Origin of the sequence: Streptomyces virginiae, assembly GCF_000720455.1 — a bacterium.
GTDB lineage: Bacteria > Actinomycetota > Actinomycetes > Streptomycetales > Streptomycetaceae > Streptomyces > Streptomyces virginiae.
The window spans coordinates 115344-171870 of record NZ_JOAK01000008.1 but is presented as its reverse complement, the minus strand read 5'-3'; the positions used below and the strand labels follow the sequence as shown (position 1 = coordinate 171870).

Annotated in this window: 50 protein-coding genes and 1 tRNA gene (1 of these 51 running past the window's edge); 26 read left to right on the top strand and 25 right to left on the bottom strand. The window is 72.9% G+C overall.

Features of this window, described 5'->3' with window-relative positions; translation table 11 throughout:
* Nucleotides 1-356: the end of a CTP synthase C-terminal region-related (seleno)protein gene (locus IG86_RS0115695; protein ID WP_051785205.1), read on the top strand. The gene continues 466 nt to the left of window position 1, outside the view; only the last 356 of its 822 coding nucleotides appear in the window; its start codon lies beyond the left edge, outside the window; it ends in the stop codon at nucleotides 354-356.
* Nucleotides 357-430: 74 nt separating this feature from the next.
* Nucleotides 431-503 (top strand) — tRNA-His (locus tag IG86_RS0115690).
* A gap of 51 nt (nucleotides 504-554) precedes the next feature.
* On the opposite strand, the gene IG86_RS0115685 is transcribed toward IG86_RS0115690, so the two are convergent.
* Entirely contained in the window at nucleotides 555-1310 is a 756-nt protein-coding gene (locus IG86_RS0115685; RefSeq protein WP_030824417.1) for an alpha/beta fold hydrolase, read from the bottom strand.
* A 73-nt stretch (nucleotides 1311-1383) separates the two neighbouring features.
* Between IG86_RS0115685 and IG86_RS0115680 the strand changes: the two genes are divergently transcribed.
* A complete protein-coding gene (locus IG86_RS0115680; RefSeq protein ID WP_157854832.1) occupies nucleotides 1384-2097 on the top strand; it encodes a hypothetical protein in 714 nt (237 codons plus the stop codon).
* On the opposite strand, the gene IG86_RS0115675 is transcribed toward IG86_RS0115680, so the two are convergent.
* Nucleotides 2084-4144 (bottom strand): phosphocholine-specific phospholipase C, encoded by a 2061-nt coding sequence (locus IG86_RS0115675; protein WP_030897298.1) that lies wholly within the window; start codon nucleotides 4142-4144, stop codon nucleotides 2084-2086. The genes IG86_RS0115680 and IG86_RS0115675 overlap by 14 nt on opposite strands.
* Before the next feature lie 326 nt (nucleotides 4145-4470).
* Between IG86_RS0115675 and IG86_RS0115670 the strand changes: the two genes are divergently transcribed.
* The 5 genes from IG86_RS0115670 to IG86_RS0115650 all read left to right on the top strand — a co-directional run bounded on the left by IG86_RS0115670 (nucleotide 4471) and on the right by IG86_RS0115650 (nucleotide 10064).
* On the top strand, nucleotides 4471-5493 hold the full coding sequence (locus IG86_RS0115670; protein ID WP_030824408.1) for a 3-oxoacyl-ACP synthase III family protein: 1023 nt from the start codon (nucleotides 4471-4473) through the stop codon (nucleotides 5491-5493).
* Nucleotides 5490-6233 (top strand): glycosyltransferase family A protein, encoded by a 744-nt coding sequence (locus tag IG86_RS0115665; protein WP_234315997.1) that lies wholly within the window; start codon nucleotides 5490-5492, stop codon nucleotides 6231-6233. The genes IG86_RS0115670 and IG86_RS0115665 overlap by 4 nt, the downstream gene beginning before the upstream one ends.
* On the top strand, nucleotides 6233-7711 hold the full coding sequence (locus tag IG86_RS0115660; RefSeq protein ID WP_030897294.1) for a class I adenylate-forming enzyme family protein: 1479 nt from the start codon (nucleotides 6233-6235) through the stop codon (nucleotides 7709-7711). The genes IG86_RS0115665 and IG86_RS0115660 overlap by 1 nt, the downstream gene beginning before the upstream one ends.
* Nucleotides 7712-7884: 173 nt before the next feature.
* Nucleotides 7885-9153: a cytochrome P450 family protein gene (locus IG86_RS0115655; protein WP_030897291.1), complete on the top strand. Its 1269-nt coding sequence runs from the start codon at nucleotides 7885-7887 to the stop codon at nucleotides 9151-9153.
* On the top strand, nucleotides 9150-10064 hold the full coding sequence (locus IG86_RS0115650) for an NAD-dependent epimerase/dehydratase family protein (protein WP_234315996.1): 915 nt from the start codon (nucleotides 9150-9152) through the stop codon (nucleotides 10062-10064). The genes IG86_RS0115655 and IG86_RS0115650 overlap by 4 nt, the downstream gene beginning before the upstream one ends.
* Here the strand turns inward: IG86_RS0115650 and IG86_RS0115645 are convergent.
* Genes IG86_RS0115645 through IG86_RS0115630 form a run of 4 tightly spaced genes read right to left on the bottom strand, consistent with a single transcriptional unit; the run spans nucleotide 10054 to nucleotide 13748 of the window.
* Nucleotides 10054-10665: a GTP-binding protein gene (locus tag IG86_RS0115645; RefSeq protein WP_030824375.1), complete on the bottom strand. Its 612-nt coding sequence runs from the start codon at nucleotides 10663-10665 to the stop codon at nucleotides 10054-10056. The two genes, IG86_RS0115650 and IG86_RS0115645, sit on opposite strands and share 11 nt — an antisense overlap.
* On the bottom strand, nucleotides 10652-11023 hold the full coding sequence (locus tag IG86_RS0115640) for a DUF742 domain-containing protein (protein WP_030824354.1): 372 nt from the start codon (nucleotides 11021-11023) through the stop codon (nucleotides 10652-10654). Before IG86_RS0115640 ends, IG86_RS0115645 begins: the two co-directional genes overlap by 14 nt.
* Nucleotides 11023-11442: a roadblock/LC7 domain-containing protein gene (locus IG86_RS0115635; RefSeq protein ID WP_030824337.1), complete on the bottom strand. Its 420-nt coding sequence runs from the start codon at nucleotides 11440-11442 to the stop codon at nucleotides 11023-11025. The genes IG86_RS0115640 and IG86_RS0115635 overlap by 1 nt, the downstream gene beginning before the upstream one ends.
* Nucleotides 11439-13748 carry a sensor histidine kinase gene (locus IG86_RS0115630; RefSeq protein ID WP_234315995.1) on the bottom strand — a complete coding sequence of 770 codons (2310 nt, stop codon included), beginning with the start codon at nucleotides 13746-13748 and terminating at the stop codon, nucleotides 11439-11441. Before IG86_RS0115630 ends, IG86_RS0115635 begins: the two co-directional genes overlap by 4 nt.
* 426 nt (nucleotides 13749-14174) lie before the next feature.
* Here IG86_RS0115630 and IG86_RS0115625 point away from each other — a divergent pair, with 426 nt between their 5' ends.
* A complete protein-coding gene (locus IG86_RS0115625) occupies nucleotides 14175-14498 on the top strand; it encodes a hypothetical protein (protein WP_030824318.1) in 324 nt (107 codons plus the stop codon).
* A gap of 47 nt (nucleotides 14499-14545) precedes the next feature.
* Here the strand turns inward: IG86_RS0115625 and msrB are convergent, their stop codons facing one another.
* The 4 genes from msrB to IG86_RS0115605 all read right to left on the bottom strand — a co-directional run bounded on the left by msrB (nucleotide 14546) and on the right by IG86_RS0115605 (nucleotide 17824).
* Entirely contained in the window at nucleotides 14546-14959 is a 414-nt protein-coding gene (gene msrB / locus IG86_RS0115620) for a peptide-methionine (R)-S-oxide reductase MsrB (protein WP_030651645.1), read from the bottom strand.
* A gap of 23 nt (nucleotides 14960-14982) precedes the next feature.
* Nucleotides 14983-16380 carry a UDP-N-acetylmuramate--L-alanine ligase gene (gene murC / locus IG86_RS0115615; protein WP_030824315.1) on the bottom strand — a complete coding sequence of 466 codons (1398 nt, stop codon included), beginning with the start codon at nucleotides 16378-16380 and terminating at the stop codon, nucleotides 14983-14985.
* Nucleotides 16381-16438: 58 nt separating this feature from the next.
* Nucleotides 16439-16906 (bottom strand): hypothetical protein, encoded by a 468-nt coding sequence (locus IG86_RS0115610; protein ID WP_030651639.1) that lies wholly within the window; start codon nucleotides 16904-16906, stop codon nucleotides 16439-16441.
* A 135-nt stretch (nucleotides 16907-17041) separates the two neighbouring features.
* A complete protein-coding gene (locus IG86_RS0115605; protein WP_030824312.1) occupies nucleotides 17042-17824 on the bottom strand; it encodes a pyrimidine reductase family protein in 783 nt (260 codons plus the stop codon).
* Between the two features lie 84 nt (nucleotides 17825-17908).
* On the opposite strand from IG86_RS0115605, the gene zapE reads away from it, so the two are divergent.
* Nucleotides 17909-18964 carry a cell division protein ZapE gene (gene zapE / locus IG86_RS0115600; protein ID WP_385871910.1) on the top strand — a complete coding sequence of 352 codons (1056 nt, stop codon included), beginning with the start codon at nucleotides 17909-17911 and terminating at the stop codon, nucleotides 18962-18964.
* Nucleotides 18965-19030: 66 nt separating this feature from the next.
* Entirely contained in the window at nucleotides 19031-19456 is a 426-nt protein-coding gene (locus IG86_RS0115595; RefSeq protein WP_030651629.1) for an OsmC family protein, read from the top strand.
* A 53-nt stretch (nucleotides 19457-19509) separates the two neighbouring features.
* Here the strand turns inward: IG86_RS0115595 and IG86_RS0115590 are convergent, their stop codons facing one another.
* Complete coding sequence (locus IG86_RS0115590) at nucleotides 19510-20589, bottom strand: amidohydrolase family protein (protein WP_234349188.1); 1080 nt, start codon at nucleotides 20587-20589, stop codon at nucleotides 19510-19512.
* Nucleotides 20590-20628: 39 nt separating this feature from the next.
* The gene (locus IG86_RS0115585; protein WP_045936415.1) at nucleotides 20629-21942 is read right to left on the bottom strand and encodes a cytochrome P450 family protein; all 1314 of its coding nucleotides are present in this window, start codon (nucleotides 21940-21942) and stop codon (nucleotides 20629-20631) included.
* A 311-nt stretch (nucleotides 21943-22253) separates the two neighbouring features.
* Between IG86_RS0115585 and IG86_RS0115580 the strand changes: the two genes are divergently transcribed.
* The 3 genes from IG86_RS0115580 to IG86_RS0115570 all read left to right on the top strand — a co-directional run bounded on the left by IG86_RS0115580 (nucleotide 22254) and on the right by IG86_RS0115570 (nucleotide 25194).
* On the top strand, nucleotides 22254-22811 hold the full coding sequence (locus IG86_RS0115580; RefSeq protein WP_030824299.1) for a hypothetical protein: 558 nt from the start codon (nucleotides 22254-22256) through the stop codon (nucleotides 22809-22811).
* Between the two features lie 21 nt (nucleotides 22812-22832).
* Nucleotides 22833-24194: an alkaline phosphatase PhoX gene (locus IG86_RS0115575; RefSeq protein ID WP_030824296.1), complete on the top strand. Its 1362-nt coding sequence runs from the start codon at nucleotides 22833-22835 to the stop codon at nucleotides 24192-24194.
* A 70-nt stretch (nucleotides 24195-24264) separates the two neighbouring features.
* Nucleotides 24265-25194 carry a polysaccharide deacetylase family protein gene (locus tag IG86_RS0115570; protein ID WP_030897280.1) on the top strand — a complete coding sequence of 310 codons (930 nt, stop codon included), beginning with the start codon at nucleotides 24265-24267 and terminating at the stop codon, nucleotides 25192-25194.
* A 9-nt stretch (nucleotides 25195-25203) separates the two neighbouring features.
* On the opposite strand, the gene IG86_RS0115565 is transcribed toward IG86_RS0115570, so the two are convergent.
* Genes IG86_RS0115565 through IG86_RS0115555 form a run of 3 tightly spaced genes read right to left on the bottom strand, consistent with a single transcriptional unit; the run spans nucleotide 25204 to nucleotide 27376 of the window.
* Entirely contained in the window at nucleotides 25204-25854 is a 651-nt protein-coding gene (locus tag IG86_RS0115565; RefSeq protein ID WP_030897277.1) for a hypothetical protein, read from the bottom strand.
* Nucleotides 25851-26684, bottom strand: a complete 834-nt coding sequence (locus IG86_RS0115560) for an ABC transporter ATP-binding protein (RefSeq protein ID WP_078905906.1) — start codon at nucleotides 26682-26684, stop codon at nucleotides 25851-25853. The genes IG86_RS0115565 and IG86_RS0115560 overlap by 4 nt, the downstream gene beginning before the upstream one ends.
* 17 nt (nucleotides 26685-26701) lie before the next feature.
* Nucleotides 26702-27376 (bottom strand): AIM24 family protein, encoded by a 675-nt coding sequence (locus IG86_RS0115555; protein WP_030824284.1) that lies wholly within the window; start codon nucleotides 27374-27376, stop codon nucleotides 26702-26704.
* A gap of 71 nt (nucleotides 27377-27447) precedes the next feature.
* Between IG86_RS0115555 and IG86_RS0115550 the strand changes: the two genes are divergently transcribed.
* From IG86_RS0115550 to IG86_RS0115535, 4 genes are all read left to right on the top strand, one after another.
* The gene (locus IG86_RS0115550) at nucleotides 27448-28200 is read left to right on the top strand and encodes an aminoacyl-tRNA hydrolase (protein WP_030824281.1); all 753 of its coding nucleotides are present in this window, start codon (nucleotides 27448-27450) and stop codon (nucleotides 28198-28200) included.
* 132 nt (nucleotides 28201-28332) lie between these two features.
* A complete protein-coding gene (locus IG86_RS0115545; protein WP_030897271.1) occupies nucleotides 28333-29697 on the top strand; it encodes an MbnB/TglH/ChrH family RiPP precursor modification enzyme in 1365 nt (454 codons plus the stop codon).
* Nucleotides 29694-30746: a TIGR04222 domain-containing membrane protein gene (locus tag IG86_RS0115540; RefSeq protein WP_030897269.1), complete on the top strand. Its 1053-nt coding sequence runs from the start codon at nucleotides 29694-29696 to the stop codon at nucleotides 30744-30746. Before IG86_RS0115545 ends, IG86_RS0115540 begins: the two co-directional genes overlap by 4 nt.
* Nucleotides 30747-30847: 101 nt before the next feature.
* A complete protein-coding gene (locus tag IG86_RS0115535) occupies nucleotides 30848-32569 on the top strand; it encodes an alpha/beta hydrolase (protein ID WP_051785200.1) in 1722 nt (573 codons plus the stop codon).
* A gap of 113 nt (nucleotides 32570-32682) precedes the next feature.
* On the opposite strand, the gene hemQ is transcribed toward IG86_RS0115535, so the two are convergent.
* Nucleotides 32683-33396, bottom strand: a complete 714-nt coding sequence (hemQ, locus tag IG86_RS0115530) for a hydrogen peroxide-dependent heme synthase (protein ID WP_030651599.1) — start codon at nucleotides 33394-33396, stop codon at nucleotides 32683-32685.
* Nucleotides 33397-33400: 4 nt separating this feature from the next.
* Nucleotides 33401-34885: a protoporphyrinogen oxidase gene (gene hemG, locus IG86_RS0115525; protein ID WP_030824270.1), complete on the bottom strand. Its 1485-nt coding sequence runs from the start codon at nucleotides 34883-34885 to the stop codon at nucleotides 33401-33403.
* A 154-nt stretch (nucleotides 34886-35039) separates the two neighbouring features.
* Here hemG and IG86_RS0115520 point away from each other — a divergent pair, with 154 nt between their 5' ends.
* Nucleotides 35040-36074 carry a DUF4349 domain-containing protein gene (locus IG86_RS0115520; protein ID WP_030897265.1) on the top strand — a complete coding sequence of 345 codons (1035 nt, stop codon included), beginning with the start codon at nucleotides 35040-35042 and terminating at the stop codon, nucleotides 36072-36074.
* A gap of 59 nt (nucleotides 36075-36133) precedes the next feature.
* Entirely contained in the window at nucleotides 36134-37516 is a 1383-nt protein-coding gene (locus tag IG86_RS0115515) for an FAD-dependent oxidoreductase (RefSeq protein WP_030897263.1), read from the top strand.
* A 79-nt stretch (nucleotides 37517-37595) separates the two neighbouring features.
* Here the strand turns inward: IG86_RS0115515 and hemE are convergent, their stop codons facing one another.
* Nucleotides 37596-38660, bottom strand: coding sequence for a uroporphyrinogen decarboxylase (gene hemE, locus IG86_RS0115510; RefSeq protein ID WP_030897261.1), 1065 nt, complete (start codon nucleotides 38658-38660; stop codon nucleotides 37596-37598).
* Between the two features lie 91 nt (nucleotides 38661-38751).
* Between hemE and IG86_RS0115505 the strand changes: the two genes are divergently transcribed.
* The 3 genes from IG86_RS0115505 to IG86_RS0115495 all read left to right on the top strand — a co-directional run bounded on the left by IG86_RS0115505 (nucleotide 38752) and on the right by IG86_RS0115495 (nucleotide 41780).
* The gene (locus IG86_RS0115505) at nucleotides 38752-39408 is read left to right on the top strand and encodes a DUF3000 domain-containing protein (protein ID WP_030651584.1); all 657 of its coding nucleotides are present in this window, start codon (nucleotides 38752-38754) and stop codon (nucleotides 39406-39408) included.
* Between the two features lie 264 nt (nucleotides 39409-39672).
* On the top strand, nucleotides 39673-40335 hold the full coding sequence (locus tag IG86_RS0115500; protein ID WP_007267191.1) for a helix-turn-helix transcriptional regulator: 663 nt from the start codon (nucleotides 39673-39675) through the stop codon (nucleotides 40333-40335).
* Nucleotides 40336-40496: 161 nt separating this feature from the next.
* Nucleotides 40497-41780, top strand: a complete 1284-nt coding sequence (locus IG86_RS0115495; RefSeq protein ID WP_030897259.1) for an HRDC domain-containing protein — start codon at nucleotides 40497-40499, stop codon at nucleotides 41778-41780.
* Nucleotides 41781-41819: 39 nt separating this feature from the next.
* Here the strand turns inward: IG86_RS0115495 and IG86_RS0115490 are convergent, their stop codons facing one another.
* Nucleotides 41820-43013, bottom strand: a complete 1194-nt coding sequence (locus tag IG86_RS0115490) for an alpha/beta hydrolase (protein ID WP_030897258.1) — start codon at nucleotides 43011-43013, stop codon at nucleotides 41820-41822.
* Between the two features lie 330 nt (nucleotides 43014-43343).
* Here IG86_RS0115490 and IG86_RS0115485 point away from each other — a divergent pair, with 330 nt between their 5' ends.
* From IG86_RS0115485 to IG86_RS0115475, 3 genes are all read left to right on the top strand, one after another.
* The gene (locus tag IG86_RS0115485) at nucleotides 43344-44570 is read left to right on the top strand and encodes a thiolase family protein (protein ID WP_030824255.1); all 1227 of its coding nucleotides are present in this window, start codon (nucleotides 43344-43346) and stop codon (nucleotides 44568-44570) included.
* On the top strand, nucleotides 44567-46705 hold the full coding sequence (locus IG86_RS0115480; protein ID WP_030824253.1) for a 3-hydroxyacyl-CoA dehydrogenase NAD-binding domain-containing protein: 2139 nt from the start codon (nucleotides 44567-44569) through the stop codon (nucleotides 46703-46705). The genes IG86_RS0115485 and IG86_RS0115480 overlap by 4 nt, the downstream gene beginning before the upstream one ends.
* Before the next feature lie 91 nt (nucleotides 46706-46796).
* Nucleotides 46797-47837 carry an LCP family protein gene (locus tag IG86_RS0115475; RefSeq protein ID WP_030824251.1) on the top strand — a complete coding sequence of 347 codons (1041 nt, stop codon included), beginning with the start codon at nucleotides 46797-46799 and terminating at the stop codon, nucleotides 47835-47837.
* A gap of 76 nt (nucleotides 47838-47913) precedes the next feature.
* Here IG86_RS0115475 and IG86_RS0115470 read toward each other — a convergent pair whose 3' ends face one another.
* The 6 genes from IG86_RS0115470 to IG86_RS0115445 form a co-directional block, all read right to left on the bottom strand.
* On the bottom strand, nucleotides 47914-49401 hold the full coding sequence (locus tag IG86_RS0115470; protein WP_030897255.1) for an amino acid permease: 1488 nt from the start codon (nucleotides 49399-49401) through the stop codon (nucleotides 47914-47916).
* Between the two features lie 130 nt (nucleotides 49402-49531).
* Nucleotides 49532-51448: a 1-deoxy-D-xylulose-5-phosphate synthase gene (gene dxs / locus IG86_RS0115465; RefSeq protein ID WP_030824247.1), complete on the bottom strand. Its 1917-nt coding sequence runs from the start codon at nucleotides 51446-51448 to the stop codon at nucleotides 49532-49534.
* Nucleotides 51449-51710: 262 nt separating this feature from the next.
* A complete protein-coding gene (locus IG86_RS0115460; RefSeq protein ID WP_078848134.1) occupies nucleotides 51711-53012 on the bottom strand; it encodes a sugar ABC transporter permease in 1302 nt (433 codons plus the stop codon).
* The gene (locus tag IG86_RS0115455) at nucleotides 53009-53797 is read right to left on the bottom strand and encodes an ATP-binding cassette domain-containing protein (protein WP_030824241.1); all 789 of its coding nucleotides are present in this window, start codon (nucleotides 53795-53797) and stop codon (nucleotides 53009-53011) included. Before IG86_RS0115455 ends, IG86_RS0115460 begins: the two co-directional genes overlap by 4 nt.
* A gap of 159 nt (nucleotides 53798-53956) precedes the next feature.
* A complete protein-coding gene (locus IG86_RS0115450; RefSeq protein ID WP_030651559.1) occupies nucleotides 53957-55069 on the bottom strand; it encodes a sugar ABC transporter substrate-binding protein in 1113 nt (370 codons plus the stop codon).
* Nucleotides 55070-55186: 117 nt separating this feature from the next.
* Nucleotides 55187-56401: an ROK family transcriptional regulator gene (locus IG86_RS0115445; RefSeq protein WP_030651557.1), complete on the bottom strand. Its 1215-nt coding sequence runs from the start codon at nucleotides 56399-56401 to the stop codon at nucleotides 55187-55189.
* Between the last annotated feature and the right edge of the window lie 126 nt (nucleotides 56402-56527).

Genomic DNA, 56527 nt, shown 5'->3' with positions numbered 1-56527 from the left:
CGCTCGCCGAGGCCGCGCTGGGCGCGGAGCGGTCCATGGAGCGCTACCACTGCAACTACGGACCCGCCCCGCGGCACCTGCCGGCCCTCACCGCGCACGGGCTGCGGCTGTCGGGGCACGACGAGGACGGGCAGGTGCGCATCGCGGAGCTGCCCGGGCACCCCTTCTTCCTGGCCACGCTCTTCCAGCCGGAGCTCCAGGGGGACGGGACGAGGCCCCACCCGATCATCAGGGCCCTCGCCGTCGCGGCCGTCGAGCACGCCGCCGGACGGTCCGGCGGGATCGCGGCCGGGCGGTCCGGCGGGGTCGCGGCCGGGCTCGCCGCCACCCTGGCCGCGAGCCGGTCGGCCGGATAACGCGTCGCAGGACCACCCCGCAGATCGGCTATGCTGTGCATGCACATCGAACGGGTGGTCCGCCGCCCTTCGTGGTGGGTGTAGCTCAGTTGGTAGAGCACCTGGTTGTGGTCCAGGTGGCCGCGGGTTCAAGTCCCGTCACTCACCCTGATCCCCTGGGGTACGAGGTCTCCTCGTACCCCAGGGGTTTTTCGTTGCCTAGTCGCGGAGGAAGGCCTCCACCTCGGTGACGAAGGCCACGGGGGTCTCGTGCGGCGGGTAGTGCCCGGCGCCGGAGATCGTCTGGACGCGGCAGTTCGGGTACCAGACCTGCCAGGTGGCGCGCATCACGTCGGCGGTGAGCGCGAGGTCGTACTCCCCGACCAGGACGAGCACCGGGACCGTGTTGCCCTTGACGGCGGCGGACAGGTCCAGGGACTGCCAGCTCGCGAGGTAGTCGGCGAAGGCCTCCGGCCGGGAGACCTCCAGGGAGTGGGCGACCATGGCGGCGATCCAGCGGCGGCTCGCCCGGTTGCCGGTGACGAGGTCGAGGATGGCGCGCCGGTTCTCGGGGCTCTCGGCGGCACCGAAGAAGAGCGCGTGGGTGGCGTCGTCCATCGCGTACGGCGCGGCCGGGACCGGGTTGATCCCGACCAGCTTCTCGATCCGCTGCGGGGCGCGGACGAGGACCTGCTGGGCGGCCTTGCCGCCCATGGAATGGCCGAGCAGGGAGAAGGTGTCCCAGCCGAGCTGGTCGGCGAGTTCGAGGACGTCGTCGGCGATCTCGGGGAGGGTGTGGCGGCCGGTGACGTCCCGGCGTTCGCCGTAGCCCCGGTAGTCGAGGAAGGCGTACGAGAACCCCTCGGGGTCGAAGTGGTCCAGCACGGAGCCCCAGTTGGCGGACGTACCGAACCAGTCGTGCAGCACGATGACGCGGACGGGTCCGGTGCCGATCCGGCGGTGGGCGATGGCCATGCGTTCTCCCTCGGTGACTCAGGTGGTGACAACCGACGCCGTACGTCATGCCCATCGCGCCTACCATCACACCGTGAGCCCGACATCACGCACGGACCGGCTGGTCATGGGGGACTTCTCCCGGGCCGACGGCGCCCGGCACCCCCATCACCCGCGCAGCTACGAGATCACCGATGCCGCCGAGGCCGCCGAGGTACGGGCCGTGCGGGAGCTGGGCCGGGCGCGCGCGGCCGGGGCGGGCGACGACCTGTTCGGCTGCTCCTGCGGGGACGACGACGGGACCCGGCACGCCACTCCCGAGTCGAACCGGCTGCTGGACCCGCTGTCCCCCGACGGGATCCCGGCCCGTCACAGGACCCGCTGGGTGGCGGCGGCGCCGGCCGCGCTGCGGGAGTACGCCGGGGCCCTCGCCGCGGGCGCCGAGGATCCCGCGGCGCCGCGCGGGGTGCCGCTGAGCGTGGCCTTCGGCTGGCTGGGCGCCGTACGGCGGGAGCCGCGCGACGCGGCGTGGCTGCTCGCCGAACGGGCCCCGCTGCGCCTGCTGGCCGGGGCCGCCACCGCGGAACTCGCCTGGGCGGTGCGGGAGTCGGACCGCGCCGGGCTGGAGGGCGCCGTGCGGTTCTTCGCGGGCGAGGAGTTCACCACCCGCCATCCGAAGCGGCGCCGGGTCCCGGACACCGCCCGGGACATGCTGCTCCGGCACGCCCGCAGCCACCGCCCCGCGGACCTGGCGGTCCTGGAACGGCGGCTGCTGCGCGCACCGGAGGACCGGATCAGGCGGTCCTGAGCGCCGGGTCGGAGACGCCCGGGGCGCCGGTCTCCACGTGCCCCGCGAAACGCCGCAGGAAGGTGGTGTCGAGGTCGGAGACGACCTTGACGTCGTACCAGCGGCCCGTCGCACCCAGGTTCACGGTGTGGGTGACCGTGGCGCCGGCCAGGACCCGGAAGGTCTGGGCCGAGCCGCCGTAGGCGTTGGTCACCGTGAGGTTGACCGCGGCCGTGCCGGAGTTGGTCATCGTCAGCGCCAGGTTGCCGGTGGCGCTCACGTGGCGGGCCGTGACCTCGGGGCCGGCCTTCTTCGCCGGGCCCGTCCAGGTGCGCAGGAAGCCGTTGGGGCCCCACACCGTCAGGTTGATCTGGTTGCCGGTGGAGCTGCTGGTGGACCAGGTGTCCGACAGGGTCTTGCCCGCCTCGACCGTGTAGGGCCAGGGGCCGTCCGTGCGGTTGCCCGACGTGCTGTGGAAGTGGGCGCCCAGGGTCGGGCCGGAGGCGAAGGTGAGGGTGAACTTGCCGGTGGAGACGGTGCGGGAGCCGTCCACGTAGGGGGCGTAGCCGAGCGCGCGGGTGGGCTTGGACCCGGCCTCCTGCGGGGGCAGGGCGCCCGTCGCCGGCGGCGTCGGGTGGTAGGACGGGTGGCGGTCCTTGTCCGGCGGGACGTACGCGGCCGTGGACGGCAGCGCGGCGGGCGCGGCGTCGGCCCGGGTGAAGTCGAAGGCCGAGGTGAGGTCGCCGCAGACGGCACGGCGCCACGGGGAGATGTTCGGCTCGTGCACCCCGAAGCGCTTCTCCATGAAGCGGATCACCGAGGTGTGGTCGAAGGTTTCGGAGCAGACGTAGCCGCCCTTGCTCCACGGGGAGACCACGATCATCGGGACGCGCGGGCCCAGCCCGTACGGTCCGGCCGCGTAACCGCCGCCGCCCGCGTAGAGGTCCTTCGAGACGTCCGCGGTGGACAGGCCCCAGGCGGAGGAGGCCGGCGGGTACGGCGGGACCACGTGGTCGAAGAAGCCGTCGTTCTCGTCGTAGGTGATGAACAGGGCGGTCTTCGCCCACACCGCCGGGTTCGCCGTCAGCGCGTCCAGGACCTGCGAGATGTACCAGGCGCCGAAGTTCGTCGGCCAGTTCGAGTGCTCACTGAACGCCTCCGGGGCGGCGATCCAGGAGACCTGGGGCAGGGTGCCGTTCACCACGTCGGCGCGCAGCCGGTCGAAGTAGCCGTCGCCCGCCTTGACGTTCGTGCCGGTGCGCGCCTTCTCGTACAGGGCGCTGCCGGGCTGGGCGTTGCGGTAGGTGTTGAAGTACAGCAGGGAGTTGTCGCCGTAGTTGCCGCGGAAGGCGTCGTTGATCCAGCCCCAGGATCCGGCGGCGTTCAGGCCGTCGCCGATGTCCTGGTAGACCTTCCAGGAGATCCCGGCGGACTCCAGGCGCTCGGGGTAGGTCTTCCACCCGTAGCCGGCCTCCTGGTTGCCGAGGACCGGGCCGCCACCGGCGCCGTCGTTCCCGGTGTGGCCCGTCCACATGTAGTAGCGGTTCGGGTCCGTGGCGCCGATGAAGGAGCAGTGGTAGGCGTCGCACACGGTGAAGGCGTCGGCGAGGGCGTAGTGGAACGGGATGTCGTTCCGGGTCATGTACGACATGGTCGTGGCCGTCTTGGCCGGGATCCACTTGTCGTACTTGCCGTTGTTGTAGGCCTGGTGGCCGCCGGCCCAGTCGTGGTTGAGGCCCTCCAGGAACTGCATGCCGAGGTCCGCGATCTGCGGGTGGAAGGGCAGGATGTCCTTCGTCCCGTTCGACTGGTGGAAGACCGTCTTGCCGTTGTCCTGGAGCACCGGCCGCGGGTCGCCGAAGCCCCGGACTCCCTTCATCGCGCCGAAGTAGTGGTCGAAGGACCGGTTCTCCTGCATCAGGACGACGATGTGCTCGATGTCCTGGATGGTTCCGGTGGTGCCCTGCGCCGAGATGGCGGCGGCCCGCGCGATGCTGTCGTTCAGCATCGTGACGGCGGCCGTGCCGCCGGCTATCTGCAGGAACCTGCGACGGTTGAGTTCTGCCATGGGGTGACGACCTCTGGGGGTGAGGGGGGAGTCGAGGGGCGCCCCAAGGACAGCGGTCCCGGGGTACCGGGCGGAGATGTCTTCGTGACACCGCGCCGTACACCTGGAGAACGGACGGCGTTCCGGTACGGCCCCGCGCGCCCTGCGGCCCGCCGCTGCCGCGCCGCTGGGAGGGTACGGCGAACCGCCCGCTCACAACAGACCGCGCGAACGGGCCACATGGCCGGAACGACGCGTTCCTACTCATCCGGACCGCGCACCGGACCGCCGCCACTTGAGCATCCGTACTCAGGCCCGGGCGCACCCGCCCTTGCCATCGTGTGGACATGTTCATCGAGCCGTGTGACCCGCCCCGGAGCGCCGGGCCGACCGCCGTCGGCAGCTTCCTGCCCGACGAGGTGCTGTCCTCGGAGGCCCTCCAGGCGGAGGTGGCGCGCCGCAGTGGCCTGGCGCTGCCGCCGAGGCTGCTGACGCAGGCCACCGGGATCGTCTCCCGCCGGGTCGCGGGCGAGGGAGTGTACGCCTCCACGCTGGCCGTGGGCGCCGCCCGCCGGGCGCTGGACTCCGCCTCGCTCTCCCCCCTCGACATCGACCTGCTGCTCTTCGCCTCCGCCTCCCGCGACGTGGTCGAACCGGCGACCGCGCACATCGTGCAGGCGGAGCTGGGCTCGCGGGCCCACGCCCTGGACGTCACCAACGCCTGCAACAGCTTCGTGGGCGGCATCGACCTCGCCCGGTCGATGGTCCTCGCCGGGCGGGCCCGGCGGGCCCTGGTGGTCACCGGCGAGACCCCGAGCCGGGCGGTGCGCAAGGACCCGTCCGGACTCGCGGAGCTGCGCGACGGGTTCGCCGGCTACACCTTCGGCGACGCCGGCGCGGCCGTGGTGGTGGAGGCCGTGGAGCGCGGCGGCATCCTCGACGTGGACACCGAGACCCACTCGGAGCACTGGCAGGTCGGGGGCATACCCGGCGGCGGCTCGCGGCACCCGCGCGGGGACGCGTACACCTACTTCCGCGGCGACGGGCACGAACTGCGCGGCGTCTTCGAGAAGGTGGGCACCGCCGTCATCGACCGGACGCTGCACCGCACGGGGATGTCCTGGGACGGCTTCGCGAAGGTGCTCGTGCACCAGGTGACCGTCCCCTACCTGGAGCGGTTCGCCGAACTGACCGGGGTGCCCGCCGACAAGCTGGTGGTGACCGTGCCGGAGCTCGGCAACATCGCGAGCGCGAGCATCGGGGTGCAGCTGGACCGCGTGTTCCCGCAGCTGGCGCCGGGCGAACGGGTGCTCTTCGTCGGCCTGGGCGGCGGCATCAGCATCATGACGATGGTCTGGGAGAAGTCGTGAACCGCCTGTGGGTCGTGGTGCCCGCCCACGAGGAGGAGGCGCGGCTCGCGGACACCCTGCGGGCGCTCGCCGCGCAGCGGGACCGCGAATTCACCCTGCTCGTCGTCGACAACGCCTCGGCGGACGGCACGGGCGACCTCGCCCGGGAGTTCGCGGCCCGCGCCCCCTTCCCGGTGGAGGTGATCGAGGAGCCCGAGAAGGGTGTCGGCTCCGCCGTGGACACCGGTTTCCGGTACGCGATCGGCCGGGGCGCGGCGCTCCTCGCCCGCACCGACGCAGACTGCCTGCCCCGGCCCGGCTGGACGGCGGCCGCACGGGGCGCGCTCACCCGCCGCCCCGGGCTCGTGTGCGGGCGGATCGTGGCCCGGCGCGACGAGCACGGCCCGCTGGGCCGGGCCGGTTTCGGTGTGCTGGTGGCGCTCGCCGCGCTCTTCGGCCGGCTGCGGCCGCGGCACGCCCGCCGCCACGGCTACCGGGCTCCGTACCGCATGCACGCCGGGAACAACATGGCGATCACCGCCGAGCTGTACCTGGCCGTCGGCGGCATGCCGCGGCGCCCCTCGCCGACCGACCGGCTGTTCCTCAACGCCGTGCGCCGCCACACCGACCGGATCGTCCACTGCCGGGAGATGGTCGTGGAGAACTCGACGCGGCGCCTGCGGGCCTACGGGATCGCCGGCACCGCCCGCTGGTACCTGGACCAGGGCAGCGGCACCCACGGAACGGACGACCCCCGCTGATGCTGGACCGACTCGACCACGCGCTGCGCAGCCGCCCCGAGCGGCCCGCCGTGCTCACCGCCACCCGTACCGGCGCGCCCCGGGTGCGGGCCACGCGCGGCGAACTCGCCGAGCTGGCGGACGCGTTCGCCGCGGCCCTGCACGCGCGCGGGCTGCGCGCCGGGGACACCGTCGGGGTCGCCGTGCGCCCCGGGCCGCGGGCCCTCGCCGTCCTGCTCGCGCTGTGGCGCCTCGGCCTGCGCGGGGCCGTCCTGGACCCGGGCGCCGGGCCCGACGTACTGCGGGCCCGTCTGGCGCTGGCCCGGCCCGCGCTGGTGCTGGCCGACGCGGCCGCGCAGGCGGTGGCGGGCTGGGCCCGGCCGCTGGCCCGCCGGGCCGGGCTCGCGCTGCCGGACCTGGCGGGCCTCGGGCCGGTGGCCACGGTCGGGCCCCGGCTGCCGGGGTGCGCGCCCTCGCTGGACCTGGGCGCGCCCCGGCGTGGCCTGCCCGCGCGCGCCGCCGTGGACGGCGACGCCGACGCGGTGATCGTGTTCACCTCCGGGACCACCTCCCGGCCGCGGGCCGTGGTGCACACCCGGGCGAGCCTTTCGGCCGGCATGGCCACGGTCGCGTCCCTCTTCGGCGCCCGCGGGGACGAGCCGGTGCTCGGCGGGACCTTCTTCGTCCTCGTCCCCTCCCTGACGCGCGGCGCCGCCGTGGCCCTGCCGGCCGGCAACGCCCGGGTGCTGGCCCGGCAGTTGCACCGGCTGCGGCCCTCGGACACCTATCTGACCCCGCCCCGGCTGCGGGACGCGCTGGGCGCAGGGGACCGGTTCCACGGCCGGGTGTGGACGGGCTCCGCGCCGGCCGGCGCCGGCCTGCTGGAACGCGTACGGGACGCGGGCGCGGCCGAGGCCTGGGGCGTGTACGCGCTCACCGAGCTGTTCCCCGCCGCCGCGGTCGAGTCGCGGGAGAAGTCCGCCTTCGACGGGGCCGGGGACCTGGTCGGGGCCCCGCTGCCCGGCGTACGGGCCGGCCGGGACGAGGCCGGAGAGCTGCTGCTGGCCGGGCCGGCGGCCCGCCACCGCTACCTCGGCGAGGAACCCGATCCGTGGGTGCGTACGGGCGACCGGGCGCGGCTGGACGCCGCGGGCCGGATCGTCCTGGAGGGCCGGTGCAAGGACATGGTGCTGCGCGGGGCCGAGAACATCTACCCGGGGCTGTACGAGCCCGCCCTGCACGTGCCGGGGGTGGAGCTGGCCGTGCTCGTCGGGATCCCGGCGGGCGACGGCGACGAACGCCTCGTCGCCGTCGTACAGCCGCAGCGCGGCGCGGACGAACCGGCCCTGCGCGCGGCCCTGTCGGGGCCGGTCGCCCGGATGGGCACGGCCCGCCCGGACGAGGTGCTCCTCGCGCGGATCCCGCTGTCGGGACGCTCCCGCAAGCCGGACCGGGCGGCGACGGCCGCCCTGGCGGCCCGCCACCTGGGCCCGGCATGACGCCCGGACCCGGCGTGTCGCCCGGACCCGGTGCGCCTCCGGAGCCGCCACGACGGCAGCGGCCCCGGCCCGCCGGGCCCGGAACCACGCCGCCGGGCCGCGGCGCGGAACCGCGCCCGCAGCCCCGGCCTCTGTTCCCCCCGGCCCGCCGATCCCACGGAGGTAGAGCCTTGATGAACCCCACGTCCCACGCCCGGGCGCGGCGCCGCGACCGGCGGGTCTACCTGGGCGGGCACCCCTTGCTGTTCGGGCTGCTCGCCGCGACGCGCGGACGGCCCGTCCGCCGGATCGGCGGCACCCTGCTGGTGCACGGGACGGAAGCCTACCGCGAGGCCCTGACCCGGCTGCCGCTCGACCGGACCGCCGAGGGCACCACGGGTTCCGCCGCGCGCACCGCGCTGGGTGGCGACGGGGGCGTGCTCTTCGACCAGGAGGGCGGCGGGCACCGGGCGGACCGGCGGGACCTCGCGGGCGGCCTCGGCGCGGCCGGCGTGGAGGAGCTGCGGGCGCGGTGGCAGCCCCTGCTCGCACGCCGCCTCGCGCCGCTCGCCGAGGGCGCGGAGGTGGACCTCGTCGAGCTGGCCCGGGAACTGTCCGGGACGGTGGTGTGCGCCCTGCTGGGCTCCGGCGCCGACCCGTCCGAGGTCGCGCGGGCCGCCGCCGAGGCCGCGGCCGCCTCCGTACGCAGCCACCTGCCCGGGCCGCGCCGCCCCCGCGCCGAGGCCGCCGCGGCCCGGGCCGCCGGGCGGCTGCGGGAACTCCTGGGAAGGGGCCGCGAACCGGCGCCGACCGCCCGCGGGGCGTGCTCGGCGGGGTCCGGTACGTGCGAGGGCGAGGGGGACCGGGAAGGCCGTGCGGAGCACCGGCGACCCGTGACGACGCGGCAGGCGTTCCTGCCGGGCCCCGCCGAGCAGGCGGTACGGATCGGGCACGCCGCCGGTGGGGCCGACGGTGCGCTGGCCGCGATGGTGGCGGTGGCCGCGGTGAACACCACCGTGGCCGCGCTGCCGCGGGCGGTGGCCTGGTGCGCCGATGCCGGGCTGTGGGACCAGGCCGCCGACGAGACGCTGCGCGCGGCCCTGGCGGCCGAGCTGCTGCGGGTCACGGCGGCCTCGCCGCTGCTGCCGCGCGCGGCCGCGGCGGACGGCACGGTCGGCGGCTGCCCGGTGCGGGCCGGCGACCGGCTGTTGCTGGTCGCCCGGCACGCGGCACACGCGCACCGGCGCGACCCGGACGCCCGCCGGCCGGCCGAACCGGCCCTGTCCCGGCTGGTGTTCGGCGCCGGGACGCACGCGTGCCCCGGGGCTCGGCTGGCGTCCGTCCAGCTGGCGGACGTACTGGCGGCGCTGGCCCCGTTCCGGCCCGTGGTGACGCGGGCCCGGGTGGACCGGGGTGCGGCCCTGCCGGGCTGGCGGACGCTGTGCGTACGGGCGGCACCGTGATCGCGGTCACGGGCGCGAGCGGCTTCTGCGGCGGACACGTGGCGCGCGCCGCCGCGGCGGCCGGCGCGCGGGTGGTGGGCCTGGGGCGCAGGCCGGGCCCGGTGGGCGAGCACCGCTTCTGGGACGCGACCGCGGGCGACCCGGACCTCACCGGGGTGGAGCTGGTGGTGCACTGCGCGGCGGCGGTCGGCGACCCCTCCCCCGGCTCGGCGGCGGAGGCGCTGATGCACGAGGTCAACGTCGCCGGCACCGAGCGGCTCATGCGGGCCGCGGCGGGCCGGCCGGTGGTGTGGGTGAGCAGCGCCAGCGTCTACGACCCGCGGCCGGACCGCTCCCTGGTCGGCGAGGACCACCCGCGCACCGGGCAGTTGAACGCCTACGGCCGTACGAAGGCGGCGGGCGAGTCGCTGGCCCTGGCCGCCGGGGCGGTGGTGCTGCGCCCCCGGGCCGTGTACGGGCCGGGCGACACCACGCTGCTGCCGCGGCTGCTGTCCCGGGTCCGGGCGGGCACCCTGCTGCTGCCGGGCCCGGACGTGCGGCTCAGCCTGACGGCGGTGGAGAACCTGGCGGAGGCCTGCCTCGCGGCCGCGGCCTGGCCGCCGGGGGCGTACAACGTGGCCGACGGGCAGCCGTACGGACGCGACGCAGCGGTCCGCGCGGTGCTGGACGCGCACGGCGTCCGGGCCCGCATCCGGCACCTGCCGCTGCGGGTGGCCCGTACGGCGGCCCGGATCGCGGAGGCTCTGGCGACCGCCGAGCCGGTCCTCAGCCGGTACGCGGTGGACCAGCTGGCCCACCCGGTGGTCCTGGACCTGACCCGGGCCCGCTCCCGGGGCTGGACCCCGCGCCGCACCCTGGCGGACCATCTGGGAGACGTGGTGGCGGCCGGGGCCGGGGTGGTCAGCCGGTGACCGGTGCCGGGGTCCGGCGCGCCTTGTCGATGAGTACGTCGAGGAGGCGGAGCAGGGACGCGCGGACGTCCGTGCGCGAGCGGGCGTCGAGCATGAGGACGGGCGTGTTCGGATCCCGCAGGTGCAGGGCCGCGCCGATCTCCTCGGCGGTGTAGGGCTGTTCGCCGTGGAAGCAGTTCGCGCCGACCACGAAGGGCAGGCCGCGGCTCTCGAAGAAGTCGACGGCCGGGAAACTGCGGTCGAGGCGTCGGGTGTCGACCAGCACGATCGCCCCGAGAGCGCCGCCCAGGAGGTCGTCCCACATGAACCAGAAGCGTTCCTGGCCCGGTGTGCCGAAAAGGTAGAGGACGACTCCGGCGTCGGTGAGGGTGATCCGGCCGAAGTCCATCGCGACGGTGGTGAGGGTCTTGGACTCGATGCCGTCGAGGTCGTCGACGCCGATGCCCGCGGCCGTCAGCCGCTCCTCCGTCCGCAGCGGCTCGATCTCGGAGATCGTCTCCACCAGGGTGGTCTTGCCGACTCCGAAGCCACCGGCGATGAGGATCTTGACCGGGGCCGGTTCCCGGGAGGAGGACGGGGCGGGCGTGTCATATCCGGGCAAGGTTGTCCCTGATTCTCATGAGCAGGTTGACGTCGGTGGTGTCGGAGGCCGCCAGGGGCGGCCGATGGGTGATCAGCCCGCGGTCGGCGAGTTCCCCGAGGAGCAGCGTCATCGGGGTGAGTCGGATGTTCATCCGCGCCGCTATCTCCGCGACCGCGCGCCCGCCCGGCGGCGCGCACATGACGAGGATCTCCTGCCACTCGGTGGGCAGTCCCCCGTGCGCGTCGCCGGCGACCGCCGCCGTGATGGTGGTGTCCATGGTCAGGACGGTGTGCTCAGCGGCGGTACGGCCGTCGGTGAGGGCGTACAGCCGCGTACGGCGGCGGCTCGCGGGCTGTGGCGGCTCGTCCTGCGGCATTACGAGTTCGGCGCCTGGCCGCGCTCGGGGGTGCCCAGCCATTCGCCGAGCGCCTGCGCGGTGCGTACGGCCTCGCCGCCCAGCTCGCCGAGGCGCGCCTTGCGGGAGGTCACCACGATGAGCGTGCTGCCTTCACCGCACCCGACGATGCACAGGTACCTGTCGTCCATCTCGACGAGCTGGCGGATGACGCGGCCGCCGTCGATCTCCCGGGATATCGCCTTCATCGTGGAGGCGATGCCTGACGCGGCGGCCGCCATGCGCTCGGCCTGGGGCTGGTCCAGCAGGTAGTCGCTGAGCCGGATGCCGTCGTTGGACAGGAGCACGGCTCCCTGGATGCCGGCGATCCTGCTCAGGTTGTTGTCGAGGACGCTGTAGATCGCGTCGTTGGATGCCGCGGTGTTCGATGAGGTGGTCATGGCTGATCCCGTCGGAGCTCTTCTTCCACTGTCTGGGTCCCCTGTTCGTAGTCCGCCCAGGCGTCGGCGACCTCTTCGGGTGTCGCGGTGTCCTGGGGGACCTGTGTTTCCGGCGCGTGGGGCGCGCGCAGTTCGTCGGCTATGTGGGTCTGCGGGACGCGCTCGGGGAGGGCCGGCCGCGTGGGGGCGGACGCCGGGGCAGGCCGGACCGCGAGTGCGGTGGCGGGCGCGTGCCGGGGCGTCGTGGTACGGCGGCTGGGGAGTCCGGCGCTCGTGTGCGCCACCGGCTCGGGCTCCTGCTCCTGCTCCTGCACGGGCTCGGGCTCGGGCTCCTCTGCGGGGGCGGGAGGGATGGCGGCCGGGGCAGGAGCGGGTGCCGCGGCGGATGCCGCGGCCACGAGTGCGGGTTCTCGACGGGCGGGCTCGCGCGGGGTCTCCTCCTCGCTCGGCAGCAGCAGTTCCGCGGGCAGGACCACCACGGCGCAGGTGCCCCCGTACACCGAGCGGCGCAGGGTGACCGTGGCCCCGAGCTGGTCGGCGAGGTGGCCCACGACGAACAGGCCGAGGCGGTGGGCGTTCTGCGCGAGGACGGAGTACGGCGGGGCCTGGTGCAGGCGGCCGTTCATCTCCTCGTACCGCTCGGGGGTGACCCGCGGGCCGCGGTCCTCGATCTCCACCGACAGGCCGTCCGCGACCAGTTCGGCGCGGATGACCACCTTGGACTTCGGCGGGGAGAACCGGGTGGCGTTGTCCAGCAGCTCGGCCAGCAGGTGGCTGATCTGGCTGATGGCGCTCGGCTCCACGCTGGTCTCGTCCAGGGCTTGCCGCTCGATGCGCCGGAAGTCCTCGACCTCCGCGGCGGCTTCGCGCAGCAGGTCGGCGACGCGCATGGGCTCGGTGTGCGGGTCGGGTACCTCGCCGCCCGCCAGGATCAGGAGGTTCTCGATCTGCCGCCGCATGCCGACCGTCAGCTGGTCGGACCGCATGAGCTGGGCGAGCAGGGCCTCGTCGTGGCCGAAGGTGTCCTGGAGGTCCTCGGTGAGGCTCAGCTGGCGGCTGACGAGGTTTCCGGTGCGCGAGGCGATGCCCGAGGCGAACAGGCCGAACCCGTGGCGCTCGGCGGCCAGCCGGCGGTGGCCGTCCACCGACACGGCGACGGCCCGGGCGAACGCGTCGCTGATGCGCCCGACCTCGTCCCGGTCCCCGCTCACGGCCGGCAGGGCCTGCGGGTCCACGGTCTGTCCGTGCTGGAGCCGGGCGACGACGTCGGGGAGGGTCTGCTCGGCCACGGTCACCGTGCGCTCGTGCAGTTCGCGCAGGCGGCGGAGGACCGACCGGGTGGTGAACACGACCACGACGACGACGGCCAGCAGTCCGCCGCCGCTCCCGGCTATCAGCCAGGCGACCTCGGCCTGCAGCTCCCCGGCCTTGGCCTCGCCGCGGGCGAGCACCGAGCGCGCCAGGTCGATGTTGAGCGTGGTCATCTGCACGGAGAAGTTGGCGTGCGCGGACGACCAGCCGCTCACCTCGCCGGGGAGTCTGATGCCCGAGACGGTGTCCTTGTGCCCGGAGAGGACCGCGTTCTCGATGCGCGTCTTCTCCTGCCAGTCCTCGGAGCCGACGACCCTCTCGTAGAACCGCTCGTCCCGCGCCGTCAGGTGCGGCACGATCAGGGCTTCGTGCAGGTAGCGCTGGGCTCCCAGGGAGCTGACGAACTGGTCGTAGCCGACGAAGCCGAGTTCTCCGGACGGCCCGGCGAGGGCCAGGACGGTGTCCTCGCGCGCCACCATCTCGGTGGCCTGGAGCATCGAGACCACGGGGCGGCTCGCCTGGGCGAGTTCGGCGTCCTCCGCGTGGCTGAACTCCTGCTGGTAGACCTGGATGACCTTGCCGATGACCTCGGAGTAGTAGGCGAGGGTGCTGTCGGCGGCGCCGCTGCGGGTGTCCGCGCGCTGGCGGTGGGCGGCCAGCTTCTCGAGCTGCCGGGTCACTTCCGTGAAGGACCGTGAGGGATCGTCGGCGAGTGCGCGGAACTCGGCCGCGGCGGAGTCCGTGGCGGCGCGCCGTATGCGCAGTTCACCCTCGGACCCGGCGGTGCCCGCCCACAGGGAGGCGGTTGCCGTCCGCTCCGCCTGCATGTCGACCATCAGCGTGTAGAGCGGGGCTCCGACCCGCTCGGCGGCCTCCACGTCGGCCCGCAGTTGGGCCGACTGCTCCAGCAACCGTTGTGCGGTCACCGTGACTTGGGTGCCCATCGCCACGGTGGGGACCACTGCCAGCCAGATGAGGAGGGTGCGCAGGCGCACGTTGCGCCACCGACGCGGCGTCGACTGCCCTCTTACGCCTTCGGGTTCTATGGGAGACATCGGTCCTCGGGAGCGGGGGCGTGGGGACGTCAGGGATGGCCGAACGGCCGGACCGGGCACGGCACTGCAGAGGGGACGGCCACAACCGGTGTGGTCGTGACGGGATGTGAGGGGCCGATCATAACCAGACAGACGGAAGAAACGGATAGGTGTCTTCACACGCCGACCGTGCTATCTCCGTCGGATCACCCCAGGCCAGAGACCGGATCGGAATCGAACCGCGACGTCCTCGACACCATCCGCGTCCGGTTCAGGCCAACCGGCCCTCCGGTCGCACCGGGCAGGGGGCGGGGTGACGATGGAAAGGCGGCCCCGCCCGCGGCGTGCGGCGCGCGGCCTCCCGATTCCTCCCGGTAAGGAAGTCCCATGAACCGGCGCACACGGCTCCTCGTCCTCGGTCCCCTCGTGGCCGCCTCGTTCGTCGCGGCCCCCGCCGCCCTCGCGGCGGCCCCGCACACCCCGCCGGCCGCCGTCCCGGCCGCGACGTGTTCGACCTCCGGGGTCCTGGAGAACGGGAAGGTGCACCTGTCGGGCGGTGGCTTCACCCCGGGCCCGGCCTACGTGTACGGGTCGGCCGGCTTCGGCGGGACGGTCGAGATCGCCCAGAACGGCGGCTTCCAGGTCATGAACGTGCCGCCGGGCACCTACAGCGTCCGCCAGGGCGGTGAAATGACCCAGTGCAGCGGCTGAGCCCGCGCGCCGTCCGGGCCCGGACGTCCTCCTGCGGCGTCCCGGGGTCAGCCCGCGTCGGGGGCCGGGGTCAGGCGCAGCGAGATGCTGTTGATGCAGTACCGCTGGTCGGTGGGCGTCGGATAGCCCTCGCCCTCGAAGACGTGACCGAGATGGGAGCCGCACTTCGCGCAGCGGACCTCGGTGCGGACCATGCCGTGCGAGGTGTCGGCGAGCAGTTCGACGGCGTCGGTGTCCTTCGGGTCGAAGAAGGACGGCCAGCCGCAGTGCGACTCGAACTTCTCCGAGGAGCGGAACAGCTCGGCCCCGCACCCGCGACAGGAATAGACGCCCTCCGTCTTGGTGTCGGTGTACTCACCGCGGAAGGCCGGCTCGGTGCCGGCGAGGCGCAGCACCTGGTACTCGGACGGGGTCAGCTCCGCCTGCCACTGCTCGTCCGTCTTCTCGACCTCGTACGACATGACTCTCCCGCTCCCTCGTTCCGTCAGCTCGACAGGCGCGCGAGGATGGCCGGACCGAGGTCCGTGACGTCGCCCGCGCCCATGGTGAGAACGAGATCACCGGGCTTGGCCATTCCCGCGATGACGTCGGCGACGGCCGTCTTGTCGTGCTCGGCGGTGACGTCGGCGCCCGCCGCCCGGGCCGCGGCGATGATGATCTCGCTGGTGACGCCGGGGAGCGGGTCCTCGCGGGCGGGGTAGATGTCCAGGACCACGGCGGCGTCGGCGAGGGCCAGGGCCTGGCCCATCTCCTTGCCGAGTTCCTGGGTGCGGGAGAACAGGTGCGGCTGGAAGACCACCAGGATCCGGGAGTCGCCGGCGGCCCCGCGGATGGCCTCCAGGTCGGCGTTCATCTCGGTGGGGTGGTGCGCGTAGGAGTCGATGACCTGGACGCCGGCGGCCTCGCCCTTGAGCTGGAGGCGGCGCTTGACGCCGGTGTACTTGCCGAGGGCGGAGGCCAGGTTGTGGGCCGGGATGCCGAGGGCGACGCCCGCGGCGAGCGCCGCGACGGCGTTGTGGGCGTAGTGGCGGCCGGGGACGGAGACGGTGAAGGTGAGCATCCGGCCGTCCAGGACCACGGTGACCTCGCTGGTCAGGCCGCGCGGGGTGATCTTGGTGATGCGGACGTCGGCGTCCTCCTCCTCGCCGTACGTGACGACGGTGAGGCCCTCGCGGCCCGCGACGCGGCGGGCGATCTCGGCGGCGCCCTCCTGGCCGTGGGCGACGACCAGGGTGCCGCCGGGCACGACCTTGCCGACGAAGGTCTCGAAGGACTCGTAGATCTCCTCGATCGACGCGTAGTTCGCGTGGTGGTCGAGTTCGGCGTTGAGGATGATCGCGACCTGCGGGGAGTACTTGTGGAAGGAGCGGTCGCTCTCGTCGGCCTCGGCCACGAAGATGTCGCCCTCGCCGTGGTGGGCGTTGGAGCCCGGGGCGTCCAGGTCGCCGCCGATGGCGTACGAGGGGTCCAGGCCCAGGGCCGAGAGGGAGACCGCCAGCATCGAGGTGGTGGTGGTCTTGCCGTGGGTGCCGGCGACGGCGATCGGGCGCAGGCCGTCCATCAGGGCGGCGAGGGCGTCGGAGCGGTGCACGACGGGGATGCCGAGCTCGGCGGCGCGGGCCAGCTCGGGGTTGTCGGCGCGGATGGCGCTGGAGACGACCACGGAGGTGGAGTCGGCGGCGAGGTTCTGCGCGGCGTGTCCGCCGTGGACCGTGACGCCGTGGGCGCGCAGCGCGTCGGCGGTCTCGGAGTCGCCCCGGGCGTCGCTGCCGGCGACCCGGCCGCCGCGCTGGGCCAGGATCTTCGCGATGCCGGACATGCCGGCGCCGCCGATGCCGATGAAGTGGGGCCGTTCCATGGCGGTCGGCAGGCCGGGCTTCATTCAGGTCGCTCCAGGATCGAGTGCGGTGCTTGTGTGCGTCGGGCTCTGGGGCCCAAGCCTATTCGTTGTGGGCGAAGAGCTTGAGCACGGGAACGCCGACCTTGTGGCGTGCCCGGGAGGCCCAGTCCCGGTGGAAGAACTCCTCCACGAAGTGCGGGGCGGTCAGGACGATCACCTCGTCGGCGCCGGTCTCGTCCACGACGGACTGCAGTTTGTCGAGCGGGTGGTTCTCGACGATCTGCCCGACGGCCTTGGCGCCCTTCTGGCGCAGGGCGTTCAGGGAGTGCGCGAGGGCGTGCGCGGCGGGGCCGAGCGCGTCCTCCCCCTCCGGTTCGTCACCCTCACGGATGGCTTCGGGGAGTTCACCGAGCGCTACGTCGTCGATGGCGCGCAGCAGTCGGTCCTGGTCGCCCCGGGGCTGCATGAGGACGACGAAGGAGACCGTGTCGTCTCCGTGGAGGCTGGTGACGAAGTCCACGTCCACCGTGGTCAGCGGCTGCTCGATCATCAATACGCTCGTGAACACGGACGCCCTCTCCTTCATGGGCCGAGGCCGGCCGGCCGGCCCCTGCGGAAACCATCCTGCCCCGCTGTCGCACGGGGCCTGCGCAGGTATATGTGCCCAGCGGAAGCAAAGCGGAACGGGAAATTCCGCCCCTTGTCAGATCCGACGGTAGCTCGTGAACAGGAACCCGGCCTCTTCCAGTACGCAGGCCGGCGCGAGCCGGTGCGGAACCGTGACGGAAGGCCCTCCGGCGATGCGCTGGGCACCGCCCGCCGTGAGGGTCGGGGAGATCGTCAGGCACAGCTCGTCCAGCACGTCGGCGGCCACGAACTGGCCCAGGAGCCGGGGCCCGCCCTCGGTGAGCTGGCGGCGCAGCCCCCGGTCGGCGAGTTCCCGTACGGCCCGGGCCGCGTCCACGGCGGCGCCCTCGCCGGCCACCACCACCTCGGCCCCGGCGCGCACCGCCTCGGCCACCCGGTCGGAGGGTGCCGCGGCGCCGGTGACCACCAGGGTCGGCACCAGCGCGGAGGTGAACAGCGGCAGCGAGAAGTCCAGGTCGAGACTGGCGGTGATCACCGCGATGACGGGGGCGGGGCCCTGCCCGGCGGCCTCGCGGCGGGCCGCGAAGGCGTCCCGGGCGCGGGCCGGGCGGTAGCCCTCCTGGCGAACCGTTTCCGCGCCGACGACCACCACATCGGCCAGCGCCCGCAGGGTGCCGAAGATCCGCATGTCGGTCTCGCCGGAGATGGGCTGTGAGCGGCCGTCGTGCTGGGCGGCGCCGTCCAGGGTGGAGACCATGTTGGCCCGGAGCCAGTGGCCGTCCGCCGCCAGCTCGGGGTACGCGTAGGCGTCCGCGAGCTCGTCGAGCGACCACTCCCGGTCGGCCCCGTCCCGGGTCCGGGCTGGTGTCTGATCGGTCACAGGGAACAGGCGTCGCATCGGTGCAGTGTGCCACGCCCCGTAGAGTTAAGGGCTGTGTCGACATCACTCTCCACCTCCGGTTACACCTCAGGCCGGCCCCCGATAGCCGACGCCGGGCCGCAGGCCCTGTGCGCGCGCGAGCCGCGGGTGCCCGCCGAACGGCTGGTGGCCGAGATGGTGCCGCCACCGCGGTTCGACTCCGTCCGCTTCGACACCTACAACCCGGACCCGGCCCAGCCGAGCCAGTCCGAGGCCGTGACCGTGCTGAGCGGCTTCGCCGCCGGCCTGGGCGGCGCGCACGCGAGCGGCGCCGGCAAGAAGCGCTGGTTCTCCAAGAAGCCGGCCGCCCCGACCGGCCCGCGCGGGGTCTACCTCGACGGCGGCTACGGCGTCGGCAAGACCCACCTGCTCGCCTCCCTGTGGCACGCCACCCCGGCCGAGCCCGCGCTCAAGGCCTTCGGCACCTTCGTGGAGCTCACGAACCTGGTCGGCGCGCTCGGCTTCCAGCAGACCGTGCAGACCCTGGGCGGGCACAGGCTGCTGTGCATCGACGAGTTCGAGCTGGACGACCCGGGCGACACCGTGCTGGTGTCCTCGCTGCTCAGCCGTCTCGTCGAGCAGGGCGTGGCGCTGGCCGCCACCTCCAACACGCTGCCCGGCAAGCTCGGTGAGGGCCGCTTCGCCGCCGCGGACTTCCTGCGGGAGATCCAGGGGCTGTCGGCGCACTTCCGGCCGCTGCGGATCGACGGCCAGGACTACCGCCACCGCGGCCTGCCGCAGGCCCCGGCGCCGTTCTCCGACGAGCAGGTCACCAAGGCCGCGTACGCGACCGAGGGCGCGAGCCTGGACGATTTCCCCGGCCTGCTGGAGCACCTTGCCCGGGTGCACCCGAGCCGGTACGGCGCGCTGACCGACGGGATCACGGCCGTGTGCCTGACCGGCGTGGGCCCGGTGCCGGACCAGTCGACGGCGCTGCGGCTGGTGGTCCTGGCCGACCGGCTGTACGACCGCGAGGTCCCGGTGCTGGCGTCCGGCGTCCCGTTCGACGGGCTGTTCAGTGAGGAGATGCTGAACGGCGGCTATCGGAAGAAGTACTTCCGCGCCATATCGCGGCTCACCGCGCTGGCGCGCGACGCGAAACCCCTGGTGTCCCAGTAGGTTTGGGAAGGCCGGGCCGCCCTTTCGGGAGCCCGGCCGTTTCCCAACATCTGCGAAGGGATCACCATGGCCACCACGCGTCACGCGCACACCGTCTGGGAAGGCGACCTGCTCAAGGGCAAGGGCGTCGTCACCCTCGACTCCTCGGGCATCGGTTCGTACGACGTCTCCTGGCCCGCCCGTTCCGAGGCCGCGAACGGCAAGACCAGCCCGGAAGAGCTGATCGCCGCCGCCCACTCCAGCTGCTTCTCGATGGCGCTCTCCCACGGCCTCGCGGGTGCGGGCACCCCGCCCACCCGTCTGGAGACCAAGGCCGACGTCACCTTCCAGCCGGGTGAGGGCATCACCGGCATCCACCTCACCGTGGAGGGCGAGGTCCCGGGCCTGGACAACGACGGCTTCGTCGCCGCCGCCGAGGACGCCAAGAAGAACTGCCCGGTGAGCCAGGCCCTGACCGGTACCACGATCACCCTGAGCGCCAAGCTCGCCTGATCACGGACGGAGGGGTGCGGGCCGCACGGCGCGGCCCGCACCCCCGGCGTCCGTCAGGCCGTCGCCAGCTGCGGGATCAGGCGCATCGCGTTGCCCTGGTAGATCCCCCGCAGCTGCTCCGGCGTGAAGGCCGGGTCCGCCTCCAGGGCGGGCAGCGCCAGGTCGATGACTGTGTCCGCGGGGGCGGCGGGCCAGTCCGTGCCGAAGAGGACGTGGTCGGCCGGCACGTGCTCCAGCAGGGTCGCCGCGGGCGCCATGGGACCCGCGGTGTCGTAGTAGAAGCGGCTCAGGTGGTCGCGGACGGTCTCGGGCTCCACGCTCGGTTCGCAGAACCGGCCCAGGGCCTGAAGGCGCGTGGCGATGTACGGGAGGAAGCCGCCGGCGTGCGGCAGGACCACGGAAATGTCCGGGAAGCGGTCCAGCGTCCTCCTGCTGATCATGTTCACGGCCGCCCTGGTGGTGTCCAGCAGGAAGTCGCACATGAAGTTCGGGATGCCCGGAACCGTCGGCGCGCCGGGCGGGCCGCCCGGAAGGTTGTGCGGGTGGGTGTCCACCACGGCCGAGCATTCGTTCAGTTCGTGGAAGAGCCGGTCGTAGGCGGGGTCACCGAGGTAGACGCCCCCGTAGTTCGCGGTCACGTTGACGCCCGCGGCGCCGAGCTGCCCGAGCCCGCGGCGCACGGCCCAGGACGACGCCTCCTGGTCGTCCAGGAAGAGCGGCACGTAGTACGAGAACCTCCCCGGGTGCGAGGTCGCCACCTCGATCATCGACCGCAGCGTGATGTTGATCGCCTCGCGCAGCTGGGCCGACGACCGGTAGCGCGCCGGCAGCATCGGCTTGAGGACCGCTGTGGTGATGCCCGCGTCGTCCATGAACCGGATCGACGCCTCGGTGTCGAGCCGGGCCCACGGGGGCAGCTGCTCCGGCGCGATCAGTCCGTGGTGCACCGCCCACTCGCGCCACTCCGGAGCGCAGTAGTGGTGGTGCATGTCGATCTTCGAATGGACCGTGCCCGCGGTGTCCCCGGCCGGAGCGGAGGGACCCCGGGCGATCCGGATGACCTCGCTGGTGCCCACCGCCGCGATGCGCAGTTCGTCCGCCGGCGTTCCCAGGAGCCGCACGGGGGTACTCACGGAATCCGTCATGCCAATCCACCGCCCATCGGGTCTGGGTTACTTTCCGGAGGCCACGGAGGCCAGGGTCGGCTCGCCGGGGTCGCCGTCCGGGCGCGAGGGGTCCAGGACGATCCGCAGGTGCTCCAGCCCCCGGAAGGCCGCGACCGGGCCCTTGAGCCACGCGCCCCGGGTCTCCTCCAGGTCCACCGGCCGCATGTCGGGGAAGTCCCGCAGCAGGCAGGTCAGCGCGATCTCGAGTTCGAGCCGCGCCAGCGGCGCCCCCAGGCAGTAGTGGGTGCCGTGGCCGAAGCCCAGGTGCGTGCCCTGCAGCCCCTCGCGCGTCACGTCCAGCTCGTCGGGCGCGTCGAACCGCTCCGGGTCCCGGTTGGCCGAGGAGAGCGCGATCTGCACCAGCGAGCCCTTGGGGATCACCGTGTCCCTGATCCGGGCCTCCTGGGCCGCGTACCGGAAGGTGGAGGTCTCCACCGACCCCTCGAAGCGCAGCATCTCCTCGACCGCACCCGGGATGAGCCGCGGGTCCCGGCGGAGTCGGGCCGCCTGGTCGGGGTGGAGCAGCAGGTTGAGGACGGAATTGCCGATCTGGTAGGCGGTGGTCTTGTGGCCCGCGAAGAACAGGACCCACAGCGACGCCACCAGTTCGGGGTCCTCCAGGCGTTCCTCCGCCTGGAGGAGGTCGCTGAGGAAGGTGTCCGACGGGTGGTCGCGGGTGTCGGAGATCAGCCGTTCCAGCCGGTGCTGGAGCCGCTCCTCGGCCGCCTTCAGCTCCGCCCTGCGGCTGGGGTCGAACCGGGAGCGGGTGACCACCGCGAACTGCTCCAGGATCTCCGGGCGGTCCTCCTGCGGGATGCCCATCAGTTCGCACAGGACCGCAACGGGCAGCGGGAACGCGAACGAGGTCATCAGATCGACCGTGCCGGCCCTGCGGCACTCGGCCAGGATCGTCTCCGCGATCTCGGTGATCCGCGGACGCATCTGCTCCACCCGCCGGGGGGTGAAGGCGCTCCGCAGGATGCGGCGCAGCCGGGTGTGCCGCGGCGGGTCCGAGAAGAGCACGTTGTCGTCGAGCGCGTCGAAGAAGCTGCCGTACACCGCGTGGTAGGTGTCGATCGCGCCGCGCATGTCCTTGCTGAACCGGGGGTCCGACAGGGCGTCGCGGGCGTCGTCGTGGCGGGTGATCAGATAGGTGTCGATCCCGTGGGGAGGGGTCAGCCGGCACACCGGGTCCTGCTCGCGCAGGGCCGCGTACACGGGGTGGGGGCACTGCCGGTACTCCGGCGCGCCCCTGGAGACGGCCGACACGATGTCCCGCAGTTCTCCGTCGCCGTTCGGTGCCGCATCCCGCTGCGCCATGTTCCGCACCCTCCGTCGCACTCGCCGCCGTGGCCGTGGCCGTCGCAACGGCCGTCTGCGGACTCACCGGTTCCCCGTGCCGGTGCACCGCGAAACGGCCCGGCTCCCGATCGGGTGAGCCGCCCGCTGCGGGGGCGGGACGGTCCTCGTGCGGTCGCCCGGCCACCGGTCGGCCGGGCGGCGGCGGCTCGGCCGTCGGCCGATCGGCGGTCGCCCGTCCGTGCCGTGTACGGGGCGGGCGCGGGGCGGGCGCGACGGGCGGCGGGAAGGGCTGCTGTGCCACCAGCCAGCCCGTCACGAGGAGCCCGCGCATGGTCCGACGTCTCGCCCCCGCCCTCACCGCAGCCGCCTCGCTCGCCCTGGCGGCCGTCGCCGCGCCGCCGGCCTCCGCAGGCCACGGCCCGGACGCCGGACGGGCCCTGGCCGACCGGGCGGCCGCCTACAGCGCCACCGCCAGGTACCAGGTGCACGCCAACGCGGTGGCGGCCGGCTACGTCCCCGACAAGTACTGCGTCTTCGACAAGGCGGGGCGGACCGGCGCGCTCGGCTACCCGCACTTCAACCACGCGTACGACAACTCCGTCGACCCGGCGAAGCCCGCCGCGCTGTACTACGAGGACGACGGGCACGGCGGCAAGCGTCTCGTCGGGGTCCAGTGGCTGGTCTACGACCGCGACCAGAAGCTGACGACGGACGACGACCGCCCGACCATGTTCGGCACCGCGTTCAAGGGCCCCAAGCCCGGCAACTTCCCCGGCCAGCCGGTCCACTACGCCCTGCACCTGTGGCTGTGGAAGAAGAACCCCCGCGGCCTGCACGAGACCTTCAACCCGGCGGTCACCTGCCTGCCCGGCACCACCCGCCCCTGACGTCCGCTCCAGGAGCCGCCGATGTCCGTCACCCGACGCAGCCTGCTCGCCGCCGGCACGATCGCCTTCAGCGGAGCGCTGGGCGCGCTGTTCGCCGGCGGCTCCCCCGCCTCCGCCCGGGCCGCCGCCCGGGCCGGCGGCGGGTACGGTCCGCTGCTCCCCGACCCGCGCGGGCTCCTCGACCTGCCCGCCGGGTTCTCCTACCGGGTGCTCTCGCGTGCGGGCGGGCCGCTGCGCTCCGGTGAGGGCGCCGTTCCCGCCAACTGCGACGGCATGGCCGCCTTCGACGCCGGAGGCGGCCGGGTGCGGCTGGTGCGCAACCACGAGAACCGCGCCACCGCCGCCCTGCGGGTCCCCGCCGTACCGGGGCTGACCTACGACCCCGGGGCGCTCGGCGGCTGCACGGTCCTGGAGCTCGCCGCGGACGGGCGGGTCACCGTCGAGCGGGTCGCCCTCGCCGGCACCGCCGTCAACTGCGCGGGCGGCCGCACCCCCTGGAACACCTGGCTGAGCTGCGAGGAGACCGAGGACCGCGCCGGCAGCGCCGGCTACACCCGCGACCACGGCTACGTCTTCGAGGTGGACCCCGCCCGGCCGCACCGCTCGGGCGCGGTCCCGCTCACCGCGATGGGCCGTTTCGCGCACGAGGCCGTCGCCGTCGACCCGTACCGCGGAGTGGTGTACGAGACCGAGGACGCCTTCGTCCGGCCGTTCGGGCTGTTCTACCGGTTCCTGCCGGAGCGGCCGCTCGGCGGCGCCGGTTCGCTGCGGGCCGGCGGAGCCCTGGAGGCCCTGCGGGTTCCGGGGCTGGCGGACCTGGCGGTGGTGGACGAGCCCGGCGCGGAGTTCCCGGTGGAATGGGTGCCCGTGCCGGACCCCTCGGCCGCCGGCACCCCGATCCGGCACCAGGACTTCGGCCGGGGAGGCATCACCCACGCGCAGAAGCTGGAGGGCTGCTACTGGGGAGGCCACGGCGTCCACTTCGTGTCCAGCTACGCCCGCCGGGGCGAGGGCGCGCCCGCCGACCACCACGGACAGGTGTGGTTCTACGATCCGCGCCGCGCCCGGCTCCGGCTCGACGTGCTCTTCGGGCCGGCCGCCGACGTACAGCTGCCCGGGGACTCCCCCGACAACATCTGCCTGGCCCCGGACGGCGGGCTGATGGTGTGCGAGGACGGCGGCGGAGCGCAGTACGTGTTCGGGGTCACGGCGGGCGGCGAGGTCTATCCGGTGGCCCGCAACGCCGACGACATCGGCGGGCCGGGGGCCCCGGAGTGGGGGGAGTTCGCCGGGGTCACCTTCTCCCCCGACGGGCGGACGATGTACGTCAACGCCTACGCCCCGGGCACCACCTTCGCGGTGACGGGCCCCTGGCGGCGCTGACCGGGGTCCTGCGGCACGACAGGGAGTGCCGCTGACGTCCACTTGTCACATAGTCATATATTTTGCGTACGTGACCATTTCTGTGCGCAAGGTGGCGGCCGCGGCCGCACTCGGTGCCGCCCTCACCGCTTCCCTCGCGGGCTGCGGGGGCGGCTCCGGCTCCCCGGACGCCGGCCGCGAAGCCCGTTTGGGCACGCCCCCGGCGTCCGCCCCCGCGTCCCCGGCGGCCTCCGCTCCCGGCGCCGCGGCCGCCTCCCAGAGCCCCCTGCCGGGCGCCCCGCCCGCCGGCGCCCCCGGCAGGGCCCCGACCCTGGCCCCCGGCCCGAACGGCCTGACCCCCGTCTTCGAGCGGGCGAAGCAGCACGCGGACAAGACCGTGGCCCTGACCTTCGACGCCGACATGACCTCCGACCAGGGGCCGCGCGCCGCGGGCGGGGAGCGCTTCGACAACCCCGAGCTGATCTCGGCGCTGCGCACCCTCAAGGTGCCCTCGACGATCTTCATGACGGGCCGCTGGGCCGAGGAGTACCCGGACCAGGCCAAGTCCATCGGGACCGACCCGAACTTCGAGATCGCCAACCACTCGTACAGCCACCACGCCTTCAAGTCCCCGTGCTACGGGCTGCCCGCGCTCGACGGCGCGGCCGCCCGGGCCGACGTGGACCGGGCCTTCGCCGCCTTCCGGCAGGCCGGCGCCGTCAACACCGTCCCGTACTTCCGCTTCCCCGGCGGCTGCTACGACGACCCGGCGCTGCGGGCCCTGTCCACGGCCAAGGTCACGGCGGTCCAGTGGGACGTGGTCAGCGGGGACGCCTTCGCGAAGGACCCGGACGCGGTGGCCGAACAGGTCCTCGCCGGAGTCAAGCCCGGCTCGGTGGTGGTGATGCACTGCACGCGCAGCGCCGCCCCGGTCACCGAGGAGGCCATCCGGAAGATCGTCCCGGAACTGCGCAAGCGCGGCTACCGGTTCGTGAAGGTCTCCGAGCTCATCGGCACGTGACACGGGGGTTCAGCCCCGCCGGGCGGCGGCCAGGCAGGCCGCCGTGCCCGTGGCGGCGGCCAGCGCGAGCGCGACCGCCAGGGCCGTGAGCGGCACCTCTGCCGTGCCCGAACGCGCCCCCGAGACCAGGGCCGACACCGCGCCACGGGCCGGGGAGGGCGCGAGGACCAGGGCGAGCAGGGAGCCGAGGGCCGCGGCCAGGATCCCGTAGCCCCGGCGCCGTACGAGCGGTCGGCCGCTCAGCGCGCCGACGGCCGACCCGGTCAGGGCGCACACCACGGTCACCAGGGCGCCCGCGACGGCGGCCGCGCCGGGGCCCGTCGCGGCCCTGTCGCAGACCAGGAGCGCCGCGGCGGCCGCCAGGGCTCCGGTGAGCAGCGCCCCGGCGAGGCCGGTGAGCAGGGCGGCCGCGTGCACCCGTACCGGACCGGCCGCGGCGGCCGCGCAGTCGCGGGCCGCGCCGGGCTCGTTGGTGACGCAGATCCGGACCAGCCAGGCGGCGAGCGGGACCAGGCCGGCGGCCGCGTAGCCGAGGGAGTCCAGCACCGGGTCGCCCGGCCGGATCCCGACGGCCACGAAGGCGGCGTAGGCGACGAAGGGGGCGAGCCACCGCTGGGAGCGCAGCAGCAGCGCCCCCTGGTAGCGCAGCAGGGCGGTCACGGCAGTTCCTCCACGGTGCGCACGTGCCAGGGCGGGCGGGCGCCGAGGAGCGTGCGCAGCACCTCGTCGGAGCGGGCGGCGTCCACGGTCAGCACGACGGCGCCGTCGGGACCGGGCCGGCCCGACAGGCCGGGGGGCAGGACGCTGCCCGGCGCCGCGGCGGCCCGGATCCGCACGCGGGACCCCGGGGCCACGGCCGGGACCACCGGCGCCACCGGCGCCACCGGCGCCAGCCCGGTCCCTTCGACCCGGTAGTGCGCGTCGGACACGCCCGCGAGCCGCGCCGGGTCGTGGTCGACGAACACCACCGCCGCTCCGGCGGCGGTGCGCTCGGCCACTGCCAGGTCCAGCTCGCTCCGGGCGCGGGCGTCCAGTCCGGTCCAGGCCTCGTCGAGGACCAGCAGATCCGGCCCGGCGAGGAGCGCCTGGACGACGGCCACCTTCTGGCTGGTCCCCTTGGACAGTTCGGCCATGGGGGTGCGGGCGTGGCCCGCGGCCCCGAACCGGTCCAGCCAGTGCGCCGCCCGCCGGGCCGCCTCGGCCCGCCCGAGCCCGTGCACCCGGCCCAGGTGCGTCAGGTAGGACAGGGCCGTGAGCGGCAGCGCCACCGGGAACCGCTCGGGGACGTAGGCGGTGCGCGGCGGGCGTCCGCCGACGCGCCCCTCGGTCGGGGCGTCGATCCCGGCGACGAGCCGCAGCAGGGTGGACTTCCCGCCGCCGTTGCCGCCTTCGATCCGGACGAGGGCGCCGGGCGGCACCTCCAGGCAGATCCCGCGCAGCACCCAGGGCCGGCGCGGCCCGTAACGGCGGCCGACGCCGGTCAGGGTCAGTGCGCCGCGGTCGGTGGTCAGTGCCCCGTCACCGTCTCGGTGACCTCGCTCGGGCGCACGATGACGAAGCCCTCGCCGCTCAGCTTCAGCTGGACGGCCTCGCCGGAGCCGCCGCGGATCATCGAGCCGACCGACTGGGAGCGGTGCAGGCCGGTCTCCAGCCGGGCGCTCCAGCCGACCACCGCGTCCGTGTCGACGAAGACCGGCGACTGCGCGGTCACCGGGATGATGATCGGGTGGCCGTCGCAGACGACGGCGAGTTTGCCGGTGCCGGTGAAGACGCTGTTGAAGAGGCCGCCGCCGGTCATGCCGGCGCCCTTCACCATCTTGATCTCGTAGGACAGGGTCGGGTCGAAGCAGAGCACGTTGCGGCCGTTGACGGTGAGCGCGTCACCCGGCTCGAAGTCGATGACGAAGCAGTTGCCGCCCTGGTGGGCGAACCAGGCCTCGCCCTGGCCGCGTACGGACATGAGCGCCAGGCCCTCGCCCGTGACGGCCCGCTTGAGCATGCCGCCTATGCCCTGGCCCTTGCGCTCGAACTGCAGGTTGCCGCGGAAGGCGACCATCGCTCCCTGACGGGCCAGCATCTCCCCGTTGACGTTGTACCGCACGGACTTGGCGTTCTGCAGGCTCATGCCGGGCGCGACGGCGGCCTGGGCCAGGTTCTCGGACGCGAAAAGATCACTCTTCATGGCATTGATCCTCACCCGGACCGGCCACCCGGGACATCCTCCTGAAGGCGGAGCCTGGCATCCTTGGCGGGATGAGCAGTCAGCACACGAACGACACCCCGGCCGTACCGGCGGTCGGGTCCGACAGCGCCTTCCGGCGGGAGCACGTACTGCGCGACGAGGCCCCGCAGTTCGTCCTGCCGCTGGTGGTGCGCATCGAGAAGGCGGAGCCGCCCGCCCGGACCGACGCCCTGGAGACCGCGGCCCGGGCGGTGCTGGTGCTGCTCACCGACGAGCGGGCGCGGGGCGAGGGCGAGTGGGCGCAGGCGGTCCGTGACTGGCAGGACGCGCGGATCCGCAAGGTGGTCCGGCGGGCGCGCGGTGCGGAGTGGCGCAAGGCGGAGACCCTGCCCGGCGTCACCGTCCACGGGGAGGCCGCACAGGTCCGGGTCTTCCCGCCGGTGCCCCTCGACGGCTGGCCCAAGGAGCTGGCCAAGCTCCAGGTGTCGGGCACCGACCTCGACGACCCGGCACCGGTCGCCGCGGCCGCCGGCCCCGCTCTGCCGGTGCTGTGGCTCAATCCCGCGCTGGAGATGTCGGCCGGCAAGGCGATGGCCCAGGCCGGGCACGCGGCGCAGCTGGCGTGGTGGGAGCTGACGGGTGCGGAGCGGGCCGCCTGGCAGGAGTCGGGCTTCCGCCTGGCCGTGCGGACGGCCCCGCGCGAGCGGTGGGCGGAGCTGAGCGGGAGCGGGCTGCCGGTGGTCCGCGACGCCGGGTTCACCGAGATCGCCCCCGGCAGCGCGACCGTCGTCGCCGACCATCCGGCGCTCCGCGCCCGGCTCTGACGGCCTTCCTGCGGCCGGGGCGGACCGCCGGGAACCTCAAATGTTGCTCTGAACGTCCCCTCGTGCGGATTGGCGCGACTGCGTCGGGGCCATGACATCCGCACACGGTACGAAGAGAGGGGGCGAGGGGACATGAAGCCCATGGCACACCTGGGGGTGGGCATCGGCTGGCGGCCGGAGATCGCGGACGCCGTCGAACGGCTGGACGGCCTGGACTGGGTCGAGGTGGTGGCCGAGAACATCTGCCCGGGCCACCTGCCCGAGGGGCTCCGGCGGCTGCGCGAGCGCGGCACGCGGATCGTCCCGCACGGGGTCTCGCTCGGCCTCGGCGGCGCCGACCGCCCTGACCCGGAGAAGCTGGCGGCCCTCGGCGAGCGGGCGGTGGCGCTGGGGGCGCCGCTCGTCACCGAGCACATCGCCTTCGTACGGACCTCCTCGCCGCTGCTGGAGGCCGGGCACCTGCTGCCGGTGCCGCGCACCCGCGACGCGCTGGACGTGCTGTGCGAGAACGTGACGATCGCGCAGGACGCGCTGCCGGTGCCGCTGGCGCTGGAGAACATCGCCGCGCTGTTCTCGTGGCCGGGCGAGGAGATGACGGAGGGGCAGTTCCTCACGGAGCTGGTCGAGCGGACCGGGGTGCGGCTGCTCATCGACGTGGCCAACCTGCACACCAACCGGGTCAACCGGGGCGAGGACCCGGCCGCCGTCCTCGACGCGATCCCGCTGGAGGCGCTGGCGTACGTGCACGTGGCGGGCGGCGTCGAACGGGGCGGTGTCTGGCACGACACCCACGCCCACCCCGTACCGCCGGAGGTGCTCGACCTGCTGGCCGAGCTGCGCTCCCGGGTGGAGCCGGCGGGCGTCCTGCTGGAGCGCGACGACGACTTCCCGCCGGAGGCGGAGCTGGCGGGCGAACTGGCCGCGATCCGCGAGGTGGTGACGGTCGGCCGCACGGCCTCGGAAGGAGCGGTTGCCCGGCCGGGGGCGAGCGCGGCGAACACCGTGCGCGCGGCCGCGCCGGAGCCGAAGGCCGCGCCGCAGCCCGAGCCCGGGGTGCAGCCCCGGCCCGGGGGGCGGGGGGCCTGCGAGGCCGCCCGGACCCGGGTGGGGCTCGGCCAGGCCGCCCTGCTCTCCGCGCTCGTGGCCGGGACACCCGTGCCCGAGGGCTTCGACCGCGCGCGCATCCGCGTGCAGGTACGGGCGCTGGCCGCCAAGCGGGCCGACGTCGTCGCCAAGGTGGCTCCGGAACTGCCCGGCATCCTCGGCGGCCGCGACCCGTACCGCGAGGCGTTCCTGACGTACGCCAAGCGCCGGCCCATGACCGCCGGATACCGCCGGGACGCGCTGGACTTCGCCGAGCACCTGCTGATCCAGGACCTGCCGGCCGACCCGGCCGCGCGGCGCCGGCTCACCGCCTGGTGGCGGGAACGGGCGGGGGCCAGGCCGCCGCGCCGCATCGTGCGCTGGGCCCGGACGCTCACGGGGAGGGCGGCGTGAACATCCTCGCCGTCGCGATCTGGATCGCCGTCGTCGTCTCCTCCGTCCTGCTCCTGCGCGGGCTGCGCCGCGCCCGGCCGACACCGGCGGGCCCGTCGGCGGGCCTGCACGACCTGTCCGAGGCCGCGTTCGTGGTGGGCGGGCCCGCCACCGTCGTGGACACCGCGCTCGTCTCGATGCTCGGGGACGGCCGGCTGGTCGTCGGCGGTCCCGGCATCGTCCAGGTGCGCCCCGGGGCGCGGGCCGCAGACCCCGCCGAACGCGCCGTGCTCCAGGCCCACGCCGCAGCCCCCTCGGGGTGGCTCTACCAGGTGCGCTACGCCGCCATGTGCGACCCGGCCGTCCAGGAGATCGGGGGCGCGCTGGCCGCCCGCGGGCTGGTCGCCCCGCCCGGCACCGGCCGGACCTGGCGCCGCTGGGGAGTGATCCAGGCCGTCGTGTGCGTGGTCTGGCTGATGGCGTCGATCCCGCTGACCGTCGTGGGCTTCGCCCTCGACTCCGGCCCCGGCGTGCCGTTCATCGCGATGGTGGCGCCGGCACTGTTCGCGGGCATCGTCGTGGGCCTCTTCTGCACGGCCCGGGTCCGCAACCGGGTCACCCGGGCCGGGCTGCGGGCGCTGCTCGCCATGCGCTCCGCGTACGTGAACGACCGGACCCCGCACGTACAGACCGCGCTCTTCGGCCTGCGCGGCCTGCGGGACCCGTTCCTGCGCCAGCAGCTGGTGCCCGCCGCGCGCGACACCCGGCTCGCGATGGCCCAGTCGGGGGCGCGCTCCCACCGCCCGCACAGCCACTCGTCCTCCTCCGACTCCTCGCCCGAGCTGCTGCCGGTGATGTGGTGCGCCATGAGCGACGGGGGCGGCGGGAGCGGCTCGGGCTGCGGCTCCTCCGGCAGCAGCTGCGCAGGTGGCTCCGGCTGCTCGGGCAGCAGTGGTTCGAGCTGTGGCGGCTCCTCCTCCAGCTGTTCCGGTTCGAGCGGCTCCAGCTGTTCCAGTTCCAGTTCCAGCTGTTCGAGTTCCAGCAGTTCCAGCTGTTCCAGCAGTTCCTGATACGGCAACCGGGGTCACGGCCGCCGACACCGGCCAATGATCCTTTACAAGTGCGCCGCCCGGGCCTCTCATCGGTTCATCGGATGAGAGGCAGGGGCGCCATGCGAACGAGAACCGCACGCCACGGATCCGTCGTGGCCGCGCTCTTCCTCGCCCTGTGCGCCCCCACCGCCGTGGCCGCACCCGTCCCGCAGACCCCGGACAGCGCCGGCACCGACGCCTCCGAGGCGTCCGAGGCGTCCGAGGCGTCCGAGGCGTCCGAGGCGTCCGACGCAGAGAGCGCCGGCGCCGCGCTCGTCGCCCGCCGCGCGGCCCTCGCGGCGGCCGCCTCCCCGGACGGCGGCGGCGCAGCTCTCGACTTCCGCACCTGCCCCGCCGCCGAGGCACTGCCGTCGAACGTCCGGTGCGCCACCCTGCGCGTCCCGCTCGACTACGCCCGTCCCGACGGCCCGCAGATCTCCCTCACCGTCAGCCGGGCCACCGCCACCGCAGCCCGCGGCGCCGCACGCCAGGGCGCGCTCGTACAGAACCCGGGCGGCCCCGGTGCCTCCGGGATGTACTTCCCGCTCGTCGCCGGGCTCCCCGGCTGGGAGCGGATCGCCGCCGCCTACGACCTCGTGGGCTACGCCCCGCGCGGTGTCGGGCGCTCGGCCCCGCTGTCCTGCCGGGACCCGGCGGCCCGGCCGAAGGGCCCCACCCAGGAGCCGGTCCGCCCCTCCCCCGCGTACAAGATGCAACGCCTCGCGCAGGCCCGGGAGTACGCCCGCGGCTGCGCCCGCCGGGCCGGGGCGGCCCTGCCGCACTACACCACCCTGAACAACGCCCGTGACCTGCACGTGCTGCGCGCCGCGCTCGGCGAGGAGAAGCTGACCTTCATGGGTGCCTCGTACGGCACCTACCTCGGGGCCGTCTACGCCACCCTGTACCCGCGCCACGTCCGCCGGATGGTGCTCGACTCGGCGGTCGATCCCGATCCGCGCCGCGTCTGGTACCGCAACAACCTCGACCAGTCGCGCGGGTTCGAGGCGCGCTGGCACGACTTCCGGTCCTGGGTGGCCCGGCACCACGCCACCTACGGGCTCGGCACCACCCCGGCTGCCGTGCAGGCGGGCTACGAGCGGGTCCGCGACGCGGTGGCCCGCACCCCCGCCGGCGGGACCGTCGGGACGGGCGAACTGCGGGCCGCCCTCCTGCAGGCCGCGTACTACGACGACGTCTGGCCGGACCGGGCGGCGGCCCTGGCCGCGTTCCTGCGCGGCGATCCCTCGGTGCTGGCCGCCCAGGCCGCCCCCGACCCGGCGGCGGCGGCCGAGGCCGAGAACGCGACGGCCGTCTACACGGCGGTGCTGTGCAACGACGCCCCCTGGCCCGCGGACTGGGGGACCTGGGACCGCGACAACACCGAGCTGGCCCGTACGGCGCCCTTCGAGACCTGGGCCAACGCCTTCCTCAACCTGCCGTGCGCCTCCTGGCCGGTGCGCGGACGGCAGTCGCCGGTGCCGGTCGGGTCGCAGCCCGAGCGGCTGCCGCGGACCCTCGTGGTCGCGGCGGAACGGGACGGCGCGACCCCCTACCCGGGCGCGCTGGAACTCCAGCGGCGGCTCGGTGCGCGGGCGTCACTGGTGACGGAGACGGGGGCCGGCTCCCACGGTGTGGCCGGCGGACGCAACGGGTGCGTGGACCGGCACGTGGAGCGGTACCTGCTGACGGGCGCCACCCCGGGGTGGCGCGTCGGTTGCGCGCCGCATCCGGAGCCCGCACCGGTGTCGCTGGACGACGGGGCGGCGGGCGCCCGCAGGGCGCTGCTGCCGCCGGTCGTCTGAACTTCCGGGCGGGATCTCCGGCTGCGTCGTTTCGGGGGCTGGGCCTCCCGATCCACCGGAGGCACTCACCTGACGGTGTGGTCGACCTCCGGTCCTTCCCCCCAGGGGAGGTATCAGGCGAGCCCGGCCACCAGGTCGGCGACGGACTTGCGGCGCCCGGTGTAGAAGGGCACCTCTTCACGGACGTGCATGCGGGCCTCGGAGGCACGCAGGTGACGCATGAGGTCGACGATGCGGTACAGCTCGTCCGCCTCGAAGGCCAGCAGCCACTCGTAGTCGCCCAGCGAGAAGGAGGCGACGGTGTTGGCGCGCACGTCGGGGTAGCCACGGGCCATCTTGCCGTGGTCGGCGAGCATGCGGCGACGGTCCTCGTCGGGCAGCAGGTACCAGTCGTAGCTGCGGACGAAGGGGTAGACGCTGACGTAGTCGCGGGCGACCTCGTCGGCCAGGAAGGCGGGGATGTGCGACTTGTTGAACTCGGCCGGGCGGTGCAGGGCCATGTTCGACCACACCGGCTCCAACGCGCGGCCCAGCTTGGTACGGCGGAACAGGTTGTACGCGGTCTGCAGCTCGTCCGCGGTCTCCGCGTGCCACCAGATCATGATGTCGGCGTCGGCGCGCAGGCCGGAGACGTCATAGGTGCCGCGGACGGTGATGTCCTTGGCGGCCAGCTGGTCGAACAGCTCCTGGACCTCGTCGGCGAAACCGGCGCGGTCCTCCGGCAGGACGTCCTTCAGCTTGAAGACGGACCACAGGGTGTAGCGGATGACCTCGTTGAGGTCCTTCGCCTTCTTCCCCGCGTTGGGAATCTTCTCTGGTGCAGTCATGTGCCTATTGTCCCGTGCGCTGATCAGTGGTCGGCGCCAGGGGTGCCGTACGCGCAGCGAGCGCGGCGATCACCGTGTCCGCGGCCCGGCCGGCGCTCGCGATGCAGGCCGGAATGCCCACGCCGTCGTAGAGCGCGCCGCACACCGCGAGGCCGGGCAGGGCCTCGACGGCGCCGCGGATCCGGGCGACCCGGCCGAGGTGGCCGACCGGGTACTGGGGCAGCCCGCCGTCCCAGCGTGTGACGGTGGAGGCGACCGGCCGGGCCGTCAGGCCCACGGCCTCGCCGAGGTCGGCGAGGGACACCTCGACGAGTTCGCCGTCCTCGCGCTGCAGGTCGCGCTCGTCGGCGTACCGGCCCACGGAGGTGCGCAGCAGGAAGAGATCGGGATCGGCGCCCGCCCAGGCCCACTTGTTGCTGGAGAAGGTGGACGCCTTGATGGTCCGGCCGTCGACGGGCGGTACGAGGAAGCCGCTGGCGCCGCCGCCGGAGACGGCCTCGGGCAGGTCGCCGCGCCGGAAGGCCATGGTGACCAGCGCCATCGAGGCGTATTCGACCTGGTGCAGTTCGGCGGCGGCGGTCGGGGCGAGGGTGTCCAGCAGCCGGGCGGCGGGCCCGGCCGGGACGGCCAGGACGACGCCGTCCGCATCCACGGTCTCCTCGGCGGCCACGACGCGCCAGCCTTCAGCCGTACGAAGGACCTCGCGGACGGGGGCGCCGGTGACGATGCGCGCTCCGGCCGCACGGCAGGCCTCGGCCACGGCGAGCGGGAGGCGTCCGATGCCCCCCTCGATGCCGGCGAAGACGGGGCCGGCCTGCTGCGGCTGGGTCTGCGCCCTGCGCTGGATCTCCCGTACGCCGTCGCCCAGCAGGGCGTGGGTGCGGGCGGCCTCGAAGAGCTGGGGCACGGCGGCCCGCATGGAGATGCGGTAGGCGTCGCCGGCGTACACCCCGCCGAGCAGCGGTTCCACCAGCCGGTCGACGACCTCGCGGCCGAGGCGGGCGGCCACGTACGCGCCGACGGCGACGTCCTCGCCGACCTCGGCGGGCGGCAGGGTCCGCTCGGCCTCGATGCGGGCCATGCCCTCGGCGGAGAGGACCCCGGAGGCGGCGAGCGGTCCGAGGTCGCCGGGGACGCCCATGACGTGGCCGCGCGGCATCGGCCGCAGCGCGCCACGGGTCCACAGGTGGGCGGTGGCGGTGGCGGGCGGCTGCACGGCGTCGGCCAGGCCGACGGCCTCGGCGAGGGCCACGGCCTCGGGGCGGCGGGCGAGCATGGACTCGGCGCCGAGGTCGACGCGGGCCCCGGCGAGCTCGCCGGAGTACAGCTTGCCGCCGAGCCTCGGCCCGGCCTCCAGCAGCGTGACGCGGGCGCCTTCGGCGAGCAGCCGATGGGCCGCCGCGAGGCCCGCGATGCCGCCGCCGATGACGACGACGTGGCCCGGGGAGCCGCTGGACCGGGTGGGGCTCACCGGCCGATCCGTACGCATGTCCGCTTCGTGCATGGACACATCGTCTCAGATCGATCTCCGAGGCCGGACCGTGACCGCATCGGGACCGGCCCGGAACCGCGCGTGCGAAACCCGCGACGGGACCCTGTACGTCGAAACGGCAACACCAGCCGATCATCGGGGGTTTACAGCGATGCACAGCATCAGCAGACACCGTTCCGCGGCGGCCCTGGCCGCCCTCTCCCTCACCGGGGTGCTCGTGCTCACCGGCTGTGGCGCGGACGGCCAGGGCTCGGCGAGCGACAAGGCGGCGGTCGCGCCGCCCGCGGCGGACGGGAAGGCCCGGGAGGGGGCGGCGGGCGCCGCGGCGGCCCCGGCCCCGGCGGGGTCGGCGGGGTCGGCCGCCAAGAGCGACGGGGCGCCGGTCACGGTCCGCCCGAACGTCATCCGTACGGCGACGCTCGGCATCGAGACGACGGACGTCCAGAAGACGCTCGCCGCGGCCCGTACCGCGGCCGACGGCGCGGGCGGGTACGTCGGCAACGAGTCGACCAAGCGCGGCGAGGACGGCCGGATGACTTCGACGGTGACCCTGCGGGTGCCCGGCGAGCGCTACGACGCCGTGCTCGGCGCCATGGAGGGCAGCGGCAAGCTGCTGCACCGCAAGGTCGACGCGCAGGACGTCACCGAGAAGGTCGCCGACGTCAACAGCCGTGTCTCCTCGCAGCAGGCGAGCGTGGCGCGGGTGCGGGAGATGATGGGCAAGGCCTCGGCGCTGAGCGAGGTGGTGATGCTGGAGAGCGAGCTGAGCCGGCGCCAGTCGGACCTGGAGTCGCTGCTGGCGCAGCAGACGGCCCTGAAGGACCAGACCTCGATGGGCACCATCACTCTGGAGGTCTCCGAACCGGCCCCCGCGGCGGCGGAGGAGAAGAAGGAGAAGGAGCCCACCTTCCTCGGTGCGCTGAGCGGCGGCTGGGACGTCTTCACGAGGATCCTGCGCTACCTGATGGTGGCGCTGGGCGCGTTGCTGCCCTTCCTGCTGACGGCCGCGGTGGTGGCGCTGCTGGTCCGGGCGTACCGGCGGTGGCGTCCGGTGCGGCCGAAGACGGGCCCGACCCCGAAGCGGATGCCGGTGCCCGCGGCGCGGACGGCGCCTGCGGCCGGGGCTGCGGGTCCTGCCCCTGCCCCTGCTCCGGCTGCGGACACCGGGGCCGACGTGCAGGACTGAACGCGCGTTCGCCCGTAGCGTGTTCACCAGTCGACGGCGGTGAAGGGGCGGTACGGGCGATGGCGACGGAACGACTGGTGGTGGTCGGGGGCGACGCGGCGGGGATGTCCGCCGCGTCTCAGGCCCGCAGGCTGAAGGGGCCGCAGGACCTGGAGATCGTCGCCTTCGAGCGCGGCCGCTTCACCTCGTACTCGGCGTGCGGCATCCCGTACTGGGTCGGCGGTCTGGTCCCCGAGCGCGACGACCTGATCGCCCGCACCCCCGAGGAGCACCGCGCCCGGGACATCGACCTGCGCACCCGCACCGAGGTGGTGGAGCTCGATCTGCCCGGGTCCCGGGTCCGCGCCCGCGATCTGGACGGCGGATCCGAATCCTGGACGCACTACGACAAGCTCGTCCTGGCCACGGGCGCCCGGCCCGTCCGCCCGCGCCTGCCCGGCATCGGCGCGCACGGGGTGTACGGCATCCAGACCCTGGACGACGGCCAGCGCCTCGTGGACGCGCTGGAGCGCACGCGGGGCCGCCGGGCGGTCGTGGTCGGCGCGGGCTACATCGGCGTGGAGATGGCCGAGGCCCTGGTGCTGCGGGGCTACGAGGTGACCGTCCTGCACCGGGGCGAGCAGCCGATGGCCACGCTGGACCCCGACATGGGCGGCCTGGTGCACACCGCGATGAACCGGATGGGGATCCGTACCGTGGCGGGCGCCGAGGTCACCGGGATCCTCGCCGACGACGAGGGCCGGGCCCGCGCGGTGGCGACGTCAGCCGGCGAGGAGTACCCGGCGGACGTGGTCGTGCTCGGCATCGGCGTGGAGCCGCGGACGGCGCTGGCCCGCGCCGCCGGCCTCCCGCTCGGCCCCTCGGGCGGGATCCTCACGGACCTGTCGATGCGCGTGCGCGGTCACGAGAACGTCTGGGCGGGCGGCGACTGCGTGGAGGTCCTCGACCTGGTCGCGGGCCGCACCCGGCACATCCCGCTGGGCACCCACGCCAACAAGCACGGCCAGGTCATCGGCTCGGGCGTGGGCGGCGGCTACGCGACCTTCCCCGGGGTGGTCGGCACGGCGGTCAGCAAGATCTGCGACCTGGAGATCGCCCGTACGGGGCTGCGCGAGCGGGACGCGCTGGAGGCGGGCCTGCGCTTCGTGACGGCCACCATCACCTCCACCAACACGGCGGGCTACTACCCGGGCGCGGCGGAGATGACGGTGAAGATGCTGGCGGAGCGCCGTACGGGCCGGCTCCTCGGCGTCCAGATCGTCGGCGGCGCCGGCTCCGCGAAGCGGGTGGACATCGCGGCGGTGGCCCTCACGGCGGGCATGACGGTGGAGCAGGTCGTCTCGCTCGACCTCGGCTACGCCCCGCCGTTCTCCCCGGTCTGGGACCCGGTCATGGTGGCGGCCCGCAAAGCGGTCTCCGCGGTCCGCGCGGCGGGCGTCTGACCGTGCGAAACGTCGGTCCGTGCCCCGTCGCGCGGGGCACGGACCGACGTTCCGATCGTGCTCGGGTGCGGTTCTCCGCTCAGCGGGCCGTCTTGGTGTGGACGTAGTCCACCAGTCGGGTCAGCGCCTCGGGGTCGGTCGTCGGCAGGACGCCGTGGCCCAGGTTGAAGACGTGGCCCTCCAGGCCGGCCGCCGCCGCGAGGACCTCGTCCGTCTTGGCCTCGACCGCCTCCGTGGTGGAGAAGAGCACGGCCGGGTCCAGGTTGCCCTGGAGCGCCTTGCCCGGGCCGACCCGGCGGGCCGCCTCGTCGAGCGCGACCCGGTAGTCGACGCCCACGACGTCGGCGCCGGCCTCGCCCATCAGGCCGAGGAGCTCGCCCGTGCCCACGCCGAAGTGGATCCGGGGGACCCCGTAGGAGGCGACGGACTGCAGGACCTTCGCCGAGGCGGGCATGACGGAGCGGCGGTAGTCCGCCGGGGCGAGCGCGCCGACCCAGGAGTCGAAGAGCTGGACCGCGGAGGCGCCGGCCTCGATCTGGACCTTCAGGAAGGCGGAGGTGATCTCCGCGAGGCGGTCCAGCAGGTCGGCCCAGAGCTGCGGGTCCCCGTACATGAGGGCCTTGGTGTGCTCGTGGTTCTTCGAGGGGCCGCCCTCGACGAGGTAGCTCGCGAGGGTGAAAGGCGCGCCCGCGAAACCGATCAACGGCGTGGAGCCCAGTTCACTCGTGAGCATGCCGATCGCCTCGGTGACGTAGCCGACGTCCTCAGGAGTGAGGTCGCGCAGCTGTGCGAGGTCCTCGCGGCGGCGGATCGGCTGGGCGACGACGGGGCCGACACCGGGCTTGATGTCCAGGTCGACGCCGATGGCCTTGAGCGGGACCACGATGTCGGAGAAGAAGATCGCCGCGTCGACGTTGTGGCGCCGCACCGGCTGCATGGTGATCTCGGTGACCAGGTCGGGCCGCATGCAGGACTCGAGCATCGCGGTGCCCTCGCGGACCTTGCGGTACTCGGGGAGGGAGCGCCCGGCCTGCCGCATGAACCACACCGGTGTGTGCGGCACCGGCTCCCGCCGGCACGCCTTCAGGAAGGCGGAATCGTACGTCTGGCTCGGCTGGCCCTTGGGGCTGTCGTTGGCGCTCACGACCCAAATCTTCGCACGTATGAAGAAGTGCCCGGCCCGGCACGGGTGTCCCTGCGCCGTACGGGCTCACATACCGCCTAGTCTTCCCCGCATGGCTGCGGCTCAGGGACGATTTTCAGATGGCGCCGACGGTACGGACAGTGCGAAGGAGAGCTCCGTCCCACTCCCGTTCCGCCGGGCGGTCGAGGGTTTGAAGAAGGCCAGGCTGCGCCCGGGGGTCGAGATCGACCCGACGAAGCCGCCCCAGAGACTGGCGCCGTACGCCTACGCGCTGGAGGCCGCGGTGGTGGACGGGGAGGACGATCTGGCCGACGGCCGGCTCATCCTGCTCCACGACCCCGCCGGGCACGACGCCTGGCACGGGACCTTCCGGCTGGTGACGCTCGTACGGGCGGAGCTGGAGCCCGAGATGGCCGCCGACCCGCTGCTGCCGGAGGTGTGCTGGTCCTGGCTCACGGGTGCCCTGGAAGCGCGCGGGCTGGCCTACGGGGAGGCGAGCGGGACGGTGACCATGGCGAGCTCGCACTACTTCGGCGGGCTCGCGGAGCGGCGGCCCGCGACGCAGATCGAGATCCGGGCCTCGTGGACGCCTCGCGAGGGCGTGGGCGGCGTCCCGGACACCCCGGCACACCTGTCGGCCTGGTGCGAGCTGATCTGCCAGATCGCGGGGCTGCCGCCGGTGGGTCCGACGGACACGGCGACGGGCGTGGTCTCCCTGCCACAGCGCCGCGGTCCGCACCACCCGTAGGCGCAGGGCCGTACGGCCGCCGCCGCACGGGGAACGACCGGTCGAAGGCCGCAAGCGCGTGTCGCAACGCGGCCTCCGTTGTGGGCTTCTGATCACCCGATGATCGATCGTGCGTCCTATTTGCCCGAATTGTTACTCACCAAATCGTGATCATTCCCTAAAGCCGGGCGGGTGACGTGCCGAAGGAGTGGGTGACCATCCGCACGGTTCGCACCGGCTTCCTTCCCCGAGCCGGCCGTCCCGCCACTCCCCCAGGAGGCCTAGGTGTCCGTTCTTCTCGAGCAGCCCGCAAGCCTGGTCGCCTACCGCCCGAACAAGCCGACCGCCATGGTCGTCGTGGCCGACCCGCGCGTCCGCTCCACCGTGACCCGCCATCTGTGGGCCCTCGGCGTGCGCGACGTGATCGAGGCGTCGTCCATCGCGGAGGCCCGCCCCCGCGTCGGCAGCCCGCGCGACATCTGCGTGGCCGACGTGCACCTGCCCGACGGTTCCGGTCTCACCCTGCTCTCCGAGACCCGTGCCGCGGGCTGGCCCAACGGCCTGGCCCTGTCCGCCGCCGACGACATCGGCGCCGTGCGCAACGCCCTCGCGGGCGGCGTGAAGGGCTACGTCGTCACCGGCACGCGGACCAACATCGGGCTCCCCACCCGGCCCGGTGCCGCCCCCATCGGCGCGGCCGCCGCCCGTATGCACCGCCGCCCCCCGGGTGCCCCGAGCCACCCGGGCGGCTACCGCGAGCTCTCCGGCCGCGAGGTCGAGGTCCTGCGCCTCGTCGCGGAGGGCCAGTCCAACAAGGCCATCGGCGTCTCGATGGGCCTGTCCGCCCTGACCGTCAAGTCCCACCTCGCCCGCATCGCCCGCAAGCTGGGCACCGGTGACCGCGCCGGAATGGTCGCCGTGGCGCTGCGCACCGGGATCATCCACTGACCGCCGGCCGGAGCCCCCGGATATCCACCCCGGGAGCCGCCGCTCGGGAACCTGCCGGGAGACCCCCGGAATACCCCGGGACAACGCCCCGCATACCGCCCGCGCCCGTCGACGGAACGTTCCGGCGACGGGCGCGTCGTATACACGGATACCCTTGACCGGTGACCGACGCCCAAGAGACCGCAGCAGACCTGCGCACCACCACCGGGGGCGGCCCCCCGGACGACGTCGTTGTTCCGCCCGGTGGGGTGCCGATCCCATTGCTGGAGCCCCGCGAGGGGATCCCCCCGGTGGTCGCCGACGCGGACGCCCTCGCCGAAGTGGTCGCGGCCTTCGCCGCGGGCACCGGCCCCGTGGCCGTGGACGCCGAGCGCGCCTCCGGATACCGCTACGGCCAGCGCGCCTACCTGGTGCAGCTGCGCCGCGAGGGTGCCGGGTCCGCGCTGATCGACCCGGTGGGCTGCCCCGACCTGTCCGCCCTGGGCGAGGCGCTCTCCGGCACCGAGTGGATCCTGCACGCCGCCACCCAGGACCTGCCCTGCCTGCGCGAAATAGGCATGGTTCCGACCTCGCTGTTCGACACCGAGCTGGCGGGCCGCCTCGCCGGCTTCCCGCGGGTCGGACTCGGCGCGATGGTCGAGAGCGTTCTCGGCTACGCCCTGGAGAAGGGCCACTCCGCAGTCGACTGGTCCACCCGCCCGCTGCCCGAGCCGTGGCTGCGCTACGCCGCTCTGGACGTGGAGCTGCTGGTGGACCTGCGGGACGCGCTGGAGGAGGAACTGGACCGCCAGGGCAAGCTGGAGTGGGCCCGGCAGGAGTTCGACGCGATCGCCTCCGCGCCGCCGGCCCCGCCGCGCAAGGACCCGTGGCGCCGCACGTCCGGCATGCACAAGGTGCGCCGCCGCCGGCAGATGGCGGTCGTACGGGAGCTGTGGGAGTCCCGGGACCGGATCGCGCAGCGGCGTGACGTGTCGCCGGGCAAGGTGCTGGGCGACGCCGCGATCGTCGAGGCCGCCCTCGCCCTGCCCGCGAACGTGCACACCCTGTCCGCCCTGCCCGGCTACGGGCAGCGGATGGGCCGCCGTCAGCTCGACCAGTGGATGGCCGCCGTGGACCGGGCGAAGGCGCTGCCCGAGAGCGAGCTGCCGCAGCCGGGTGCGACCCCGGCGGGCCCGCCCCCGCCGCGTTCCTGGGCCGACAAGGACCCGGCCGCCGCGGCCCGGCTGGCCGCCGCCCGCACGGCCGTCTCGGCGCTGGCGGAGGAGCTGAACCTGCCCCAGGAGAACCTGATCACCCCGGACACGGTCCGCCGCCTGTGCTGGGAGCCGCCGCAGCGGCTGGACGCCGACGCGGTGTCCGGGTCCCTGGCCCTCCACGGCGCCCGCCCGTGGCAGATCGAACAGGTGACCCCGGTCCTGCTCACGGCCCTGGCCTCGACCGCCTGACCGGGCCGCAGCCGACGCCGAGCCGGACCGACGGGGTCCTCACTCCTGCGAAGTGAGGACCCCGTCCTCGTCCCGGTAGAAGCTCCCGCCCTTCTCGCCGAACACCTTGCCGTTCTTGAGCCATTGCTCCGACATGGCGTGGAGGTGGGTCGCCGCCCGCTCCCAGACGATCTGGTGACCCGCGCAGGCGAGCCGGAACATCAGCTTCTTCTTCCCTGGGATCAACCGGTACAGCTCGGGCACCGAGAAGTACAGCAGCCCCAGGTCCGGCGCCGTGTTCACGATGGAGTCGTGCTCCCCGTACACGAGGCAGACGGGCACCGTCTGGCCGAGGACGTTGTGCAGCGGCACGGTCTTGGAGTTCCACCCCCACCAGTACGAGTTCCGCACCCTGACGAACCCCGTCGGTGCTCCGGGCGTCGGACCGCCCCACGTGGCACCGCGCGCGTCGACGTCCTGGATCGCCTTCCACACCTCGTCGAGCACACCGTTCTCACGCTGGTCCGGACACTTCAGGTCCCTGGCCCACGACGCCGCGAGCCCGTTCTTCGAGGTGACGGACATCGGGTAGCCGAAGGCCGCCGCCGGGGTGCCCACCGGCATCTCCACCGGCGCGCCGAAGTCGGTGTTCTCCTTGCTGGCCCTTCCGTTGGGCGGGAAGATCGGCGCCGCCAGAAAGAGGCTCTTGACCTTGTCGGCGTGCTGGATCGTGTACGGCCCGAGCTGCTGCGCGGCCGCGGACCAGCCGATCAGGTCGATCTTGGCCGTGGGCTCGCCGATCTCCTTGCGGATGTACTCGACGACCGTGTCGACCTCGTCCCAGTCGCTCTGGGAGTTGTTCAGCTGGTAGGGGTACTTCGCGGGGGTGTCCGGGGTCGGCAGGTTGGCCGGGGGGATCGGGTTGGGCGAGAGCAGCGGGCGCTGCACGGGGCTGACGTTGAGCGGTTCGTCCATCTCCGCCGGATGGGCCGACAGGCCGGACCCCTGGAGCTCCATCACGAAGACGTCGTAGCCCGCCCTGGCGAGTTGCTCGGCCCAGCTGTAGTTCTTGTTCGGGGGGTCGAAGCCCGCTACGGCCGGGACGCTGCGGCCGTGCAGCATCAGGACGGGCTTGCGCGGGCCGGTCACGGGCCTGCGCTCCCGTACGAAGAGCTTGACGATCTGCCCGTCGTTGACCGGGATGCTCGACCTGTGGTCGACGTAATGGTCCTTGGAGGTTGTCTGGAACGCCATCGATGGCTCCGTTTTCGCCGGTGGGTCCCGGGCGGGCGCCCGGGCCGCCCAGCGTTCGCCCGGGCCCGGGCCCGATGCCACCGACGTGACCGGGCCGGCGCGGCCGGCGACCCGTACGAGTGTGCCCCGCATGCCGATCGGCCGGGCGCACTACGGGGGCGCGAGGGGCTCACGGGATCGTCCGGCGGTGTGACCTTCGCCGCTCCTCGGGGAGGGGGTGTGCACATTGGTTACCCGCAAGTAGCATGGTCGGGTGAGCGGGCGCTCAGCAACGTATGCCGAGTGCGCCCCCGCGCAGCAGTGCCATCCCGCACCTGGAGGAGAGCCAACGTGCCTCGTACCGTCAGGGACGTCGTCTTCGTCGACGGCGTCCGCACCCCGTTCGGCAAGGCGGGCCCGAAGGGCATCTACCACGAGACCCGCGCCGACGACCTCGTCGTGAAGGCGATCCGGGAGCTGCTGCGCCGCAACCCGGACCTGGACCCCAAGAAGATCGACGAGGTCGCCATCGCCGCGACCACGCAGATCGGCGACCAGGGCCTGACGCTGGGCCGCACGGCCGGCATCCTCGCGGGCCTCCCGCAGTCCGTCCCGGGCTACTCCATCGACCGCATGTGCGCCGGCGCGCTGACCGCCGTGACCGCCGTCGCGGGCGGTGTGGCCTTCGGTGCGTACGACGTCGCCCTCGCCGGCGGTGTCGAGCACATGGGCCGTCACCCCATGGGCGAGGGCGTCGACCCGAACCCGCGCTTCGTCTCCGAGAAGCTGGTCGACGAGTCCGCCCTGTTCATGGGCATGACCGCCGAGAACCTGCACGACCGGTACCCGACGATCACCAAGCTCCGCGCCGACGAGTACGCCGTGCGCTCGCAGGAGAAGGCCGCCAAGGCGTACGCCGACGGCAAGATCCAGCAGGACCTGGTCCCGATCTCGGTCCGCAACACCAACGCGGAGGTCGGTGAGACGGGCTGGGGCCTGGTCACCACCGACGAGCCGATGCGCCCGGGCACCACGCTGGAGAACCTCTCCGGCCTGAAGACCCCGTTCCGTACGCACGGCCGGGTCACCGCGGGCAACGCCGCCGGTCTCAACGACGGTGCCACCGCCGCGATCATCGCGTCCGAGGACTTCGCCCGCGAGAACAACCTCCCGGTCAAGATGCGCCTCGTCTCGTACTCCTTCGCGGGTGTCGAGCCGGAGGTCATGGGCTACGGCCCGATCCCGGCGACCGAGAAGGCCCTGGCCCAGGCCGGTCTGACGATCGACGACATCGGTCTCTTCGAGATCAACGAGGCCTTCGCGGTCCAGGTCCTCGCGTTCCTGGAGCACTACGGCATCGCCGACGACGACGCCCGCGTGAACCAGTACGGCGGCGCCATCGCCTTCGGTCACCCGCTGGCCTCTTCCGGCGTGCGTCTGATGACGCAGCTGGCCCGCCAGTTCGAGGAGCAGCCGCACGTCCGCTACGGCCTGACCACCATGTGCGTCGGCTTCGGCATGGGCGCCACGGTCATCTGGGAGAACCCGAACTTCAACGCCGAGGGAGACTCCAAGTGAGCACCACCGCTGAGCTCCTGAAGGGCGCGGCCGAGCTGTTCCCGGACGAGGTCGTCACGTCCGCGCACGTCCGTCACCTGGACCTGCCGTTCGGCGCCGGGCGCTTCGCGCTCATCACGCTGGACAACGGCTTCGACCACACCAAGCCGACCACCTTCGGCCCGCAGTCCCTCGCCAACCTGAACGCGGCGATCGACCAGGTCGAGCAGGAGGCCCTCGCGGGCTCCATCGTCGGCGCGGGCATCACCGGCAAGCCGTTCATCTTCGCGGTCGGCGCCGACCTCAAGGGCGTCGAGCTGCTGAAGAAGCACGACGAGGCGCTGGCCATCGGCAAGGGCGGCCACGACGTCTTCAAGCGCCTCTCGGCGCTGGCGGTCCCGACCTTCGCGTACTACAACGGCGCGGCGATGGGCGGCGGCGTCGAGGTCGGTCTGCACTGCAGCTACCGCACCGTCTCGAAGGCCATCCCGGCGTTCTCGCTGCCCGAGGTCTTCCTCGGCCTGGTTCCGGGCTGGGGCGGCTGCGCCATCCTCCCGAACCTGATCGGCGCGGAGCGCGCGGTCTCGGTCATCATCGAGAACTCGCTCAACCAGAACCGCCAGCTCAAGGGCAAGCAGGTCTTCGAGCTGGGCATCGCCGACGCGATCTTCGAGGGCGCGGACTTCCTGGAGCAGTCGCTCCTGTGGACCGCGAACGTCCTGAACGGCACCACCGAGGTCGTCCGCGACGAGATCGACCGCGGCGAGGCCTGGGACGCGGCCGTCGCCAAGGGCCGCTCCATCGCGGACTCCAAGGTGCACGGCGCCGCTCCGGCCGCCTACCGCGCGCTGGACATCATCGCCGCGGCCAAGTCGGGCGACCTTCAGGCCGGCTTCGACGCCGAGGACACGGCCCTGGCCGACCTCATCATGGGCGGCGAGCTGCGCTCGGGCATCTACGCCTTCAACCTGGTCCAGAAGCGCGCCAAGCGCCCGGCCGGTGCCCCGGACAAGTCCCTGGCCCGTCCGGTCACCAAGGTCGGCGTCGTCGGCGCGGGCCTGATGGCCTCGCAGCTGGCGCTGCTGTTCCTGCGCCGCCTGGAGGTGCCGGTGGTCCTCACCGACATCGACCAGGAGCGCGTGGACAAGGGCGTGGGCTACGTCCACGCCGAGATCCAGAAGCTGCTCGGCAAGGGCCGCATCAACCAGGACAAGGCCAACCGCCTGACCGCCCTGGTGAGCGGTGTCCTGGACAAGGCCGAGGGCTTCGCGGACGCGGACTTCATCATCGAGGCCGTGTTCGAGGAGATGTCCGTCAAGCAGAAGGTGTTCGCGGAGGTCGAGGCGGTCGCCCCGGCGCACGCGATCCTCGCCACCAACACCTCCTCCCTGTCGGTGTCGGAGATGGCCTCGAAGCTCCAGCACCCGGAGCGCGTGGTCGGCTTCCACTTCTTCAACCCGGTCGCGATCCTCCCGCTCCTGGAGATCGTGCGCGGCGAGCAGACCGACGACGCCTCGCTGGCCACGGCCTTCGGTGTCGCCAAGAAGCTGAAGAAGACCGCGGTCCTCACCAAGGACGCCCCGGCGTTCGTCGTGAACCGCATCCTGACCCGCTTCATGGGCGAGATCCAGAACGTCATCGACGAGGGCACCCCGGTCGTCACGGCGGAGAAGGCCATCGAGCCGCTCGGCCTGCCGATGTCCCCGCTGGTGCTGCTGGAGCTCGTGGGCCCGGCGATCGGCCTGCACGTCTCCGAGACCCTGAACCGTTCCTTCCCGGAGCGTTTCACCGTCTCGCCGAACCTCAAGCGCGTGGTCGAGGCCGGCAAGCGCGGCTTCTACGTCTACTCCGCCGAGAACGGCTTCAAGCCGGAGCTGGACCCCGAGGTCGCCGCGCTCCTGGTGCAGGGCGACTCCGTCCTGACGGAGGAGCAGGTCCGGGCGCGCGTCCTGGACGCGGTGGCGCAGGAGATCGGTCTGATGCTGGAGGAGGGTGTCGTGGCCGAGGCCCAGGACATCGACCTCTGCCTCATCACCGGTGCCGGCTGGCCCTTCCACCTGGGCGGCATCACGCCGTACCTGGACCGTGAGGGTGTCTCGGAGCGCGTGAACGGCAAGAAGTTCCTCGCCCCCGGCATCGCGAGCGTCCCGGCCTAGTCCGGGTCGCGGACGACTGTTCGACGGCCGGGCCCGTCTCCTGCGGGGGGCGGGCTTCGGCCGTTCGAATACCTGTCTAAGATTCACCCCCATGACGGAAACGCACGCGCGGCCCAGGCGCCGCCGACGCCGCATTCTGCGGATCACCCTGCTGCTGGTCGCCGTGCTGATCCTGGGCGCGGCCGGGGCGGGCTGGTGGACGTACAGCCACCTCAACAACAACATCGACAGCGTCGACCTGGACCAGGCGATCGGGGACAACCGTCCCGCCAAGGTGGTCGCGAACGCGCAGAACATCCTGGTGCTCGGCTCCGACTCGCGGGCCGGGGCCAACGCGGACCTCGACCACGGTGCCGTCAGCGGGGCCCGCTCGGACACCGCGATGCTGGTGCACATACCCGAGGGCCGGGCGAAGGCCACCGCGGTGAGCATCCCCCGCGACACCCTGATCACCCGGCCCGAGTGCAAGGACCGGGACGGCAAGTCCGTCCCGTCCGCGAAGCGGGTCATGTTCAACTCCGTCTACTCGCTGGCCGGCCCGGCGTGCGTGGTCAACACCGTCGAGCAGATGTCCGGCGTGCGCGTGGACCACTTCGTCGAGGTGGACTTCGCCGGCTTCAAGGGTCTGGTGGACGCGCTGGGCGGGGTCACCGTGACCCTGGACAAGCCGATGAGCGGCGCCAAGGGCGGTCTGAAGCTCGACGCGGGCACGCACCGGCTGAACGGCACCGACTCGCTCAAGTTCGTCCGTACCCGCTACGGCTACGGCGACGGCAGCGACCTCGGACGCATTGGCCTGCAGCAGCAGTTCATGCTGGCGATGCTGTCGGAGATCAAGAAGCAGGACGCCCTCGGCAGCCCGGCGCGGCTCTACAAGCTCGCCGACGCCGGCACCAAGTCGCTGACCACGGACTCCGATCTGGCCTCGCTCACCGCGCTGTCCGACTTCGCGCAGAGCATGAAGGGCGTGAACCCGGAGACGATGGAGACCATCATGCTGCCGGTCGCCTACGACAAGGTGGACCCGAACCGCGTGGTGGTGGCCGAGCCGCAGGCCACCCAGCTGTGGGACGCCCTGCGCAAGGACGAGAAGGTGCCCGCCTCCGCGAAGGACTCCCCCGCCAAGGGCTGACCGGGGTCCGCGCACACGGAGCCGGCCGTACGGGTGACCCGTACGGCCGGCTCCGGCGTTCGCGTGCGGCGGTTTCTCAGTACTTGGCCTCCGCGCCGAACTGGCCGAGACGGCTGTGCTGACGTCCGTAGGCGAAGTAGACGATGATGCCGATGACCATCCAGATGCCGAAGCGCAGCCAGGTCTCGGCCGGCAGGTTGAGCATCAGCCAGAACGAGGCCGCGATCGACAGGATCGGGACCACCGGCACCCAGGGGGTGCGGAAGGCCCGGTGCAGGTCGGGGCGGGTCCTGCGCAGGATGATCACGCCGAGGGCGACGACCACGAAGGCGAACAGGGTGCCGATGTTCACCAGTTCCGCCAGCTTCTCCAGGCTGGTGAAGCCCGCGACGACCGCGATGACCACACCGAGCAGGACGGTCGCCCGGTAGGGGGTGCGGTACTTCGGGTGGGTCACGGAGAAGACGCGCGGCAGCAGTCCGTCGCGGCTCATCGCGAAGAACACGCGGGTCTGGCCGAGCAGCAGGATCATGCACACGGTGATCAGGCCGACGGACGCGCCCAGACTGATGGCGCCCGAGAAGAACGGCTGGTTCACCGATTTGAAGGCCTCGGCGAGTGGCGCGGTCGGGGACATCTCCGAGTACTTCTGCATGCCGGTCACGACCAGCGTCACGGCCACGTAGAGGACCGTGCAGACCAGCAGCGAACCGAGGATGCCGCGCGGCATGTCCCGCTGGGGGTTCTTGGTCTCCTCGGCCGCCGTCGCCACCACGTCGAAGCCGATGAAGGCGAAGAAGATGAGCGAGGCCGCCGTGAAGATGCCCATGACGCCGAAGTTGGTGGGCTCGTAGCCGAAGAGCAGCTGGACCAGCGGTGAGTGCCAGCCGCTGACGCCCTCGGCCTGTGGCTGGGCCGGCGGGACGAACGGCGAGTAGTTGTCGGCCTTGATGAAGAACAGGCCCGCGATGATGACCAGCAGGACGACCGTCACCTTGATGGCGACGACGACGGCGGTGATGCGGGCCGAGAGCTTCGTCCCGACGACCAGGATCCACGTCAGCACCAGGACCAGCAGGAAGGCCAGCAGGTCGAAGTGACCGCCCGCGTCGGGGCCGGACAGGGAGGTCGGCAGGGTCCAGCCGAGGTTGGTGTCCATGAGGTGGCGCACGTAGCCGGACCAGCCGACGGCGACCACCGCGGTGCCGAGCGCGAACTCCAGCACGAGGTCCCAGCCGATGATCCAGGCGGGCAGCTCGCCGATGGAGGCGTAACTGAAGGTGTACGCCGATCCGGCCACCGGGACGGTGGAGGCGAACTCGGCGTAGCAGAGCGCCGCGAGGGCGCAGACGATGCCCGCGGCCACGAAGGCGAGGGCGGTGGCGGGTCCGGCGTTGTTCCGGGCCGCGATGCCCGTGAGGACGAAGATGCCGGTGCCGATGATGACACCCACACCGAACACCGTCAGGTCCCAGGCGGAGAGCGACTTTCGGAGCGCGTGTTCCGGCTCCTCCGTGTCGCGGATGGACTGCTCCACCGTCTTGGTGCGGAAGGGGCTGTTCATATCCCTACTCACCGACGCACCTCCGAAACAGGTGTCGACGCACGCGAACGGGCCGGGAGGCCCACTCCTCAAGAGTGATCTCCCGGCCCGTGACGTGCAACCGCGCGGCGATCTAGTGCCGGTACCCGTCCTAGTCGACGGTGGCGGCCGGCTCGCTGTCGTAGCGGCCGTCCAGCTTGGCGACCAGGCCGGTGACCTGCCGGGCGATGTCCGGTGCGGTCAGGCCGATCTCCGCCAGGATCTCCTTGCGGAGGGCGTGGTCGAGGAAGCGCTGCGGGATGCCGAAGTCGCGCAGGGGTACGTCGACACCCGCGTCCCGCAGGGCCTGCGAGACGGCGGAGCCCACGCCTCCGGCGCGGCCGTTGTCCTCGACGGTGACGACCACGCGGTGCCGGTCCGCGAGCGGGGCCAGCGCCTCGTCCACGGGCTTGACCCAGCGCGGGTCGACGACGGTCGTGGAGATGCCCTGCTTGTCGAGCAGGTCGGCGATCTCCAGGCACATCGGGGCGAGTGCGCCGACCGAGACGAGCAGTACGTCCGGGCGGGTGACCTCGGGGGCCGGGGATCGCAGCACGTCCATGCCGCCGATCCGGCCGACGGCAGGGACGGCCGGGCCGACGACGCCCTTGGAGAACCGGACCACGGTCGGGGCGTCCTTGACCTCGACGGCCTCGCGGAGCTGGGCGCGCAGCTGCTCGGCGTCGCGCGGTGCGGCGAGGCGCAGACCGGGGACGACCTGCAGGATGGACATGTCCCACATGCCGTTGTGGGAGGCGCCGTCGTCGCCGGTGACACCGGCGCGGTCCAGGACGAAGGTGACGCCGCACTTGTGCAGGGCGACGTCCATCAGGACCTGGTCGAAGGCGCGGTTGAGGAAGGTCGCGTACACCGCGAAGACGGGGTGGACGCCACCGGTGGCGAGGCCGGCCGCGGAGGTCGCGCCGTGCTGCTCGGCGATGCCGACGTCGTAGATGCGGTCCGGGAAGGCCTCGGCGAACTTGTTGAGGCCGACCGGGTGGAGCATGGCCGCGGTGATGCCGACGACGTCCGCGCGCTCGTGGCCGATCTTGACCATCTCGTCGGCGAAGACGGAGGTCCAGCTGGCGGCGGCGGTCTTGACCGGCAGGCCGGTGTCGGGGTGGATCACACCGACGGCGTGGAAACGGTCCGCCTCGTGCTCCAGGGCCGGGGTGTAGCCGCGGCCCTTCTGGGTGAGGCAGTGCACGATGACCGGGCCGCTGAAGCGCTTGGCGCGCTGCAGGGCGGACTCCAGGGCCTCGATGTCGTGGCCGTCGATGGGGCCGATGTACTTCAGGCCCAGGTCCTCGAACATGCCCTGGGGGGCGATGAAGTCCTTGAGGCCCTTCTTGGCGCCGTGCAGGGTCTCGAAGAGCGGCTTGCCGACGACCGGGGTGCGCTCCAGGAGCTCCTTGCCGCGGGCGAGGAAGCGCTCGTAGCCGTCGGTGGTGCGCAGGGTGGCCAGGTGGTTGGCGAGGCCGCCGATGGTGGGGCCGTAGGAGCGCTCGTTGTCGTTGACGACGATGACGAGCGGGCGGTCCTTGGCGGCGGCGATGTTGTTCAGCGCCTCCCAGGCCATGCCGCCGGTCAGGGCGCCGTCGCCGATGACCGCGGCGACGTGGTGGTCCTCGCGGCCCAGTACCTCGTTGGCCTTGGCGAGGCCGTCGGCCCAGCCGAGGACGGTGGAGGCGTGCGAGTTCTCGATCACGTCGTGGTCGGACTCGGCGCGCGAAGGGTAGCCGGACAGACCGTTCTTGGTGCGCAGGCCGGCGAAGTCCTGGCGGCCCGTGAGCAGCTTGTGGACGTAGGCCTGGTGGCCGGTGTCGAAGAGGACCTTGTCCTTGGGCGATTCGAAGACCCGGTGCAGGGCGATCGTCAGTTCGACCACGCCGAGGTTGGGGCCGAGGTGCCCGCCGGTCTTGGAGACGGCGTCGACGAGGAAGGACCTGATCTCTGCCGCGAGCTGGGTCAGCTCCTCCTGGCTGAGCCGGTCCAGATCGCGCGGTCCCTTGATGCGGGTCAGCAGCACCCGTGCCTCCTTGCAGTTGCTTGCTGGTCTGTCGAGTCTAATGTTCCGTTCGCGGGCGCGGTCATCGGGCCGTCCCGGTGGGGTCACACCTTTGTCATACATGTACACACCACCCCACGACCACACATCACATACGGGCGTATACCCGCACAGGAGTACCCGCATTTGTATGCACGGATGCCCGGCGCCACTTGAGGTGGCGCCGGGCACTGTGACCGTTCTTACCGCCGCAGCCGGCTCCGGCGGTGGGTCGGGCGCGCGGTCAGGCGCGTCCGGCCGTCTTCTGGGTCTTGCGGGTGACCGAGTCGATGACCACGGTGGCCAGCAGGACCGCACCGGTGATCATGTACTGGATCGGCGTCGCGATGCCTTCCAGGGCCAGACCGTACTGGATCGAGACGATGACCATGACACCGAGGAGGGCGTTCCAGGTCCGGCCACGGCCGCCGAAGAGGCTGGTGCCGCCGATGACGGCCGCCGCGATCACGTTCATCAGCAGGTCGCCGGCGCCGGCGCTCTGGTTGGCCGCCGCGATCTTGGAGGCCCAGAACAGGCCGCCGACGGCGGCGAAGGTGCTGGAGATCGCGAAGACCGTGATCCGGATCCGGGTGACGTTGATGCCCGCACGGCGGGAGGCCTCGACGCTGCCACCCAGTGCGAAAACGTTTCGCCCGAAGGTCGTGCGGCGCAGCAGGAAGTCCGTGACGACCAGGGCCAGCAGGAAGAGCACCACCGCGAGCGGCAGGCCCTTGTACTGGTTGAACAGCACGGCGGGACCGAACGCGCACAGTGCGAGCAGGCCGGTGCGCAGCAGGATCTCGGTGAGCGGCCGGGAGGGCATCCCGGCCGCCTCGCGGCGCCTGGCGTCGAGGAAGGCCGCGAGGAAGTAGCCGGCCACCGCGAGCGCGGCCAGCCCGTAGGCGACGGCCACGTCCGAGAAGAAGTACGTGGTCAGCTGGCCGACCACGCCGTCGGAGTCGATGTTGATCGTGCCGTTGCTGCCGAGGATCTGCAGCATCGCGCCGAGCCAGAAGAGCAGGCCCGACAGGGTGACGGCGAAGGCCGGGGCGCCGACCTTGGCGAAGAAGAAGCCGTGGATGGAGCCGATCAGGGCGCCTCCGACGATGGCCGCGAGGATGGCCAGCCATTCGTTCACGCCGTGGGTGACGGCGAGGACGGCGACGATCGCGCCCGACACACCGCTGACCGAGCCGACCGAGAGGTCGATCTCGCCGAGCAGCAGCACGAAGATGATGCCGATGGCGATCATGCCGGTGCCGGTCATCGTGATCGCGATGTTGGTCAGGTTCTCCGGGGAGAGGAAGTTCGAGTTCAGCCCCTGGAAGATCGACCAGATGACGATCAGGCCGATGACGACCGGGAGGGAGCCCAGGTCGCCCGCCTTCATCTTGCGCTTGAACTCGCCCACGTACCCGGCGAGGCCCTCCTCGCGGACGAGCAGGCGGGGGTCCACGGCCGGGATCGCGTCGTGCGCGGCCGCGGGGTTGACCGGGTCGACGTGGCCCTTGTCCAGTGGATCGGTGGCAGGGTTCTGGGTGCTCACTTGCCGGCCTCCGAGGTGCGGGCCGCCCGGCGGGTCACGGCGTTGTCCGTGGCACCGGTGATGGCGGAGATGATCTCTTCCTGCGAGGTGTCGGCGACGTTGAAGACACCGTTGTTGCGGCCCAGCCGCAGGACCGCCACCTTGTCGGCGACGGCCTTCACATCGGCCATGTTGTGGCTGATGAGGATGACGGCGTGGCCCCGCTCGCGCAGCCGCTCCACCAGGTCGAGCACCTGAGCGGTCTGCTCGACGCCGAGGGCGGCGGTGGGCTCGTCGAGGATGACGAGCTGGGGCTCGCCCAGCATGGAGCGGGCGATCGCCACGGTCTGGCGCTGACCGCCCGACAGCGAGGCGATGGGGATCCGGACACTGGGGATCCGGATGGACAGCGTGGTCAGGAGCTCGCGGGCGCGGCGCTCCATCTCCACCTCGTCGAGGATGCCGTACTTCTTGAGCTCACGGCCGAGGAACAGGTTGCCGACGACATCGATGTTGTCGCACAGCGCCAGGTCCTGGTAGACCGTCGCGATGCCCAGGTTCTGGGCGTCGTGGGGCTTGCCGATGGAGACCGGACGCCCTTCCCACTCGATGACGCCGTCATCGATGGGGTGCACGCCGGCGATCGTCTTGACCAGCGTGGACTTGCCGGCTCCGTTGTCGCCGACGAGGGCGACCACTTCACCGGAGTGGATCTCGAGTTCTACGTCGGTCAGGGCCTGAACGGCGCCGAACCGCTTCGAGACCCCTCGCAACGCCAGCACGGGCGCAGCGGACACATGAACCATCTCCTTCGCCGCCTGACCGGCGGGGATGTCGTGCAGAAGAGCAGGAGCGGGGCGAATGGGGGAACGTTTCTGCCCGGCGCCCCGCCGGGTGGCGGGGTGAGGAGGGGCGGGGCGCCGGTCAGGTACGTGGGGCCGCCTCGTGGGAGGCGACGGGGGCCGCTACTTCAGGCCGAGGGCGGCGCAGGCGGCCGCGTACTTGTCGGTGCAGATCTCGTCGACCGTGTAGACGCCGTCCTTGACGACGGTGTCCTTGATGTTGCCCTTGGTCAGCGAGACGACCGGGATCAGCACGGAGGGGACGCCCTTGGTGGTGGGGCTGTCGACCGTGGAGGTGGTGCCTTCGGGCTTGCCGCCCTTGGCGAGGGCGACGGCCATCTTCGCGGCGGCCTCGGCCTCGGGGGCGTACGGCTTGTAGACGCTCATGAACTGCTCGCCCGCCACGATGCGCTGCACACCGGCGAGTTCGGCGTCCTGGCCGGTGACCGGCGGCAGGGGGTTGACGCCGGCGGCCTTGAGGGCGGTGATGATGCCGCCGGCCATGCCGTCGTTGGCGGAGTAGACGCCGACGATCTTGTCCTTGCCGAGCGCGGAGAGCGCGGCCGCCATGTTGGTGTTGGCGTTCTCCGGCTTCCACTCGACGGTGTCGTACTCCTTGCCGACGTTCACCTTGCCGTCGAGCTCGGAGTGCGCGCCGGACTTGAAGAGCTTGGCGTTCGGGTCGGTGACCGAACCGTTCATCATGACGATCTGGCCGTCCTTGGCCTTGTCGCCCAGCGCCTCCAGCAGAGCCTTGCCCTGGACCTTGCCGACCTCTTCGTTGTCGAAGGAGGTGTAGGCGTCGATCGGACCCTCGGCCAGGCGGTCGTAGGAGACGACCGGGATGCCGGCGTCCTTGGCCTTCTTGACCGAGCCGGCGATGGCCTTGGAGTCCACCGCGTCGATGATCAGGACGTCCACCTTGTTGGTGATCATCGTGTCGACCTGGGAGTTCTGCGTGGTCGCGTCCTGCTTGGCGTTGGCGTAGACGACCTCGCCCTTGCCGCCGGTGAGCTCGGCGACCTTCTTCTCGATGAGCGGCTTGTCGAACTTCTCGTAACGCGCGGTCTGGTTCTCCGGCAGGAGCAGACCGACCTTGATCGCGTCGCCCTTGGCAGCGCCGGAGGACTCCTTCGTCTTGTCGCCGGCCTCCTTGGCACTGCCACAAGCGGCGAGGGAAACGGCCATGGCGCCGGCGGCAACGGCTACGGCGGCTCTGCGCATACGCGTGTTCATTACTTGAACCTCCCTGACGAGGCCGCTACGCCGCGGCCGAGGTGGATGTGAGTCAACCCCGGCCGCGTTTTGCCGTCAAGGAGTGAATTCTTAACGAGATGACAACGGTGCCATTCGTTATCTACCTGAAGGCAAGACGGCTGGAGCTCGCACTCCACTTCCATGATCTGACAAAAGCGTCGAATCGCCCATCTCGCTCAGCACGAGCGCCAGGGCGCCCAGCACCTCGGCCCGCCCGCCCAGGGACCCCGTCAGCACCGACAACTGCCGGGCCGCGCTGGGGATCGCGTACCTCCCCACTGATTCACGGATGGGGGCCAGCACGAGTTCACCGGCCTCCGCCAGCGAGCCTCCCAGCACCACCCGGCTCGGGTTCAGGAGGTTGCACAGGCTGGCCACTCCGCTGCCGATGTGGCGGCCGACGTCGGTGATCACCCGGCGGCAGCCCGGGTCCCCCTCGCGGGCCAGTTCGACCACCCGCTCCATCGTCAACTCCGGCCCGTGCGTGCCCTGGAGCAGCGGCAGGACGTACCGGGCCGCGGCGAAGGTCTCCAGGCAGCCGCGGTTGCCGCAGCGGCAGACGGGGCCCGATTCGTCCAGCGTGATGTGCCCGATCTCGCCCGCCGTGCCGCCGGGTCCGCGGTAGATCTGGCCGTTGATGACCAGGCCGGCGCCGACGCCGCTGGCCACCTTGATGTAGGCCAGGTCTTTCACTCCGCGCCCGCTCCCCCAAACGAGTTCGCCGAGGGCGCCGAGGTTGGCGTCGTTGTCCACGTAGACGGGCACGCCGAGGCGCTGCGAGAGCTCCTGGCGGGGGTTGATCCCCGCCCAGCCCGGCAGGATCGCGGTCGAGCCCAGGGTTCCGGACTCCACGTCGATCGGGCCGGGGACGCCGAGGCCGACGCCGATGACCTTGTCCAGCCCGACCCCTATGCCGTCGATCAGCCGTCCGACCAGGGATTCCGCCCGGTCGAAGCCGTCCGCCCAGGAGGCGTCGACGTCCAGCGGCTCGGACTCCTCGGCCAGCACCTGGTGGGCGAGGTTGCCGACGGCCACCCGCAGGTGGGTGTGGCCGAAGTCGACGCCGATCACGATGCCCGCGTCACCGCTCAGCGACACGCTCCGCGCGCGCCGGCCGCCGGCCGAGGTGTCGGTGACCTCGACGGTCCCGCCGTCCTTCAGCTCCCGGACGATGTTGGAGACCGTGGCCGCCGACAGTCCGGTGGTACGGGCGATCTCCGCCTGGGTCAGCGACCCCGCGAGCCGCACCGCCCGTACGACCCGTTCGAGATTCGCGCGGTGCAGCGACGACTGCGATCCGGGAGTCTGCACGACTCATCCACTCCTGCCCATTAGCGACGGCAAGCCGTCGCCCCCCGGCCGGGACACGTCGCGACTTCACGCTCCGAGACCCCGGCGTCTCTCCAACTTGTGAACCTTAAGTCGAGCCTTTGCGCA

Coding starts and splice junctions, on each gene's coding strand:
- IG86_RS0115685 (WP_030824417.1), bottom strand. CDS start 1,310: ATGGCCATCGCCCACCGCCGGATCGGCACCGGACCCGTCCGCGTCATC.
- IG86_RS0115675 (WP_030897298.1), bottom strand. CDS start 4,144: ATGGCAGAACTCAACCGTCGCAGGTTCCTGCAGATAGCCGGCGGCACG.
- IG86_RS0115670 (WP_030824408.1), top strand. CDS start 4,471: ATGTTCATCGAGCCGTGTGACCCGCCCCGGAGCGCCGGGCCGACCGCC.
- IG86_RS0115660 (WP_030897294.1), top strand. CDS start 6,233: ATGCTGGACCGACTCGACCACGCGCTGCGCAGCCGCCCCGAGCGGCCC.
- IG86_RS0115655 (WP_030897291.1), top strand. CDS start 7,885: ATGAACCCCACGTCCCACGCCCGGGCGCGGCGCCGCGACCGGCGGGTC.
- IG86_RS0115640 (WP_030824354.1), bottom strand. CDS start 11,023: ATGCCGCAGGACGAGCCGCCACAGCCCGCGAGCCGCCGCCGTACGCGG.
- IG86_RS0115635 (WP_030824337.1), bottom strand. CDS start 11,442: ATGACCACCTCATCGAACACCGCGGCATCCAACGACGCGATCTACAGC.
- IG86_RS0115625 (WP_030824318.1), top strand. CDS start 14,175: ATGAACCGGCGCACACGGCTCCTCGTCCTCGGTCCCCTCGTGGCCGCC.
- msrB (WP_030651645.1), bottom strand. CDS start 14,959: ATGTCGTACGAGGTCGAGAAGACGGACGAGCAGTGGCAGGCGGAGCTG.
- murC (WP_030824315.1), bottom strand. CDS start 16,380: ATGAAGCCCGGCCTGCCGACCGCCATGGAACGGCCCCACTTCATCGGC.
- IG86_RS0115605 (WP_030824312.1), bottom strand. CDS start 17,824: ATGCGACGCCTGTTCCCTGTGACCGATCAGACACCAGCCCGGACCCGG.
- IG86_RS0115595 (WP_030651629.1), top strand. CDS start 19,031: ATGGCCACCACGCGTCACGCGCACACCGTCTGGGAAGGCGACCTGCTC.
- IG86_RS0115585 (WP_045936415.1), bottom strand. CDS start 21,942: ATGGCGCAGCGGGATGCGGCACCGAACGGCGACGGAGAACTGCGGGAC.
- IG86_RS0115580 (WP_030824299.1), top strand. CDS start 22,254: ATGGTCCGACGTCTCGCCCCCGCCCTCACCGCAGCCGCCTCGCTCGCC.
- IG86_RS0115575 (WP_030824296.1), top strand. CDS start 22,833: ATGTCCGTCACCCGACGCAGCCTGCTCGCCGCCGGCACGATCGCCTTC.
- IG86_RS0115555 (WP_030824284.1), bottom strand. CDS start 27,376: ATGAAGAGTGATCTTTTCGCGTCCGAGAACCTGGCCCAGGCCGCCGTC.
- IG86_RS0115550 (WP_030824281.1), top strand. CDS start 27,448: ATGAGCAGTCAGCACACGAACGACACCCCGGCCGTACCGGCGGTCGGG.
- IG86_RS0115545 (WP_030897271.1), top strand. CDS start 28,333: ATGAAGCCCATGGCACACCTGGGGGTGGGCATCGGCTGGCGGCCGGAG.
- IG86_RS0115535 (WP_051785200.1), top strand. CDS start 30,848: ATGCGAACGAGAACCGCACGCCACGGATCCGTCGTGGCCGCGCTCTTC.
- hemQ (WP_030651599.1), bottom strand. CDS start 33,396: ATGACTGCACCAGAGAAGATTCCCAACGCGGGGAAGAAGGCGAAGGAC.
- hemG (WP_030824270.1), bottom strand. CDS start 34,885: ATGCGTACGGATCGGCCGGTGAGCCCCACCCGGTCCAGCGGCTCCCCG.
- IG86_RS0115520 (WP_030897265.1), top strand. CDS start 35,040: ATGCACAGCATCAGCAGACACCGTTCCGCGGCGGCCCTGGCCGCCCTC.
- IG86_RS0115515 (WP_030897263.1), top strand. CDS start 36,134: ATGGCGACGGAACGACTGGTGGTGGTCGGGGGCGACGCGGCGGGGATG.
- IG86_RS0115505 (WP_030651584.1), top strand. CDS start 38,752: ATGGCTGCGGCTCAGGGACGATTTTCAGATGGCGCCGACGGTACGGAC.
- IG86_RS0115490 (WP_030897258.1), bottom strand. CDS start 43,013: ATGGCGTTCCAGACAACCTCCAAGGACCATTACGTCGACCACAGGTCG.
- IG86_RS0115475 (WP_030824251.1), top strand. CDS start 46,797: ATGACGGAAACGCACGCGCGGCCCAGGCGCCGCCGACGCCGCATTCTG.
- IG86_RS0115470 (WP_030897255.1), bottom strand. CDS start 49,401: ATGAACAGCCCCTTCCGCACCAAGACGGTGGAGCAGTCCATCCGCGAC.
- IG86_RS0115455 (WP_030824241.1), bottom strand. CDS start 53,797: ATGGTTCATGTGTCCGCTGCGCCCGTGCTGGCGTTGCGAGGGGTCTCG.
- IG86_RS0115450 (WP_030651559.1), bottom strand. CDS start 55,069: ATGAACACGCGTATGCGCAGAGCCGCCGTAGCCGTTGCCGCCGGCGCC.